The organism is Caballeronia calidae (genome assembly GCF_900044055.2).
GTDB lineage: Bacteria > Pseudomonadota > Gammaproteobacteria > Burkholderiales > Burkholderiaceae > Caballeronia > Caballeronia calidae.
On sequence record NZ_FCOX02000004.1, the window covers coordinates 56,225 to 112,735 of the forward strand.

Sequence of the window (56,511 nt, forward strand, 5' to 3'; positions counted from 1 at the left end):
TTCGTGTTCAGCCCGGTCGCGATGACAGTCGTGCTCGGCGAGCTCGTCGGCTCGCGCGTGAAGCATGCGTATCACCGGCTGACGACGGTGATCTCCGCGCGCAACGGCGTGACCGAAGCGACGTACATCGCCGAGGCGCTGATTCCGCTGATCGCGTTCGGCCTGCCGTTGAGCCCGGTCGCGGCCGGACCCGCCGCGCCGCTCTTCAACGCACCGCCGCGCTTTTTCGTCGATGCGGCCACGGGTCACATCAACAACCTGCACACGATGATGACGACGTGGCAGTTCCTCGGCTTCGGCCTGCTCGCGGTCGTGCTGGCGGCGCTCGTCGCGTATCCGCTGTCGATGAACTACGCGCATCGCGCGGCATCGTTCGTCGCGAGGAAGCTCAGTCACGAGGCGATCATCGCGACGTTCGTCGGCCTGATCGTCGTGATCAGCGTGTGGGAAGGGCAGTTGCTCGGCCTGCTCGTGATTCTGAGCGTCGGCCTGCTCGGCGGCTTGTTGTCGCGCAACTTCGGCTTCAACACCGGCGTGCAGTTCATGGGCTATTACACCGCTGTGTTGAGCGTGCCCGCATTGACGAAGGCGTTTGGCGCGTAACGGCAAAAGCGGCGCGCCTCCTCTTTGAGCGCGTCGCATGCCGCAAGCACTCCGGCGACAATATCGAGGCGGGCCTCAACAGGCGTTCGCTTGAAACCCGGAAAGAAGAGGCGCTCATTGCAAGCGGTGAACTAGTCATCGAAACGAGAGCGCTCATAACACGAGATGCGGCGACTAGCGCACGTTCGCGCGGACTCGCTGGGCGTCGATATTGGCTCTAGGGCGCGCGCGCAGCAGGGCTGCGAGAAGCAGCGCGCCCAGCACGAGCCCGCCTGCCACAACGAACAATGCTGTGTCGGTGCGCCCTGTGAGGTCCTTCAGATAACCGATCATGTAAGGCGAAACGAAGCCCGCAAGATTGCCGATCGAGTTGATCATTGCAATGCCGGCCGCCGCCGTCACGCCGGTGAGGAACGCGGTCGGCAAGCTCCAGAAGAGCGCTGGAATGGACAGCACGCCCATGTTCGCGATGCACAATGCGATCACACCGAGGACCGGCTGATTCTGCCAGAGCACGCAGAGCGAAAAACCGATCGCCGCCATCGAGAACGCCACAATCAGGTGCCATTTGCGTTCATTGTGGCGGTCCGCGCTGAAGCCGAACACGAGCATGCTGATGATCGCGCAGACGCCCGGCACCGCGGTCATCACGCCGATCGTGAACGCATCCGTCACGCCCATCTTCTGGACGAGCGTGGGCATCCAGAAGCTGATCGCGTAGAGCCCCATGTTGTAGACGAAGTAGATCACGACGAGCGCCCAGATTCGCGGGTTCAACAGCAGCCCCGCGAAGCCGTGTGAAAGCTTGTCGCGGTTCTCGGCGGCGAGCACGCTCGTCAGGTGCGCTTTCTCCGGTTCCGACAACCACGACACGCGACGAATATCCTCGCTCATGCGGAAGAAGATGTAGATGCCGAGCAGCACGGTCGGAATCCCTTCGACGAGAATCAGCCATTGCCAGCCGCGCAGGCCGCCCAGGCCCGACATGAAGCGCAGGATCGACCCTGAGACGAGCCCGCCGACCACGCCCGACGACGCCAGTGCGATGTAGAACACGCCCCATGCGCGGCCGCGTCGTGCAGCGGGATACCACTGGCTCATGTAGTAGATCGCGCCCGGAATGAAGCCCGCTTCGGCGAGCCCGAGCAAAAAACGCATGACATAGAACTGCGTGGGCGTGCGGATGAAGATCGTCGCACAGGAGAGCAGGCCCCATGTCACCATGATGCGCGAGATCCAGCGCCGCGCGCCCACTTTATGCAGGATCACGTTGCTCGGCACTTCGAGCAGGAAGTAGCCGAGGAAGAAAATGCCCGCGCCGAACCCGTAGACGGCATCGCTGAATTGCAGGTCGCTGGCCATCTGCAACTTGGCGAAGCCCACGTTCACGCGGTTGAGATAAGAAAAGAAAAAGCCGAGCATCAGGACCGGCAGAATCCGCACGGATACTTTCCTGAAGAGCGAGTTTTCGTCGATGGTCTGCATGCCTGTCTCCTGATAGTTTTGTACGTTCGATGCAGTGTCAATCGATGCGATAGAAGCGTCGCGCCGTGCCGGCAAAGAGCTTGCGCAGATCGGTTTCGCTCGCCTGGGGAAGGGCCGCAAGCACGTCCGCGACGATCTCCGTCAGGCTCGCTGACAGGTTGCCCACTGGCAGATTGCTCGCGAACATCGACCGGTCGTAGCCGAACAGACCTACGGCTTCGCGGATCACGCGGCGATTGCTCGCGCTGTCCCACTTGCCATTCGGCAGGCCGAGTTCCGACACCTTCAGGTACACGTTAGGACAGGCCGCCAGCGCTTCCATTCCGGCGCGCCAGATCGCGATGCCTTCGTTGGAGCGGTCGAGCGGCAAGCCGAGGTGATTCGTGACGATCGGCGTGTCGGGGAACGCCCGGGCGACAGCAGCCGCTTCTTCCAGATGCCAGTAGGGCACACGGAGGTCCCACGAAAAGCCGTATTTGTCGAGGAGAGCCAAGCCGCGCAACCAGGCGTCGTCCTGCATCGTGCCGGGACGGCCCCGCACCGACTCGCCGGGGCCCGTCGAGATTTCCGGCTTCGAGCGCACGCCTCGTGCGAGCGGGCTCTTCGCGTGACCCGCGAGAATGGCTTCGCAATCCGGCTGCACGAAGAATACGTGCCCGACGATCGCGCTCGGCAGTCCGGTTTTCGCGTTCAGTTGTGTGAGCCATTCGGTCTCGCGCACTTGCTCCTTGCGCGAGCGTTCCGCTTCGACGTGAACGGTGCCGATCACATCGAATCCCGCTGTCGCGCGGCGGTATTGCTCCGGCAGGAAGTGACTGCACATGCGGCGATAGTCGCCGAGGAAGAATGTGCTGTCGTATTCGTCGGTGAGCCAGGGGAACGTACCGTCCGACAGGTCCCAGAAGTGATGATGCGCATCGAGGATCGGCAACGTGAACCCGAGGTCATTGTGCGGTCTGGTGGTCATCGGGATGTCCTTCCGTTGGTTGGGAGCCAGCCGTTCCCGGTCGAGCGCTCCCCGAGTCCGAGCGGGCGATACACGCGCTCGGCGGTGTCATGAAAAAACGCCCGCTGCTGCGCATGCGGCCAGGCGTGCACGAGTTGCGCGAAACCGCTCAGCAGGCCGGCGAGCGAGAGGAACATGCCGTCGACGGGGAAGTTGCTGCCGAACATCAGCCGCTGCGCGCCGAACAGCGCATGGAGCGTATCGATGACGGGCTGGTTCGCCTCCACGCTCCACGGCTTGTCCCGCACGCAGAGTCCCGAGACCTTGACGACGACATTCGGCAGCGCCGCGAGCGTGTTCATCGCGTCTCGCCAGCCCCGCAAGGTATTGGGCAAGCGATCGCCCGGCACGCCCGCGTGATTGACGACCAGGAGCGTTTCGGGAAAATCGCGGGCGAGGCGGGCGGCCTCGTGCAACTGGCTCCACGGCGCCTGCAGCTCGAAGTGCAGCCCGTGTCGCGCGAGCTGCGCGTATCCGCGCAGCCAGCGTTCATCGGACATCAGCGTGCGGCCGGCCCGGTCCGGATGGCCCGGTTTGTGGCGCACGCTGCGCACGCGGGCGAATCCGGCTTGCGCGGCGAGCACCTCGTCCACATCGTCGCGATCGAGCCACGCTTGCGCGGCGATCGCATTCGGACGCCCGCACGATTGCGCCAGTTGCGAGACGTAGCGCGTCTCACCGAGCGGGTCGGACGGGTCCCATTCCGCCTCGACATACACGCTGCCGACCACGTTGTGACCCGCAGCATCGCGCAGATAATCCGCTGGCAGATAAGTGCGCTTGATCGCCGAATAGTCGCCGTAGCGGTGCGGGACCAGCGTATCGCCCGCGAGCCACGGATAGTGATTCGTTTCGAGGTCCCAAAAGTGCTGATGGGCGTCGATGACAGGACCGTCGTAGAGCGGCGTCATGCGCGGTCTCCGGCGGGTGCGTTGCTGCCGAAGTCGATCAGGAGCGAGCCGACGAGATACGCAAACGCCGCCGCCGCAAAGAACATGATGACGGCGGTAAAGCCGCCGGTCGCATCGACGAGCACACCGACGACGATCGGCACGACGATGGCGCCGCCCGTGCCCGCGAAGTTCATCACGCCGCCGACGAGGCCGACCTGTTCCCGAGGCGCGAGCATCGCGGGGATCAGCCAATAGAGTCCGCCCCACAGATGGAAGAACACGCCGAGCGACAGCAAGGCGACGGCATAGCGGATGTCCGACACGAAGGGCAGGGCGAGCAGGCAGGCGAGCGACATGCCGCCGGACACGCCGAACAGGATTTTGAAGGCAGCCTTGCGCGAGAAGCGCTTTTGCAGCCAGTCGGCGGTCACGCCCGACAGCACTTCGCCGATTGCTCCTGCGAGGAAAATCAGAAAGGTGGCGAAGCCCATGCTGCGAATGTCGAGACCGCGCCCGACCGACAGGTAGTTCGGCCCCCACGTCACGAGCCCGAAGAACACCATCGCCCAGCCGATCCGGCCGACCACCATGGCCGCGATCGTGGCGCGCGAGAGCGGCGCCTTCTTCGCACGCGGCGCTTCACCGGCGGCGAGCTTCTGCGCGCGGATATAGGCGGTTTCGGCTTCGTCGATGCGGGGATGCTGCTCGGGCGTTTCGCGCAGCAGACGGTAGACGATCAGGCCGAACACGATCGTGACCGCGCCGACAATCAGGAAGGCCGTGCGCCACGAGCCCGAAAGCGCGATCAGCGCGCTGATCGCGAGGCCGCCGAGCGCCGATCCGAGCGGTGCGCCGCTATCGATCAGCGTCACGCCGCGCGCGCGTTCCGCGGGCGGCAGCCACGCCGCAGTGAGCTTGGTCGCGGCCGGCATATACGGCGCTTCGAACACGCCGAGCCCGATGCGGGACAGCAAGAGCGTCACGCCGTTGACCGCGAAGGCCGCGAGACATTGGAAGCCGCCCCACAGCACTGCCGAGATGCCGATCATGCGACGCGCGCCGAAGCGGTCTGCTGCCCAGCCGGCGGGAATCTGGAATGTGCTGTAGGTCCAGAAGAACGCCGACAGGATCAGCCCCTGCATCGTCGCGGCCAGATGGAATTCGTGGACGATCGTCGGCATCGCGATGGACAACGACATCCGGTCGATGCAGTTGATCGTGTAAAGCACGAATAGCAGCAGCACCATGCGCCAGCGCGTGGTGGACACGAGCGAGCGGAACGAACTGCGCGATTCAACTGCGGGAATATCGGTTTGCATGTCTCCTCCTTATCAGACTGCGGCGCTTTCGGCGTCGCTTTCATCGCGGGCGCTCAGAGCGCCGGATTGCGCTGCCATGCCCGGTACAGTGCCGAGCCTTCGAGATCGAGCGCGGCGAGCGGCACCAGTTCGCCTTTCGCCACATCGGCGAGCAGACGCTTGTTCGCAGCCAGATAGAACGGCGCGGCGCGACCGGCCTTCGCGCGATCGACGAGCAGCGGCGTCGCGCCTTCGATCGTATGGTGGTGGCCGCCCATTGCCAGCGTTTCGCCCGCCTTGAAATCACGGTCCGCGAGCGCGACCATCTGCGCGTGTGGCAGTTGCGCGGTGCTTCCCGTCGGTTGGCCGAGCAGCACGGCGGAGAACAGGCTCATCGGGGTTTCGAGGCCCATCAGGTGATAGGGCAGGTAGATGCACGCGTAGCGCCCGTTCTTGCCGACCAGATGGCCCTTGTGCTTGAGCAACTGCCAGGTCTCGTCGTCCTTGCAGCGCACGACGACGAACACGCCGCCACCGAAGCTGACTTCGTCCGGACGGCGCAGGCAGTTGAACACATCGACCACCCCGGTTCGTTCCAGGATGCCGCCGTCTTCCCTGGGCACGAAGATGTCCGCCAGTTCGCTGATGCGCGCGAGCGGGTAGCTGAGCGCGTCGGCCGCCGGCAGGAGGCCAGTGGAATTCGCGACCACGTTCAGCTCGCAATAGTCCGGCGTCGCGCTCTGCGGCAGCATCGAAAGCGCCTGACTGCGCGCGGCGAGCGTCGTGGGGACATCGTCGCCGAGCGTCCAGCACCCATCGAGCGAAACGCCGTGACGCTGTTCCAGATAGTCGACGGTGTGCGCCGTCGGATCGTAGATGAAGTCGTACTCGCTCGACTTGCCCGCGGCCACCACCTCGAAGCCGAGCACGCGCGCCCACGTGACGAGGCCGATCAGGTTGCTCGGCTGGTCGCCGTCGGGCGTCGTATAGACGACCTTGTTCTCGATCGCGAGCCGGTTCAGATAAGGTCCGACGACCGAATCGGTTTCCTTGGTCGCCATGGCGACATGCACGCCGCGCTGCAAGGCGTTCTCCGCGATCCGGACGCTTGTCTCAGGCTGGCCGGTCGCTTCCACGACGATGTCGAGTTCCACTGCGTCGAGCAATCTGTAGTCGCCGACCAGCGCGATGCTGCCCGCCCTGCGGGCCGCTTCGACGTCGTCCGCGTTGTTGCAGACGGTCACGGCGCCAGCGTCGAAACCGAGCGAGGCGAGCGTCGCGAGCGTGCCGTCGACGTCAATGTCGCAGAGCGCGGCAATCTCGATGCTCGGCAGCGCGCGGCACTGCACGAGCAGCGACCGGCCGAAGCCGCCTTTCGGACCGACGAGCGCGATGCGAATCGAGCGGCTGCCGAGCGTTTTGAAGAGATGTTCGTAATTCATGTGTCTGTCCTTGGTGGAGCGAGATTGCGGTTTCAGCCGCTCATTCCGGCGGTTGAACGGCGTTGGGCATCGGGATCACGACTCAGCCCGGCGAGCCGGCCGGAAGGAAACGAACCGGTGCCGAGTCCGATTCGATCCAATCGGATGCGTCATTTGGTATACCGCGCCGGATCGTCTGCAGGCGGGAAAACAGCATGCCCGCGAGAATGGCCCGGAGGCGATCGAAACTCGCGTAGTCGCGCTCGGATGGCGCGAATCCCTTGTGTATAAGCCTTTCCGGGACTTTTTCGGGTGATTTCATTACTGTCTCGATTCAATGCTCTTCTTGCTGGCGGCGGGCATGGCTGATGTCAAAGCGACGCTCGGCAAATTTGGTATACCGGAATTTAGTTGGACACCATCTTCCGGTCAAGTGCGGGATAACACCGTGATCGCAAAAGGGCTGCGTGACTGTCATCGTCGTTTGCGCACTGGTAAACTGGCATACCGGACCTGCGCTAAGCCGCGTTCCGGCATTGGACGGATCGGAAAAATGACGGACTTCGAAGACGAAACTGGCGCATTTGAGAACGGCGAAGCGCCCGACGAACTGTTGTCGATGCAGATCGCCCAGCGCCTGCGCACGCTCATCGCAACGGATGAACTCAAGCCCGGTGAGCGGCTTCGCGAGCGCACGCTCGCCGAGCGGCTCGACGTGTCGCGCACGCCACTACGAGAAGCCCTGAAAGAATTGGCCAGCGATGGTCTGGTCGTCGTGCTGCCCAAACGCGGCGCCGTGGTGGCGGACCTCAGCGCGGCGGAGATCGCGGAGAAACTGGACGTGCTCGGGGTGATCGAGGCGTTCGGCGGCGAAGCGGCGTGCCGGATGGCGACCGACCCGGAGATCGGCGAAATCCGCGCGCTTCATTACGAGATGCACGCGGCGTATGAGCGGCGCGACCGAATGAATTACTTCCGGCTCAATCAGGCGATCCATACGAGCATCATCGCTGCCGCAAAAAACGCGACGCTCAGGGAGGTTCACGAACGCTTGAATCGCCAGCTTTATCGCTACCGGTTTCAGGGGAGCGTGACGTCGGAGACCTGGCATACCGCTATCGACGAGCATGAGGTCATCATCCGGCTGTTGTCGGCCCGTGAAGGCGCGAAGCTCGGCGACTTTCTACGGCGCCACGTGCATAGCACGTGGGAGCAACTGGCGCCTCAAGCGGAATTACTTTCCGAGGCAAAAGACGCGCAGTAATGGCGAGGGCGTTCTCCGTTTCGGGGGCAATACCTGGAGGAGAAGGGCGGGGCGTCGGCCAGCGGGATTGAAACGGCGGCAGGCACCGTTTGCGCGGCGTTGCACATATGGTTTGCGAGCCGGACGACAAATTCCGCGATGAACGGATGTCATCAGGACGACCCGACTTTGGAAACGCAAGAGCACGCGATTACGGCGTCGACATGAAGCGTCGCGCCAATTGATCGTCTCGCTCGCTCACGCCACGCCGCGCGGCAGTCAGGACGTCCCGTCGTGCAGTGCGCAGGCGTGTGTGGCCGATGGCTTCAATCTGGCCCAGCGCACCGACCAGGCCACTCTTCCACGCCCTGGCTAATTCCCGCTTGTGGACTCCAACACTTTCATCACCTCCGCTGCCGTGTGCTCGGAGTGTTCACGCAGTAGCCGGGCGAGGCACGCTCCGTCGCGTCTGGACAGCGCATCCAGAATTTCACCGTGCTCGTCGAGGGATTCGGCCCAGCGCAGCACATCGGCATTGGCCGAACCTCTCGCGCGATGGATCTTGCTCATCAACGACGAGTACAGATCGGAGAGCACGAAATTGCCCGCGACATCGACGATCTGCTGATGCACCTTCTGGTTGGCGCGGTAGTAGGCCGTACGCTTCCCGTCGCGGTGAAAGGTCTCCATGGTGCGATGGCGATCCATCAGCACCTTCATCTGCTTGTCGTCGATACGCTGCGCAGCAAGCCGTCCGGCCGTTTCCTCCAGTCCATGCAGCACTTCGAAGATAGCGGCGATCTCGTCCTTGTTGATCGGTGCGACTTGAAAGCCCATGTGCTGCCGGTGGGTGACATGGCCCTCGGTCACCAGCGTCTTGAGCGCCTCGCGCAGCGGCGTTCTCGAAATATCGAATTGTTCGCACAGCGCTTTCTCGTCGATGCGCTCGCCCGGAGCCAGCTCACCATCGAGAATCATCTCGCGCAATCGCTCCGCGATCGCCGCGTACATGCCCGTGCCGCGCAGGCTGATCCGCTTGCGGGCCTCAGCCGGTAGTGACTTCGTGTCCATCTCGCCCTGTTTTCCTTTGGCAGCTTCCGTCGATGCGTAATTGTCTTACAGGCGCGACGGACTATCTATAGAAATAAAAAAGTACTGACAAACCAACGATATACGACGCTTGTAATTCATAATCAACGATCATATACTGCGTTCACGCATGTGACGTACCGCGCCGGGAGGCGTCCCGGTACAAACCCTAAACCGAAGGCTGAGATCAGGCGAACGGAGGAGACATAGATGCAAACCGCAAAGACGGCCGTGCAGGCCGAGGTCCGGACCGGCGTACGCTGGCGAGTCTTCCTGATCATGTTGATGCTGATTTCGATCAACTATATCGACCGGGCCTCGCTGTCCGTGGCCATGCCGCTGATCGCGAAGGAATTCAATATCGCCCCGGCAGTGCAGGGACTGATTCTCAGCTCGTTCTTCTGGACCTACGCGCTCATGCAGATTCCGGGAGGCATGCTGGCTGACCGGTTCAAGCCGCGCATCGTGATTGCGTGCGCCACGTTGTTCTGGGGCTTCTTTCAGGGCATCGCTGCCGTCTGTTCGACGGCCACCGCGCTGATTCTCACCCGTCTCGGCCTCGGCGCCGCTGAAGCGCCGATCTACCCGGCCGGCGGCAAACTCAACGCCATGTGGATGACGCGACACGAACGCGGCCGTGGCGCGACGCTGCTCGACGGCGGCGCTCCGCTCGGGGCGGCGCTCGGCGCGGTCATCATCTCCGGGCTGATCAGCGAGTTCGGGTCCTGGCGCACGTCCTTCGTGGTGGCGGGTGTCGGCACCATGCTGGCCGGCGTGTTTGCCTGGTACTACATCCGTAACAACCCGAGCGAGCATCCGGCCGTGAATCAGGCCGAAGCGGACTATATCGAAGCGGCCCTGCTGGAAGAGCACCGCAGCGAGCCCGTTCATGCCAGCGGACGCAGCCTGGATTTCTTCCGCTACCGCTCGGTGTGGGGCATGTTCTTCGGCTGGATGTGCTTCAATTCCGTGTTCTACGGCTTGCTCACCTGGATGCCGAACTATCTGAACAAGGTGCATGGCTTCAACATCCAGCAGATGGGCGGAGCCAGTTTCGCGATCTTCTTCAGCGGCTTCGTGGGTGAGTTGGTCGGCGGATGGATCGCCGACAAGTGGAAGGCGGCCGGCGGTTCGCCCAACCGCGTGATGCGCACGCTGTTCGGTATCGCTGCCGTGGCGGCCACGGCGTCGATCTTCTCGGTGGCCTATGTCCGCAACCCGATGACGGTGGTCGTGCTGCTCGCATCGACGTTGTTCTTCCTGCGCTGGTGCGGTCTGTACTGGTGCCTGCCTTCGATCCTCGGCACGCGCAACAAGATCGGCTTTCTCGGCGGCCTGATGAATCTGGGCGGCAACATCGGCGGGGTGCTCGTTCCGATCGTCGTCGGCCTGATCGTGCAGACCACCGGCTCTTATTTTCTGGCGCTGATGTCGTTCGCTGCCGCAGGCGTTGGTCTCTTCATCTGTTCGACGCTCATCGACTACGAACGCAAGCTGCCGGTTTGAGCCCGACCTCCTTCACCTTTTAATATTCATTGTTGACTTCATCATGAGCAAACGCGTCCGGCTCGGCATGCTTACGCCGTCGTCCAATACCGCGCTCGAACCGATCACGAGCGCGATGGTGGCCCAGCTGCCCGGTGTCAGTGCCCATTTTTCGCGCTTCACGGTCACCGAAATCTCGCTGTCCGACAAGGCGCTCGGCCAGTTCGACACAAGCAACATCATTCAGGCCGCCAGGCTGCTTGCCGATGCCAAGGTCGATGTGATCGCATGGAACGGCACCTCATCGGGCTGGCTCGGTTTCGAGACCGACCGCCGTCTGTGCCGCGAAATCGAGGCGGCGACCGACATTCCGGCAACCACGTCGGTGCTGGCGCTGAACGAGATCCTGGACAAGACCGGCGTAAGGAAATTCGGTCTGGTCAGTCCGTACCTCGACGACGTCCAGCAGAAAATCGTCGCCAATTACCGCGAGAGCGGCATCGACTGCACGTCCGAAAGCCATCTCGGCCTGAAGGTGAACTTCCAGTTTTCCGAGGTCAGCGAAGAGACGCTGCGCGCGCAGATTCGCGATGTCGCGATGCAAGGCCCGGAGGCGATCGTGACCTTCTGCACGAACCTGCACGCCGCGCATCTGGCGCCGGAAGTGGAGCAGCGCCACGACGTTCCGCTTTACGACACCATCTCCACCGTCGTGTGGAAGTCGCTGAAGCTCGCCGGCTACGATACGACCCGCCTCACGGGCTGGGGCCGCCTGTTTTCCGAAGTTGCATGAGAGACCTGCGATGACAACCCTCTACGATCTGGTGATCCGCAACGCCGACGTGGTAACCGCGTCCGAGCGCTTCAACTGCGATATTGGCGTGAAGGACGGCATCGTCGTCGCGCTCGGCCGCGATCTCACCGCGGGCGCGCGCGAGATCGACGCCACCGGACTGCTGGCCTTGCCCGGCGGTATCGATGCACATTGCCATCTCGACCAGCCGATGCCCGATGGCCTGAAGATGGCCGATGACTTCCTGAGCGGCACGCGCGCGGCCGTGTGCGGCGGCACGACGACGGTGATCCCGTTCGCGGCGCAGGCCAAGGGTCAATCGCTCAAGGCCGCGGTGGACGATTACCATCGGCGCGCCGACGGCCGCGCAGTCACCGATTACGCGTTCCACCTGATCGTCTCCGATCCGACGCCCGAGGTGCTGGAACGCGAACTGCCCGAACTGATCGCGGCCGGTTACACGTCGTTCAAGATCTATATGACCTACGACGATCTCAAGCTGAGCGACCGTGAGATCCTCGAGGTGATGGATGTGGCGCGCCGCAATCAGGCGCTGGTCATGGTGCATGCCGAGAACTCGGACTGCATCGCATGGCTGACCGACAAGCTCACCGAAGCCGGCAAGCACGCGCCGAAGTATCACGCGCTGTCGCGCCCGGCGGTGGTCGAGCGCGAGGCGACACATCGTGCAATCGCCTTCTCCGAACTCGTCGATGTGCCGATCCTGATCGTGCATGTGTCGGGCCAGGACGCGATCGAGCAGATCGAATGGGCGCAGCAGCGCGGCCTGAACATCTATGCCGAGACCTGCCCGCAGTATCTCTATCTGACCGCCGAAGACCTCGGCCACGAGGACGGCTACCACGGCGCGAAGTGCGTGTGCAGTCCGCCGCCGCGCGATTCGTCGAGCCAGAAGGCCGTATGGAGCGCGCTCAAGCGCGGCGTATTCAGCGTATTTTCGTCGGATCACGCACCGTTCTCCTATGATGATCCGCAGGGCAAAAAGCCTGGCGGCGAAGAGGTGTCGTTCGAGCACATCCCGAACGGCATCCCCGGCATCGAGACGCGGCTGGCGTTGCTGTTCGATGGTGTGGGCCACGGAAAGCTGTCGCTGCACAAGTTTGTCGAACTGACGTCGCTGAACCCGGCGAAGCTGTACGGTCTTTATCCGCGCAAAGGAACGATCGCGATCGGCGCCGATGCGGACATCGTGCTGTGGGACCCGCTCAAGCACGTCAGCATCGCGAACGATGCGCTGCATCACAACGTCGACTACACGCCGTATGAGGGTCGAACGGTGCAGGGCTGGCCGAAGCACTGTCTGTCGCGCGGCGAGCTGCTGGTCGAGAGCGGGCGCTATCTCGAGCCGGAAGCGGGCCGGGGGCGCTTTCTTGCCGCTGGCAAGCCGCAGTACGTCGACCTTTGATATCGGAGAGCAGCATGAAGATTCTGGTCATCAACCCCAACATCTCCGAAAGCGTGTCGGCACTGATTCAGGCAGAGGCGCAGCGCAGCGCTTCGCCCGGCACGGAGATCGAGGTCGCGACGGCGCCATTCGGCGTTGCGTACATCGAGACGCGCGCCGAAGCGCTCATCGGCGCGTATGCGACCGCGTGCGTGGCGGCCGATCGTCATGGCACCTACGACGGCGTCGTGGTTGCGGCGTTCGGCGATCCGGGCCTGCAGGGCATCAAGGAACTGGTCGACGTGCCCGCGGTCGGCCTGACCGAGTCCTCTCTCATGACGGCGGCGACGCTCGGTCAGCGCTTCTCGATTATCGCAATCTCGCCGCGAATCAAGGCGTGGTATCGCGAGACTGTCGAACGCAGTCACCTGGCAAGCCGGCTCGCCAGCATCCGCGCGCTCGAAGAGCCATTGCGCGATATCGGCAGTGTGCAGCAGGACAATGCCCAGAGACTGAAGGCACTGTGTAACGAGGTGGTCGACGAAGACGGCGCCGACGTCATCATCATTGCGGGCGCACCGCTCGCAGGACTGGCACGCGAGATCCGTAACGAGCTGCCGGTGCCGGTGGTCGACGGCGTGTCGAGCGCGATTACCCAGCTTGAAGGGCTCATCCGGCTCGGCCCGAAAAAGGCGACGAAAGGCAGTTTCACCCGACCGCCCGTCAAGCCGAACCGCGGGCTGCCCGAACCGCTTCAACGGCTGCTGGACAGCGGGTCGCCGGGCTGACCCAATCCTCAGTGAGTGCGGGTGGCACATTGACTTACGCGGTGGATGATCCAGACCTGGAACCTTGTCAGCATCGCGACTGCGGACTCGGGTTATTGCCCGCAATGAACACTGCAACGCTTCTTTGGCACGCCCGAGCCTACGGCCTTGAGAACCGAGGCGGTCTCGGCAATGACAGAGCGATTAATCATCATATGGAGACGCCATGAAAAAGATTCTCGTAGACGCCGGACCCTTTCGCTTTGTCGGGCAACTCGAAGAACAGAAAGCACCCCGCACCTGCCAACGCTTCCTTGAACTGCTACCGTTCAGAAACAAGGTCATTCATTCGCGCTGGAGCGGCGAAGCCGTATGGATTCCGCTGGGCGACTTCGACACCGGACTGACTTTTGAAAATCACACCAGCCACGCGTCACGTGGAGATATCCTTCTTTATCCGGGAGGCTTCAGCGAAACGGAATTTCTGTTCGTCTATGGCAGCTCCATCTTTGCGAGCAAAATGGGCCAGCTCGCCGGCAATCATTTCTTCACGCTGACTGAAGGCCACGAGCACCTGGAAGCATTCGGCAAACTCGTTCTCTGGGAGGGTGCGCAAGACATTACCTTTTCATTGCTGAACCCGGGTGCGGCAGACTGACCGCGCTTTTTGCCGGCGCCATTGTGATGCGGATGTCGGGATTCGCGTGAACCGTCCCGATACTCCGCACGCCCGACGACGCATCGACAAGCGGCTCGGCAATGGTACCCGTCACATCCCGTTGGCGCTCGCAGATCAGTTCCTGAAGATCTCTTCGAGATCGTCCTGCTCCTCGGCGGAATCCAGCTTCATGTTCTTTTGAATGTGATCCAGATGCTCGAGCATCAGACGCTCGGCCTGTTGATGATTGCGCTCGGCGATGGCGTCGATGATTCGCGAATGTTCGTCGGTGCGGCAGCAGGTCGCCGTGGGCGCGTCGTAGAGAAAGATCATGAGACAGGTCAGCACCGAGAGTTCCCGCATGCTGCGGGCGAGCGCCGAATTGCCCGCTAGTTCCGCGGCCAGCGAATGAAACTCGCCTGACAGCCTGATCACGGCCCGCTTGTCCTCGCGCCGGCGGGCATCGATTTCGAGCTTCTGATGCTGGCGCAGCCGTGCCAGCTTTTCTTCCGTCAGGGTCTCCACGAGCCGGCGCATGACCGCGGGCTCGATCAGCCTGCGCGCTTCGAAAACATCGAGCGCCTGCTGAATCGACGGCTTCGCGACGTACGCGCCTTTCTGAGGAATCAGTTCAACGATCTGCTCGTGCGCGAGCCGTGCGAGCACTTCGCGGATACGCCCGCGGCTCGCGCCGAAAATCTCGGCGAGCCGCTCTTCCGCGAGTTTCGTGCCGGGGTGGAGGCGGTGTTCGAGGATCGCCGTGTAAATCCGTTCGTAGATCTCTTCCTGGCCGAGTTCGCGCGGCGCGCTGACGGGCGCGACGGCCTTGCGTTTGCGGCCGGTGGTCGTTTTGGGCTGGATCGAAGCGAATTCGTCGATTGCGGGCACTGCGATGGCCTCGTTTTTAAAGTGATATCCGCAGGATAGCGGCGCGCGCCCGGATTGTCGACATCAATGTAAACACCGATTATGTCACCACGTATGTTGACTATGATGTTGACAAGTAAATCGACAGATTGCGCAGTGCTTCCCGATCGGCTCTCTTCAGAGGAAACCTTCAGGTGACAGCTCCGGAACTGGACTTGGTCGTCCGCCGCGCCCGCGTCGCGACGGCAAGCGATACCTTCGACGCCGACATCGGCATTGCGGGTGGACGAATCGTGCAACTGGGCATGAATCTGCCGAAGGGCGCGCGCGAGATCGATGCGGCAGGGCGCGTCGTCACGCCCGGCGGCGTCGATGCGCATTGCCACTTCGATCAGCCGATGGCGCCGCCGCTGCGTATGGCTGACGACTTCGACACGGGCACGCGCGCGGCTGCATGCGGCGGGACGACCACGGTCATTCCTTTCGCGGCGCAGATGAAGGGGCAGTCGCTGAAGGCGGCGGTCGCCGACTACCATCACCGCGCCGAAGGCCGCGCACATGTCGACTACGCGTTCCATCTGATCGTCAGCGATCCGACGCCCGACGTGCTGAAGGAGGAGTTGCCCGCGCTCATCCGCGATGGCTACACGTCCTTCAAGATCTACATGACCTATGACGACCTGAAGCTCGACGATGGCCAGATCCTGGATGTGCTCGCGGTGGCTCGCGAGCACGGCGCGATGGCCATGGTGCATGCCGAGAACGCCGACTGCATCGAGTGGCTGACGAAGCGCCTCGAGGCCGCCGGCCGCACCGCGCCGCGCTTTCATGCGCACTCGCGTCCGATGCTCGTGGAGCGCGAGGCCACGCATCGCGCCATAGCGCTGGCCGAGCTGGTCGATGTGCCCGTGCTGATCGTGCACGTCTCGGGCCGCGAAGCCGTCGAACAGATTCGCTGGGCGCGCGCGCACGGTCTCAAGGTCTATGCGGAGACGTGCCCGCAATACCTCTTTCTGACAGCCGCCGATCTCGGCATCGACGACAACTACCAGGGCGCGAAATGCGTGTGCAGCCCGCCGCCGCGCGACAAGGCGAACCAGGAAATCATCTGGGACGGGCTGAACGACGGGCTCTTCACGCTGTTCAGCTCGGACCACGCGCCGTTTCGCTACGACGCGCCCGAGGGCAAGAAGCCCGATGGAGAGGAAGTGTCATTCCGGCATATCCCGAACGGCATACCCGGCGTGGAGACGCGCATGCCGCTGCTCTATTCCGAAGGCGTGCTGGCAGGCCGGATGACGCTCAACCGCTTCGTCGAACTGACCGCCACGAATCCCGCGAAGGCGTATGGACTGCATCCACGCAAGGGCAGCATCGCGATAGGCAGCGACGCCGATCTGGTCATCTGGAACGAGCGCGAGTTCGTGCTGCGCAATGCCGATCTTCACCATGCCGTCGATTACACGCCGTACGAAGGCCAGACCCTGAAGGCGTGGCCTGCGCTGACGCTCGTGGGAGGCGCGGTCGTATGGGACGGACAGTTCCAGCCGCGCGCGGGCCGCGGCCGGTTTCTCCGCTGCGGCAAGCCCACGCTCGCGCCCGACGGAGGGCGCATCTGATCATCGTTGTGGTGTTCCCATACAAGCAGTGCCGGTCGTTTCGCTGATCGAACAGCGCACGCCGGTTCATGGAGAGGAGGCGTCATCGTGGAAAGACAGCACCAGCATCTTGCCGAACTGGACCCGACGGGGCGGCTGTATAACGAAGACCTGGCACCCGCCATCGAGCGCAAATGGACTTCGTACAGCTTCTTCGCCGTGTGGATGTCGGCCATCCATAACATCGGCACCTACACGTTCGTCGCCGGGCTGTTCGTGCTCGGGCTGACGGGATGGCAAGTGCTCGCGGCCATTCTGATCGGCACCGCGATTCTGTTCTTCGGCATGAACTGGGCCGGACGCATGGGACAGCAGACGGGCATTCCGTTTCCCGTGATGGCCCGCATCAGCTTCGGCATCTGGGGCGCCAATGTGCCGGCGCTGATTCGCGCCGTCATCGCGATCTGCTGGTACGGCATTCAGACCTATCTGGCATCCACGGCGGTGGTCGTGCTACTGCTGCGCATGAATCCGGGATTGCAGCACTGGCAGGATCAGAGCCTGCTCGGGCTGTCCTATCTCGGCTGGGCCTGTTTCGTGTTCCTGTGGGTCATGCAGCTGATCGTCATCACGCGCGGCATGGAGGCGGTGCGCAAGTTCCAGGACTGGGCCGGCCCGATCGTCTGGATCGTGATGCTCGTGATGGCGCTCTGGCTCTTCGCGATGGCTGACTGGCATATCCCGATGAGCCTGTCCGTGCACCCGTTGTCGGGCAGCGACGCGCTTCAGGGCGTGCTGACGGGCGCGTTCCTGCTGGTTTCGACCTACGCGACCATGCTGCTCAACTACTGCGATTTCACGCGCTTCGCCAAGTCGGAGCGCGCGGTGATCGTCGGCAATTTCTGGGGCATTCCGATCAATTTCGCGGCCTTCGCGGCGATCAGCATCACGATGACGATCGGCACCGTGGTCGTGTTCGGCAAGGCGATCACCGATCCGGCGCTGATTCTCGCGAAAGTGCCGAACACGTTCGTGCTGGTGGTCGGCGCGATCATGTTCATCGTCGCGACGATCGGCGTGAACGTGGTGCTGAATTTCGTCTCGCCGGCATATGACCTGGCGAACGTCTGGCCGAAGCGGATCACGTTCCGGCGTGGCGGCATCATCAGCGCGGTGCTCGCGCTCGTGGTCATGCCGTGGAACCTGTATTCGAATCCCGTCGTCGTGAATTACTTCCTTGGCGGACTCGGCGCGTTTCTCGGCCCGCTCTTCGGAATCATGGCCGCCGACTATTTCCTGATCCGGCGCGGCGTGGTCAACATCAACGACCTGTATCGCTCGGACGAACGCGGTGACTACTTCTATCGCAATGGATTCAACACGCGCGCGCTCGCCGTGTTCGTGCCGACGGCGGCCGTAACCGTAGTGATCGCGCTGGTCCCGGCGCTCTCCGCGATCGCGGCGTTCGCGTGGCCGATCGGCTTCGTCGCGGGCGGCCTCGTTTATTTCATGGCGATGAGCGGCGCGGCGAGACGCGGCATTGCCGACCCGGAAAGCGCGGCGAACTAGCAGACGCTGACGAACGCCGGCCGGCACGCCGCCAAACAAGTGGCCGTCGCATGGTCGGCATCCGCCGGTGCATCGGCGCGGCAGGCTCCGTCGATCCACATGGCGGTCGACGGTATATGCCTACGCGCTCCGTCCAGCGAGCCGGAACGCTGGCGCCAGCAGGCGGCGCAAAGCAACACGGGTCCAGTGTTCCTCCCGGAGCGGGACCGTGAAGCGCCCCCGCGTTGCGACTGCTCGCACTGAAACCCGTGCGAGCGGAAGTCCCCCCGTCTTTGCCACGTCGTCCTAGAATTCAAATACGGCGGGGGCAACATGAAACAGGGAATGTTACTCGGCCTGCTGAGCGGCACGCTGCTTGTCGGTTGCATGTCTGCCGGGGTCGAGGTGATGCCTGAACAGATGGCTACGTTCAGGCGCGGAGCGACGACGCTTCAGGAAGTGACGGCCGCGCTCGGCCCTGCATCGGTGCAGACGACGCTGGACGACGGTTCGATGTTGCTTGTCTACACGTATGTGACGTCGAGGCCGCACCCGGAAAGCTATCTTCCGTTTATCGGGTCGCTGATCGGTGGAGCAGACACGCGCTCCTCGGCAACCGTGTTCCTGTTCGACACCCGCGGCGTCCTCAAGAGCGCGAATACCACGACTTCGAATGTCGGAACGGGCCTGAGCGCCGAGCGGCACATGCCACCGCCAGTCGCTCAGTCGCCCGCCATGGTGAGAACCACTCAGCCGCAAGCTGTGCCGGTTGTCGAGCCGCCCGTCGTGATCAAGCGCATCTCGCCAGCCCCTCCGGAGAGCCTCGACGAGCCGCTTCCGGACCAGGAGGGCCAGCCGGAACCGGACGGCGGCGTTGAACGACCGCAAGAATAAAAAAAGAGGCCCTCGCTCGACGATATTGCCAGGGTTGCAACGCGCTGACGACGCCCGCCGCCGCGCCTTCTTCACAGATCGACAGATGAAGCATCGATCCGGCAGACAGTTCGCGTGCATGCTACTCAGCGACGTGCTCCTCGAATGTGCGGAGGCGGCGCATCGGTTGGAGGCCGTGGGCGAAGCTTCGCAAGGCACAACTCATACATTTCGTCATGCAGATTGAATAAAGCCGCTGCGGATGGCTTACTTCGACACATACGGATGTTTACGGTCTGCCGTCGCGACGTTGCATCGACGTTCCGTCCACGACGACTCGCGCCAGCGCTCATGCAGTGTTGCAATATCGGAAGCGCACAGCAGTTTCATCGACTTGCCGATCTCTTCGAGCGGCCAGTCCCACCAGTTCATCTCGAGCAGCATTTCAATGTCCGGGTCCGAAAACCGCTTTCTAATCGGCTTCGCCGGGTTGCCGCCGACGATCGTGTAGGGCTCGACATGCCTCGTCACGAGCGCGCGACTCCCGATCACTGCGCCATGACCAATGCGCACACCTGGCATGATCATCGCCTCGGAACCGATCCAGACGTCGCTTCCGACAATCGTGTCGCCAGCGCGTTCGAACGCATCGAGGGCGTCGGCAAACGCCGGTTCCTCCTGCATGTAGAAGAACGGAAACGTGCTGGCCCAATCGTTCCGGTGCCCTTGATTGCCCGCCATCATGAACGTCGCGCCGCTTCCGATCGAGCAGAAGCTCCCGATGAACAGCCGGTCGGCGCCGGTGTACTCCCACCCGAGGTAACGTGCACAGTCATCGAACGAATGTCCGTGATAGTAACCAGCGTAGTAGCTGTAACGCCCCACGATGATGTTGGGATTGGTCACCTGTTCTGAAAGCGGCTTGCTATTGAAAGGGCTGTCGAAGTAGTTCTTCATGGCGTACCACGCTGGAGTGTGTCTCACGCTTATCTTTCGGGCGCACGGATTGTGCGGAGATCGGGGTTACCCAATCCACTTTATGCGGATTGAATGAGATGAACGTGAGGACTGCTCGCCCAGGAAATAGGTCCAAACCCGGTTTCTTCCTGACCACGCGCGCGACGACTGCAGCGTACGGTTGTCGCCTTGCGTATTAGTGAAAACTTATAGGTCGGTGATAAATACTAAATAGCGTAAATATTCTGCGGACCTTATATTTTTTCTCTCACGACGTCGTCAGGCGAGCCCCCGGCCCGCGGCGACATACACGCATTCAACGAATCTGGGAGACAGGCAATGGCAATCGACGCGATCGTAGCGAACATGGACACGGTCTGGACCCGCGCTGGCGACGACAGGAAACGGGCGGCGATCAATGAACAGAGCGCCGCGCTCAAGCGCTTCCTCGAGAGCGTGCGGGACGACGGCTATCCGCTGCTGCTGATGAGCGAACTCAATGCCGCGACCCTGAACGACGCGATCAGCGAGACCCTCGGCGAAGACGGCATCACGTACTTCTCGTCCATCCTGTCATCGAGCGAATGCGGATCGCGCTACGAGGTGGCCCTTCATACGCTCGCAGCGCCCGCGCATCGCGTCGTCGCGGTGGGCGCGGACGAACGCGGACGAGAAGAGGCGCGCAGCTCGGGCATCACGCACTGCGTGGCCTTGAGCGATGCGTTGCGCCGTGGGTCCGCGCAGTTCGTTTCGTCTGATCGATGAAGCCGTTCCGGAAAGACATGATGTCAAATACTCACGCGCAACATCGCATCGTCATCGTGGGCGGCGGCGCGGCCGGGCTGGAGCTCGCGACGCGTCTCGGCAATGGCGTCGGCAAGAAGCGCCGGGCTGAAGTGATCCTCATCGATCGCTTCCCGACCCACTTCTGGAAACCGCTCCTGCACGAAGTCGCTTCGGGTCAGATCGATGCGTCGAGCCATCAGATCGACTTCGCCTCGCACGCGAAGTGGAACCACTTCCGCTTCGAGCAGGGCGCGCTGTCGAGTATCGATCGCGCTCGCCGTGAGATCGTCATCGACGAGACGATCGATGTGGACGGCCAGGCGCTGCTGCCGCGCAGAACGCTTTCCTTCGATACGCTCGTGCTCGCGCTCGGCAGCGTCACGAACTTTTTTTCGATTCCGGGCGCGGAGCAGCATGCGCTGACGCTGGAGACGGTGGAGCAGGCAGAGACGTTCAGGCGACGTCTGCTGTCGAGCCTGCTGCGCTCGGGCCACGCGCAACAGGCGACACCCGGCGCCGCCAGGACGCCCGTCTCGGTGACGGTGATCGGCGGCGGCGCGACCGGCGTCGAGCTGGCCGCCGCGCTGCGCGTCTCGGCCGAGATGGTGCGCGACTATCATCTCGCCTCGCTCGATCCGGCCAGCGATATCCGCATCCGCTTGCTCGAAGGTGCGCCGCGCGTGCTGCCTGCGCTGCCTGAACGCATCTCGACGCGCGCCCGGGAAATGCTCACCGGCCTTGGCGTCGACGTGCGCCTCGGCTGCCGTGTGGGTTCGGTCGGCGCTGACGCGGTCTCGACCGCGGATGGCGAAACGCTCGCGAGCGACATCACCATCTGGGCCGCTGGCGTGGAAGGGCCGGCCGTGCTGCGCAGGTTCGAAGGGCTGCCGTTGAACCGGCTCGGACAGGTGATCGTCGACGGCACGCTGCAAGTCGAACCCGGCTCGGGCATCTACGCAATGGGCGACTGCGCCGCGTGCGCCGCATCGAAGGAGGGCAACGCGCTGGTGCCGCCGCGCGCGCAGGCGGCTTACCAGCAGGCCGTCTATCTCGCCGATGCGCTTGTGCGGCGGATCGGCGGTCGGGCGGTACCGCTCTTTGCGTACCGCGATCAGGGAACGCTGATCTCCTTCGGCCGTGCGGGTGCGGCGGGCGCCGTGATGAGCGAAGTGCTGCGCCGGCCACTGTTCATCGACGGATGGTTCGCGGTGTCGTGCTACAGGTATCTCTACCGCCGGCACATCATGGGCCTCACCGGTATCAAGCGAGCGGTGATGTATGCCGCGAGCCAGTGGCTGCGTGAACGGGTGCGGCCCACGGTGAAATTGAACTGACAGCGACAGCGTATCCCGGTTCAGTGAACGACCACCAGCTTGCCGTTCGCTTCGTTGGCCTCCATCACGCGATGCGCCTCGCGGATCTCATCGAAGGAAAACACGCGCGATGGCTTCGCATCGAGACGGCCCGCGGCCACGTCCGCCGCGATCGCTTGCAGCGGCACGTCCGACAACGGAAAGCCCGGCGTGCCGAATACGAAGCTGCCGAAGAAGGTCAGATACACGCCGCTCGACATTTGCAGCAGCGGATTGAAGTCCGGAATCGGCGCGAGGCCGCCCAGCCAGCCGGCGAGACATGCGCGGCCGCCACGGCCCAGCATCGCGAGTGAATCGAGGATCGTGCTGTTGCCGACGAGATCGAGCACGGCGTCGATCTGCTTCGCTTCCGCGATGCGTTTGCTCAGGTCCGGGCCCTCGATTTCGACGCGTGATGCGCCCATCGCTTCGAGCTTCGCGAAGCGTGCGGCACTGCGTGTCGTTGCGATCACCGTCGCGCCCGCGTTCACCGCGAGCTTGACGGCCGCCTGCCCGAACGACGACGTCGCACCGCGAATCAACACGGTTTGCCCTTGTTTGATTTCGAGGTTGCGAAACAGGCACGTCCACGCGGTCGCATAGGTTTCGGGAATCGCGGCGAGTTCGGCCCAGGGCAGCTCAGCCTCGATCAGCGCGACATTCGACGCCGGCGCGCGCGTGAACTGCGCATAGCTGCCATTGATGCTGCGCCCGAGCCCGCCCATCAGTGCGGCCACTTTCGCGCCGACGGGAAACTCGCCGCCCGGGCACGACTTCACGATGCCCACGCATTCGATCCCGCTCACCTGCGCCGCTTCGGCCCATTCGCCGCGCCGCATGTGCATCTCGGCGTGATTGATGCCGAACGCCTTGATCTCGATGACGACATGTCCTTCCAGCGGCTCCGGTTCCGGAATCTCGGCATAGACGAGGCTGTCGAGACCGCCGAACTTTTCGAGCACGATTGCACGCATGATGTTTCTCCTTTGGATGGATGAGCGCGGTGACGTTTGCGCGTTTCAATGAGCGAGGAAGTCGCTGATGGCCGCCGCGATCGGCGCCGCGTGCGTTTCGAGCGCGAAGTGGCCCGTATCGAAGAAGCGCACCTTCGCATCGGGAATGTCGCGCTTGAATGCTTCCGCGCCGGGCGGCAGGAAGAACGGATCGTTCCTGCCCCACACGGCGAGGAATTTCGGCTGATGCTCGCGGAAGTAAGCCTGGAACGCCGGATAGAGCGCGAGATTGCTGCGGTAGTCGCCAAAGAGATCGAGTTGCACCTCGTGCGCACCCGGACGGCTCATGTAGTAGTCGTCGAGCGAATAGCCGTCGGGCGAGACCGCGGACACATCAGGCACGCCGTGCGTGTATTGCCACTTCGTCGTTTCTTCCGTGAGCAGCACGCGCAATGCATCGCGATTCGCTTGCGTCGGGCTCTGCCAGTAAGCGCGGATCGGATTCCACCCGTCGCTCAATCCTTCTTCATAGGCATTGCCGTTTTGCGAAACGATCGCCGTGATGCATTCCGGATGCTTCAGCGCGAGCCTGAAACCCGTCGGCGCCCCGTAATCGAAGACATACACGGCGTAGCGATCGAAGCCGATCACTTCCGTAAAGCGATCGATCACGTTCGCGATGTTCTCGAACGTGTACGAGAAAGTCTCGCGGCTCGGCATATCGGAGAGACCGAAGCCAGGCAGGTCCGGCGCGACGAGATGAAAGCGTTCGGCAAGCAGCGGCATCAGATTGCGGAACATGTGACTCGAACTCGGAAAGCCGTGCAGCAGAAGCAGTTTGGGCGCGTCCGACGGACCGGCTTCGCGATAGAACACGTTGAAACCGTCGACGTCGATATGACGATGCGCGATGGTGGACATGGCGTTTCTCCGCAGATGAGAGGTTCAAGTTGTGTAACCATTAAAACCGTGAGTAGCAGGTTACAAATTGAGCTTGTAACTTGTCAAGAGCTTTTTTAGTGGTTACGATGTGTCATCGTAGAATCACACCCGAGTCGAAAAATGGACTACCGCCCCATACCGGCGATCTTCGTGGCCGACGCGCCCGGTCTCGATTTCCTGAACTCGATCGCGACGCCGGTCGACGAACCCGTCGACTGGATCGCAGACGGCGAGGGACTGTTGTCATGGCTCGAACAGGCGGGCCTCGTGCCCATCGACGTGCTTGCGAACATGCGCTCGCACATCCCGTCCGTCGAGCTGGACGAGATCGCAGCGAAGGCGCGCGGCTTGCGCGAATGGTTCAGGACTTTCGTGCAGACGAGAAAGGGACGGCCGCTGACGGCGAAGGATTTGGGCGAGCTCGAACCGCTCAACAGCGTGTTGCAGCGCGACGAGCGATACGGCGCGATCGTCGCCGAAGCGAACGCGCCGAGCGGACTCGCGTTCGAGATGCAGCGTCGCTACGCGGCGCCCGATTCGCTTTTGATGCCGATCGTGGAGGCGCTGTCGAAGCTTGTCTGCGAAGAAGACTTCACATACGTCAAGGCATGCGAAGGCCCGAAGTGCACGCTGCTATTCGCGGACCACACGCGCGGACATGCGCGCCGCTGGTGCAGCATGGCGATCTGCGGCAATCGCGCGAAGGTGGCCGCGCATCGTGCGCGGCTCAAGGAAGGGAAGGGCCGCTAAGGCGCAGCGGCCGGCTTCAAGTGGGTGCGCAGGCGCGCACGAGGGACATCATCCCTTGTCAGCCGAAGCGAGACAGGGTCCTGTCGACCCGCGTACTTTCAGCACCGCAGGCACCGCGTACCCTTGTCGCGCCGCCCGGCCGTCCAGCGCATCCAGCAGATGCCTCGCGGCGACCGTGCCGATCTCGCGCGTATCCACGTGCATCGTCGTCAGGGACGGGCGCGCTTCACATGCGATCGCGAGGTCGTCGAAGCCGGTGACGGAAAGTTGCCCGGGAATCGCGATGCCCAGCTCTTCCGCCTCGCGCAAAACGCCAAGCGCGATATGGTCGTTGCCGCATATGACCGCGGTCGGACGTGGTCCCGGCTGTTGCCAGAGCGAGCGCAACGCGCGCCGGCCAAAATCGAGCGTGGACTCACCTTCGACCAGATGCTCCGGCCGCACCGCGAGACCATGACGCTCGAGCGCCATGCGAATGCCCGCGAGCCGCGCCTGCACGCGGTCGTTGTCGCGCGTGGGCTGGATGCAGACCGCGAACGATCGGTGCCCGAGCGCGACGAGATGCTCGGTGATCTCTTCATATGCGCCGCGGTTGTCGAAGCCGATGCAATCGTGCGGACTTCCTTCGCGCCACGCATACAGCACCACGTACGGCACGCGCCAGACGCGGAGCGCTTCGAAAAGCTCTGGCGGATGCGCCTCGCCCACGACCGCGATGGCCTCCACGCCACGCGCGAGCATCGCGTGGACCTGTGAGAGTGCCTCGTTCGGATCGTAGTTCGAGCACCCGAGAAAAAGCGTGATGCCGCGCGCGGCGAACGCGGCCTGCATGCCGCTTACTTGCGAAGCGAAGACCTGATCGTCGAGCGTCGGAATGACGATGCCCGCGATATGGCTGCGTGTGGACGCCAGCGCGCGCCCGGCTGCATTCGGAAACCAGTTCAGTTCCAAAGCGGCACGCTCGACGCGCTCGCGTACGCTGTCGGACACCTTGCCGGGTTCGTTGTAGACGCGCGATACCGTCGCCGTGGACACGCCCGCGCGTTTCGCGACATCGGACAGGACGGTGCGGCCCGAGCCGCGACGGGTGCGCGCACCCGCCGGCCGCGCGGCTGGCGACGGTTCTTCTTCGAGAGCGGGGGCGGAGTCGGAGGAGCGAGGCATCAGCAGTTGGTTCGGGAAACGGACGCCCGTTATCTTACTCGCGGCGGGGCAGGGCGACGCATGTCTCAGGCCCCGGCGGCAATGCGCGAGCGGAAATGCTCGGTGCCTTCGACGATCTTGTCGAGCACCGCATCGAGGGCCCAGAAGCGCTCGCGCACGTCGTAATCGATCGCGCGGCAGCGAATCGACTGGAACGTGCCGATGCGCTGGTGATACAGCTTCGCAAGCGCCGGATAGCCGAGCGCCTCGGACACCGCCGCGAGCACCAGAAACGTCGAGAGTTCGCGGGCGAGCGCCGGGTTTTCGCCGGAGCGGTTGCGCAGCCAGTTGTACAGGTCCGGATGAAAGTTCGTGAACACGCCGTTGAATCCGGCCGATCCGGCCTTCATCGCATCCCAGGCAATCGCGGCATTCGCGTTCAGGATCTTCATCGGCGATCCTTTCGCCAGGGCGACGCGGCGCTTCACCGTTTCGAGGTCGCAGCTCACGTCCTTCAACATCACGAAGCGGCCGGTGTCGATGCACATCCTGAGCTCGTCGTCGGACAGCAGGCGCCGGTAGGGCGCGGGGCATTCGTACAGCCCGAGCGGAATGTCGGAAGGCAGGCGGCTCAGCAGCCGACGCAGGTTTGCCGCGAACGCTTCCGTGCCTTCGCGGCGCGGATCGAGCCGGTTCGTCACCAGCACGATGCCGTCCGCGCCCGTCGCCGCTGCGGCATTCAGCTCCTCGGCCTGCGCGTTGGGATCGTCGCTGATATGGCCGGAGACCACCACCGGCACGCGGCCGGCCACACGCTCGACCACGAAGCGGCCGAGCGCGGCACGCTCCGCGAGGCTCAGGAACTGCATCTCGCTCGACTGCGCGACGGCGAAGAGCGCGTCCGCGCCATGCGCGAGATACCACTCGATCAGCCGTTCGAGCCCGGCATAGTCGATGGCGCCGGCTTCATCGAAAGGCGTCAGCATGACGGGAACGATGCCTTCGATCGATTGCGACGTGCGCGCCGAAGAAGTGGGGAGAGTCATGTCGATGTTGTCCTTGTCAGGGTTGAACGGGTCGTTCATCAGGCGGGTGCCCGTGCCGTGCTGCCCGGTTCCGCTTCGCCTTCGATCGGCTTGCGCACGAGGAACAGATAGCTCATCGCGCCAACGAAGGCGATCACGGCAGCCGTCAGCAGGGCCGGCACGAAGGACCACGTCTGCGCGATATAGCCCGTGAGAATGGGCGCGAGCGCGCCGCCGAGAAAGCCGCCGAAGTTCTGGATGGCGCCGAGCGATCCGACGCGGTTGGCGGGCGCGGCGGCCGTCGCCAGCGCCCACGAGCAGGCGGACGCCGCGTTCGCGAGAAAGATCACCACGGAGATGCAGACGATCGCGATCGTGTTGCTCTCGACCAGCGCGGCGGGCACGGTGAACGCCACCATGCCGAGCATCGCGACGACGACCGCGTTGCGCCTGCTCGCCACCGGTGAAGTGCTTCGCAGCGTGATGCGGTCGGAGAACCATCCCGCGCACAGCGAGCCGAGAAAGCCGCAGAAAAACGGCACGGAGGCGGCGATGCCCGTATGCATCAGCGTCATGTGGCGCTGCATCGTCAGGTAGCCGGGCAGCCAGGTCAGATAGACCCAGTTCAGATACACCGACCCGAAGAAGCCGATCAGCATGCCCCACGTCGTCACGTTCGAGAAGAGCGCGCGCCAGTCCGCGAAGCTGAGGCGTTCGGCGGGTTTTGTCTCCGCGATGTCTCCCTTCAGGTAGCGCTTCTCTTCCGCGGTCAGCGTGGACGGGTTCGGATCGCGATAAACCGCGAGCCAGATCACCGCGACCACGAGGCCCAGCGCTCCGGTGACGACGAAGGCCCAGCGCCAGTGAAACTCCACGACGAGCACGGACAGACACAGCGGTGCGAGTGCGGTGCCGAGCGGTGACGCGGAATTGAAGATGCCGGTCGGCTTGCCTCGCGCGCGCAGCGGAAACCAGTTGCTCACGACCCGCGCCGCCGACGGAAACTGCGGCGACTCGCCGATGCCGAGCACGATGCGCGCGATGACGAACCAGCCGAATGTCGACACGATGCCGCCCGCCGCCTGCGCGAGCGACCACACGATGAGACCGAGGCCCAGCAGCCTGCGCGGCCCGACGCGATCGACGAGGCCGCCGACCGGCAGTTGAAAGAGCGCATAGCTCCAGGAGAACGCCGACAGCAGCAGCCCCATTTCGCCGAGCGAGAGACCGAGATCCTTGCGGATCAGCGGATTGGCGACCGCGAGCGTGCCCCGGTCGAGATAGTTCACGATGCCGCTCACCATCAGCAGCGTCAGCGCCACGATCTGGGCGCGTCGCACGCGGGGCGGTGCCTGCTCGGGCGCGGGGGTTGGGTTCATGCTGTCGTCTCCGTATCGTCTTGTGGGTGGGCTGCGCAGCCAGCAGCCGGTCTATCGAAGCGCCGCCGCGGACGCGGCTTGCGTCCGCACCTCGGCGTGCGTCGGGATGGATGCCTGCGCGCCTTGACGCGTGACGCTGAGCGCCGCGGCTCGCTGTCCGAAGTCGATCGCGTCGCGGATGCTCGCGCCGCGCACGCGCTCGGCCGCGAAGCCGCCGACGAAGGTGTCGCCGGCGGCCGTGGTGTCGATCGCATCGACGCGCGGGGCGGGCAGATGGCCTTCCTCGTCGTCGGTCGAATACCAGACGCCCTCCGCGCCGAGCGTGACGATCACCGTCTTCGCACCTTTCGCGCGCAGGCGCGCCGCAGCCACGCGCGCGGAAGCAGGGCTATCGACGGGCACGTCCGCCAGCAATGCCGCTTCCGTTTCATTGAGGACGAGAACGCTGATCTGTTCGTAGAGCGCGTCGGGAAGCGGCTGCGCCGGGGCGGGGTTCAGCAGTACCGGCGTGCCGAGCTTCGCCGCGACCGAAATCGCGTGCCGCACGGTATCGAGCGGCACTTCGAGCTGACAGATCAGCATGCCGGCGGCGGCGATGTCGGCCGATGCGGCGTCCACGTGACCGGGCGTGAGCGCGGCGTTGGCGCCGGGCGACACGACGATCGTGTTCGCACCGTCTGCTGCCACCGTGATGACGGCGATGCCGCTCGAGATGTCGTCGGCTGTGTGCAAGTGCGCGGTGTCGATATGTTCGTGCTGAAGACCGCTCCGAAGCTGCGCGCCGAATTCGTCGCGGCCGAGGCAGCCGAGCATTGCCACCGACGCGCCGAGACGTGCCGCCGCGACCGCCTGATTGGCGCCCTTGCCGCCGGCAAACGTGGCGAACACGCCGCCGAGCAAGGTTTCGCCGCGCGCTGGAAGTCGCTCCGCGTGCACGACCAGATCCATGTTCGCGCTGCCGACCACGACGATCCGGGCGGAAGAATGCTGATCCGCCGCTTTCGGCTGTGTGTTAGCGCTTACATTTTTGAATGTTTCGAACGATTTCATTCCGACTCTGCCTCAAACCATATGACGACGGGCTGTGTTAGCGCTTACATTAACGCGAGCAGTGGGTACGAGGCAACGGAAAATTGGCGCGCTCAGGGAAATTCCCTAAACCCGCGAAGCGCCTGTTCGGGGAACACCGGTCTCGGCAATCGAATACGGGCCTGCGTGGATGTTTGCTGCGGCCGGTGTGATTACTCAACTCCGGTCCGGGTAATGTGGTACCAAGGTTGGCACCGGCGCCCGGGACAAAGGTGAGAGATGAAGCTCTCCATGGCGGAGCGGTTCACGGGCTGCGGCTTCCTGAAGCTTTTCCTGCCTTGTGTTGTACGGAAGCCAGTGACGCAGATAGCTAAGTCGGGCAAAAAAGGAATTACAACGGTCCTGGCCCCGCAATACAGTCCGCCCATCCCGGTTCTGTCGGAAGCGCGACATAACAGCGGGTTACTTGCCGATGGCGGTCCCGTTGTTCGGCCATCATGAACCACGAGCCCGCTTTGCTTTGGGTTCGGGACGCATCGCCGAGGCGCGAGCGAGATGCGATTCAAGCCGCTTGGCCTCTTCCACCAGGAGTCTTCCAAGTTCATGTTGTCGATCCACCTGTAGACGCGACTCCACAGCAGCGATAGTAAGTGCCCCCACTACTTCCCCCGATGGCGAATGTACCGCCGCTGCGACACCCCATGAGCCGCTTACGACCAGGCCCTCATTGACGGAGAAGCCTCGCTCGCGCGTGAGAGCGACTTCGCGCCGCAAAAAGCTTGTCGAAAAATTGGGATAGCTTTTTCTGAGCAGGTTCTCGTTTTCCTTCAGACAGCGATCCACCTCCTCATCGTCCAATGCAGCAAGCATGGCGAGGCTTCCAGCACCAACGCCGAGTGGATGTCGAGTGCCCGGTTGCAGCACGTGCGTTTTCAGCGGGTAGTCGCCGTCTTCTCTGAGGACGCAAACCGCGAACACGTCGCTACGGATGGAAAAAAATGCGGAGTCGCCCGATGCGCGGGCAAGTCGCGCGACCACATCTGCAGCTTCCCGCCCTAGGCCGAACCGCTCGCTCGCGATCCCGCCGAGCACATAACACTCACGTCCGATGAAGTAACGCAGCGATTGCGGATCCTGCTCGACCATGCCTTCGGCAATCAACGCGAGCAAGAGACGATGTGCCGTCGGCTTGTTGAGTTCCGTATCGCGCACGAGTTGGGCGAGATTGATACCCGCGCTTCGCGTGCGCGCCACGGCCCGGAGCACGCGAAGCGCACGAGAAACGGCTTGAGCCCCTGGGACGTTCTCCGACATGACATCCTCCTGATGCATGGTCCATATTATGACGCCATAGTTAACCCTAGCTATGAAGAAAAGGTCTTCGCACGGCGGTGATGTAGATACTAAGATCGGTGCCACAGATAAATGGCGCCAACTAAGGTCCATTATACGGACCTACGAAAAAATCGTGCAACGGCGCCGCTGGATGAAACCGAGTAGAAAAAACATCACAGGAGGCGACATGTCGAGCATCAAAGGCGTTGCGAATCCCGGCCTGACCGGGAGCCAAACGGAGGAAGCCCGCGTCTATGCGAAGGTGACGTGGCGATTGATTCCGCTACTTTTCATGTGCTACGTGGTCGCGTATCTGGACCGCGTGAATGTCGGATTCGCCAAGCTCCAGATGCTTCGCGATCTGCAGTTCAGTGAAACGGTGTATGGACTGGGCGCCGGTATCTTTTTCATTGGCTACTTCCTGTTCGAAGTGCCCAGCAACATCATCCTGCATAAGGTCGGCGCCCGCGTCTGGATCGCGCGCGTGATGGTGACGTGGGCCATCATCTCGGCTGCAACGATGTTCGTCACGACGCCGACGATGTTCTACCTCGTCCGCTTCGCGCTCGGGCTTGCGGAGGCGGGGCTCTTCCCTGGCGTCATTTTGTATCTGACGTACTGGTATCCGTCGCAGCGTCGCTCGAAGATGATCGCGCTTTTCATGACGGGCATTCCGGTCGCGGGCGTCATCGGCGGTCCGGTGTCAGGGTGGATCATGCACTCGATGGCGGGCGTCTATGGCTGGGCGGGCTGGCAATGGCTTTTCCTGATCGAAGCATTGCCGTCGATCGTGATGGCGATCGCCGTCCTCGCCTTCCTCGACGATCGGGTGAGCGACGCCAGGTGGCTCAGCGAGGACGAGCGTAAGCTGATTGCGCGTGACATTGCTCAGGATCAGACGCAAACGCAGTCGCACTCGCTTCGCGACGGATTCACCAACCCGCGTGTCTGGCTGATGTGCGGCATCTATTTCTTCTTCGCAGTCGGCCTTTACGGCGTCGGGTTCTTCCTGCCTACGCTCATCAAGAACTCGGGCGCCACCGACCCGCTGACGATCGGCATGCTGAGCATGCTGCCGTATGCCGCCGCAGTTATCGTAATGATCGTCGTCAGCCGCTCGTCGGACGCGCGCCGCGAGCGACGCTGGCATATCACGGCGCCGGCACTGATCGGCGCGATCGCGTGGCTGGTCGCGGTCGTTTTCAAGCATGACGTCCTGATCGCGATGATCGCGCTGACGGTCGTGACGTGCTGCGTCATCGTCACGATCTCGCAGTTCTGGTGTTTGCCGACCGCCATTCTGAGCGGCGCGGCGGCGGCAGCGGGCATCGCGGTGGTCAATTCGGTCGGCAACCTCTCGGGTTTCCTCGGGCCGTTCTTCATCGGGTGGATCTCCGACAAAACGCATTCCACCGACATCGGGCTTATCGTGCTGGCCGCGTCGCTGGCGATCGGCGGGCTGCTCGTACTGCGGGTCAGGAAAGACCTGGTGAATCGTTGAGTCATCTCGTTACAGTCTGAAATGCGATCGCACCGGCTATGGCGCGGTAGGAGAAGGAAGATGGGTAGAAGTGTTGGAGTCATTGGCCTTGGCGCAATGGGTCAGGGTGTGGCCGCGAATCTCATCGAAGCGGGTTTCGATGTCTATGGATGCGATCTTCGCCAGGACGCAGTGGAAACATTCGTCGAGCGGGGCGGAAGAGCATGTGAGACGCCGGCCGCGCTCGGCGCGCAATGCGACGTCGTTATCGTGCTGGTGGTCAACGCGGCGCAGACCGATGCGGTGCTGTTCGGCGAGAACGGAGCGGTGCACGGCTTGCGGCCGGGAAGCGTCGTCGTGTCTTCGGCGACGGTGCAGCCCAGATACGCCGGGCAGCTGGGCAAGCGGCTCGCCGAGAAAGAAGTCATGCTGATCGATTCGCCTGTATCCGGCGGAATTGCCGGCGCCGCGAGCGGCACGCTGAGCTTGCTGAGCTCCGGACCCGATGCCGCCTATGAAGCCTGCGGCGATGTGCTCGATGCGATTTCGTCGAAGGTGTACCGGCTCGGGACGGAGCACGGCGTCGGCTCCAGGGTCAAGGTCATCAATCAACTGCTCGTCGGCGTGCAGATTGCCGCTGCCGCGGAAGCGATGGCGCTCGGTCTGCGAGAAGGCGTCGATCCGGAGCGGCTATACGAAGTCATCACGCATAGCGCTGGCAACTCGTGGGCTTTTGCCGATCGCGTGCCGCACATCCTCAAAGGCGACTACTCGCCGCCGCATACGGCGCTCGACATCTTCGTCAAGGATCTCGGCATGGTTCTCGAAGCCGCACGCGCGACCACGTTCCCGCTCCCGCTGGCGTCGACCGCGTATCAGATGTTCGCGGCGGCGTCCGCTGCCGGTTTCGGCCAGGAGGACGATACGGCCGTCATCAAAACCTTCCCTGGCATCGAATTGCCGGGCATCTGAACACCAAGCTCACAATCGAGGTCACTGTCATGCAACCTTCAATCATCGGCTGGAGTCATCTTCCGTTCGGCAAGCTCGATGCGCTCGAGCCCGAGGAAATGATCGCAACATCGGCGAAGGCCGCGCTGGAACACGCGGGCGTCGCGCCCGAGGCGATCGACTCGATCCACGTCGGAACCTTCAACGCAGGCTTCGTGTATCAGGACTTTCCGTCGACGCTCGTCTTCAACTCGATTCCCGAGCTCCGTTACGCGGCCACCGTGCGATGCGAGAACGCCTGCGCGACCGGCTCCGCGGCCATCTACTCGGCGCTCGATGCCGTGCGCTCGGGGCGGTCGAAGTACGCGCTCGTAATCGGCTTTGAAAAGATGACCAGTCTGCCGACCAAGGAAGTCGGTGATGTGCTGCAGAAATGCTCGTATGCCAAAGAGGAAGCGGGCGTGCCGGGCGGGTTCGCAGGCATTTTCGGCACCATCGCGCAGGCGTACTTCGATCGCTATGGCGACCAGTCCGACGCGCTCGCTGCCATCGCGGCAAAGAACCATCACAACGGCGTCGCCAATCCGTACGCGCACATGCGGCGGGATTTCGGCTTCGACTTCTGCCGCACGCCGTCCGACAAGAATCCGTTCGTTGCCGGACCGCTCAAGCGCACCGACTGCTCCCTGATCTCCGACGGCGCAGCCGCGATGGTCATTGCCGCACCGGACGTCGCTGGCGCGGCGCCGCGAGCGATCGCGTTTCGCTCGGCGATCCAGGTCAGTGACTTCCTGCCATTGTCGCGTCGCGATCGCACCGAATTCGGCGGTGCGCGCGAAGCCTGGAGGAGAGGACTGGACGACGCGCGCATCACGCTGAACGACCTTGCGCTCGTGGAGACGCACGACTGCTTCACAATCGCCGAGTTGCTCGAATACGAAGCAATGGGACTCGCCGAAAAGGGGCAAGGCGCACGCGTCATTCTCGATGGCGTGACGGCGAAGGGCGGACGCTTGCCCGTCAATCCGTCGGGCGGGCTGAAGTCCAAGGGCCATCCGATCGGCGCTACGGGCGTGTCGATGCACGTCATGGCCGCGATGCAGCTCGCGGGCGAAGCCGGCGACATGCAGATTCCGAACGCGACGCTCGCCGGTGTGTTCAATATGGGCGGCGCCGCCGTGACCAACTATCTGAGCATTCTCGAGCGTCGCTCGTAGAGGCTTTCCGCTCCTGAACAAAGAGAACTGATATGTTGACCACCGTCATGAACCTCGGCAACCTGCTCACGCAAGTTGCCCGGCGTCACCCGACCGAGCCTGGCTTCATCACGCCTGCGCAGACCTGGACATGGTCCGAGATCAATCGCCGTGTCGACGCCGTGTGCGCTGCGTTGCGCGAACGCGGCGTGGGCAAGGGCGACAAAATCCTCGTGCATTCCCGCAACAACCTGCCGCTTTTCGAAAGCGCGTATGTCGCGTTCAAGCTTGGCGCGGTATGGGTGCCGACCAACTACCGCATCGCGCCGCCCGAGGCGGCTTACCTTGCGAAATCGAGCGGCGCGCGAGTCATGATTTACGACGCGGGCTTTGAAGAATACGTCGATGTCGTGCGAGCGGCTTCGCCGGCACTGGAGATCGTCGTTGCGCTGGAACGAGCGCGAGCAGGCGAACTCGCGTACGAATCGCTCGCCAGTGCCGCACAAGAGCCATTCGACGCCGAGGAAGTCGGCCGCGACGATCCGCTCTGGTTCTTCTACACCTCCGGCACAACGGGGCACCCGAAAGCCGGAACGCTGACGCACGGACAGATGGCCTTCGTCGTCACGAACCATCTCGCCGACCTGATGCCGGGTATCGACTACCGGTCGCGCTCGCTCGTGGTGGCGCCGCTGTCGCACGGTGCGGGCATTCATGCGATCGTCAACACGGCGCGTGGCGCCGCGAGTATCGTGCCTGCCTCCGAGCGCCTCGATCCGGAGGAAGTGTGGTCGCTGGTGCAGCAACACCGGGTCGACAACATGTTCACGGTGCCGACCATCGTCAAAATGCTGACCGAGCATGAAGCGGTGGACCGCTATGACCACAGCTCCCTGCGTTTCGTGATCTATGCCGGTGCGCCGATGTATCGCGCGGACCAGAAGCACGCGCTGAAAAAGCTGGGCCGTGTTCTGGTTCAGTATTACGGCCTCGGCGAGGTGACCGGCAATATCACCGTGCTGCCGCCGTGGATGCACGAGGAAGACGACGATGCGCCGAACTGCCGCGCAGGAACCTGCGGCTTCCCGCGCACGGGCATCGAAGTAGCGATTTGCGACGAGGACGGCAAGCGCCTTCAGCCCTTCGAGACGGGCGAGATCTGCGTTCGCGGTCCGGCTGTCATGATCGGCTACGACAATAATCCCGAAGCCAACGCAAAGGCGTTCAGGCATGGCTGGTTCCATACCGGCGACCTTGGTCATGTCGACCGGGAAGGCTTTCTGTTCATCACGGGTCGATCGTCCGATATGTACATCTCGGGTGGTTCGAATGTCTATCCCCGAGAAGTCGAAGAGGCGCTGCTGACGCACGACAGCGTGCATGAGGTCGCCGTGCTCGGCATGCCGGATCCGAAATGGGGCGAGCTTGGCGTGGCTGTCGTCGTGTGCAAGCCCGGCAATCGACCTTTGGCCGAGGATCTGATCAGACATCTCGAAGGCAGGCTTGCACGGTATAAGTGGCCGCGCCACGTGGTGTTCTGGGACGCACTGCCAAAGTCGGCATATGGAAAGATCACCAAGAAGGATGTCCGGTCACTGCTCTCGAAGGAATGGGAGAAGTATTGCGATGACCACCGAGCGAGTGTCTGACATGGCGCTTTACGCGATCGGGCCCAGAAGGCCTTGCGTGCATCCTCGCGCGTACGTGTCGGAACATGCGGTGGTCATCGGCGACGTCGACATTGCCGAGGGCGCATCCGTGTGGCCGGGCGCCGTCCTGCGGGGCGACAACGAGAAGATCAGCATCGGCCGCGACGTGAATGTGCAGGACGGGGCGATCATTCATGCCGACCCGGGCTTCCCGGTTACCATCGAAGCGGGGGTGTCCATTGGCCATCAGGCGATGCTGCATGGCTGCTTCGTCGGCGAGCACAGCCTGATCGGGTTGCAGGCCGTCGTGCTGAACGGCGCGACGGTCGGGGCCAGGAGTCTGGTCGGAGCCGCCGCCTTGCTCGGCGAAAGAAAATCGTATCCCGAGCGCAGTCTGATCGTCGGTGCGCCGGCGAAGGTCGTCCGAGAACTTTCCGACGACGTGATCGCTCAGTTGCGCGCGAACGCGGACGACTATCGAGCGCGAGCCCAGATGTACTCGACGGAGTTGAAGCGAATCGGCTAATCGGATGCCAGTCGATTAACGTCAAAACGCAATGAAGGTAGCGATAGCTGCGCTCTTTGATGGTCCCATGATCCGCAGGCGCGCTCGCGGCGCCGTGCGCGTCTACGTTCGCGGCGAATGCTGCGAATGCGCCATACCGCCTCGGCGTGACCGTGGACATGAGCGGCTTGTACCAGGCATCGGCGGCAAGGGCAACAGCAGTAAAGAAAGCGAATGCCGCTCCGCATAGGGGCCATGCAAATAGACCGACACGAAAACGGGATTTCACGCACCGCGAAAACAAACCAGGCGATGCGCTAATATCACACCCCGGGACCCAACCAACCCAACCATAGCTCAAAAAAGAACGCCCATTCACAATCCCGAGGATAAATCCCCCGATGCGCCGTGTGGTCTTCAATCAAAAGGGTGGCGTAGGCAAGTCCACCATCGTCTGCAATCTCGCCGCGATCAGCGCCTCGCGCGGTTTGCGCACACTGGTCATCGACCTCGATCCGCAAGGCAATGCGAGTCAATACCTGCTCGGCGCCGAAGCCCGCGACGCTCAGCCGAATCTCGCGAGTTTCTTCGAATCGGCACTGAGCTACAGCTTCCGCGAACCGGCGTTCGAATCCTTCATCCATTCGACGCCATTCGAGAATCTCGACATCGTCCCGTCGAACCCGAACCTGGAAGCGCTGCAAAGCAAGCTCGAATCGCGCTACAAGATCTACAAGCTGCGCGATGCGCTAAAAAACCTCGGCCATTACGATGCCGTCTACATCGACACGCCGCCCGCGCTCAACTTCTTCACGCGCTCCGCGCTGATCGCCGTCGAGCGCTGCCTGATCCCGTTCGATTGCGATGACTTCTCGCGCCGCGCACTCTATTCCGTGCTCGATAACGTGCAGGAAATCCGCCACGATCACAATCCGGATCTGAGCGTCGAAGGCATCGTCATCAATCAGTTTCAGCCGCGCGCGAGCCTGCCGCAGCAACTCGTCGACGAATTGCGCAGCGAGGATCTGCCCGTGCTCAACTCGCATCTGTCGCTCTCCGTGAAAATCCGCGAGAGTCATCAGCACGCGCGCCCGATGATCTACCTCGAACCGCGTCACAAGCTCGCGCAGGAATATCTCGCGCTGCACGAGGAACTGAACGGCTGACGCGCCGCGTCCTGCCATGACGGTCACGTCGAAAGTTGCGATCGCAAGCATCGTCGAAGCCGTCGTGTTCGTCGTGCTGCTGTTCGGCGCGGCGGGCACGCTCGAATGGGGCGCGGGCTGGGCCTGGATGGTCCTGATGTTCGGCGGCGGCGGCGCCATTACCGTGCTGCTCGCACGGCGCGATCCGGCCTTGCTCGCCGAACGCATGCGCGCGCCGATGCAGCCGGATCAGCCGCTCTGGGACAAGGTCTTTCTCGTCGTGATGGGCGTGCTGTGGTGCGCATGGCTCGCATTGATGGGGCTCGATGCCGTGCGCTTTCGCTGGTCCGTCATGCCGCTGTGGCTCGCATCGGTCGGCGCGGCGCTCGTCGCGGTGTCGTTCTGGCTCGTCGCGCGCGTGTTTCTCGAGAACACGTTTCTCGCGCCCGTCGTGAAGATTCAGAAGGCGCGCGGGCATCGGGTCATATCGAGCGGGCCGTATGCCATCGTGCGTCATCCGCTTTATGCGGCAGCCGGCATCATGATTCCCGCGAGCGCGCTCGTGCTCGGCTCGTGGTGGGGCCTCGCGTTTTCCGTGCTGCTGCTCGCGGGCCTCTTCTGGCGCACGGTGATGGAGGAGCGCGAGCTCATCGCGCATCTCGAAGGCTATGCGGCGTACACGCGACGCGTTCGCTATCGGCTCGTGCCGTTCATCTGGTAAGCGCTCGCCGCGCGATATTCGGGAATAAATCGGCTTCACGGACGTTCATGCTGGAGACAGGCGCATTTCGTCGCGCCTCGCTTCCCGTCCGATCATGCATATGCCGACCATTTCCTCGCAAGCTTCGAATGGACCCAACGGGCCGAATGGGCCGAGTGGGCCGCCCACCACGGAAAGCCTCTCGGGCATGGTCGCGTTCGTGCGCGCGGCGGAGTCGGGCAGTTTCGTGGCGGCGGGGCGCGCGCTCGGGCTGTCGGCGTCGGCGGTGGGCAAGAGCGTGATGCGGCTCGAAGCGAAGCTCGGCGTGCAACTGCTCAACCGCACGACGCGCAGGATCGGCCTCACGCACGAAGGCGCGCGCTTCTTCGCGCGCTGCAAGCGCATGCTCGCCGACCTCGAAGAAGCGGAGAACGAGCTGTTCCATTCGACATCGTCGCCGCGCGGGCGTCTGCGCATCAGCGCGCCGTCGCTCGGCACCCGTCTGTTGCTGCCGCTCGTGCCGGAATTCAGGCGGCGCTATCCGGATATCGAACTCGATATCGATTTCAGCGATCGCGTGGTCGATGTCACACAGGAAGGCTATGACGCCGTGATCCGCACCGGACGTCTCGCCGATTCGCAACTGCTCGCGCGGCCGCTGGCGCAATACGGGCCGGTCATCGTCGGCTCGCCCGCGTATTTCGCGGGACACGGCGAGCCCGCCACGCCCGGCGATCTCGAAGGCCATGCGTGCATCCGCTTCCGCTCGCCGACGAGCGGCCGCCCTGAGCCATGGCGCTTCGCGCGCGAAGATCACACCTTCGCCATCGATCCGCACGCGACGCTCACGTTCAACGACATGGAAGCGGTGCTCGCCGCCTGCATCTCGGGGCTCGGCCTCGCGTGCGTGCCGGATTTCGTCGCGAAGAGCGCAATCGAAGGCGGCATGCTGCGCGCGGTGCTCGGCGCGCATATGCGCACGGAAGGCGTGTTCCAGATCTTATGGCCGCCGAGCCGCCACGAAGCGCCGCGCCTGCGCGCATTCATCGATCACGTTGCGTCGCGCCTCGGCGGCTTGCCGTCGCACGAAGTCCGCTTCCGCGCGGCGTGAAGATCAGCTCTTCTTGGTGGTCTTCGCGACGAACGGTGCGGGCGCATGCGCGACCTTCTCGCTGCCGCACTTGGGGCATTTGAGCTGCACCGTCGCATGCTCGGCGATATGCTCCGCGTGCTCGAACGTCTCGCCGCAATCCTGGCAACGGTATTGATAAGTCGGCATGTCATCCTCCGCGCGCGACCGGTGATCCGGCGCGATGAGCGCCGGTTCCACCCATTCTAGTTCAGCATTGGCGCGTGAAAATCAGTTCACGACACGGCGCGCGAGCGGCGTCTCCGGCGTCGGATAGCCGGCCTGCCTGAATGTTTCGATGATCGCGCGGTTCGTGTCGAAATAGACTTGCCAGTAGTCGCTCGTATTGGTGTAAGGCCGCACGCACAGCAGCGGCCCTTCCGGCGTGAAGGACAGCACTTCGATATCGGGCGGCGGTGTCGTCGCGACGTTCGGGATTTTCGCGACCGCTTCCTTCAAACGCGCGATGGCGTCGAGCGGATCGACGCCGTTCGCGATCTTAGCCGTCAGTTCCACGCGCCGATGCGGCAGCAGGCTGAAATTCCAGATCGTGTCGGAAAAGATCTTGTTGTTGCCGATGATCGCCGCGACGTTGTCCGGGGTCGTGATCGTCGTGCCGAAGAGGCCGAGCTCGGTGACGGTGCCGGTCACGCCGCCCGCCGTCACGAAGTCGCCCACCTTGAACGGACGGAGCACCTGCATGAACACGCCCGCCGCGAAGTGCGCGAGCAGCCCGCCCCACGCGGTGCCGATGGCAAGACCGAGACCCGCGAGCAACGCGGCGAAGGATGTGGTCTGAACTCCGAAGATCTGCAGTATCGCGAGAACGAGCAGCAGATTGAGAATGACGCCGATGATCGAGCCGAGATAATGCGCAAGCGTGGGATCGACGCGGCCGTTGCGCGAAAGGAGCTTGCGCATCGTGCTCGTGACGAGATTGATGAGCCAGCGGCCGATGATCCACAGCGCAATGGCGCCGATGACCATGATCCCGAGGTCGACGCCGCGCGTCATGATGAATACACGTACGGTGTCGATGTTCATGTCTTTCTCGCGTGCGTGGCACTTCGTCAGAGGAACACGTCGATCGGGGAAAGCATGCCGCGTGGATCAAAAGATTTATAGCCGACGCACCGCGTCATCGCAAGAATTACAGGAATGTTTAACTTTGATCGGAAGGTTCGACCGCATCCGCGAAACAATCACGTCCATTCGGCTTCGTCTGCGTTCTGATCGGGCAGGGTTAGTCCGGATGCGGGCAAGGGCAGCGCGGTCTTGTAGCGCACCTGCTTGAGCGCGAAGCTCGAACGGATGTTCGAGACGCCGGGCATCTTCGTGAGCCGCTCCAGGATGAAGCGTTCGAGCGCGGCGACATCGGGCAGCACGACGCGCAATAAGTAATCGGCATCGCCCGTCATCAGATAACACTCCATCACTTCCGGGCGCTCGCTGATCGCCTGCTCGAAACGCGCGAGCGCATCCTTGATCTGCTTTTCCAGACTGACTTGAATGAAGACATTGATGCTCAAGCCGAGCGCTTCGGGATTGAGCAAGGTGACGTGCTGCTTGAAGAGTCCCGCCTTTTCCAGCGCGCGCACGCGATTGAAGCAGGGCGTCGGCGACAGATTCACGGCGCGCGCGAGTTCCGAATTGGTGATGCGCGCGTTTTGCTGAAGCTGATTCAATATGCCGATGTCGATGCGGTCGAGGCGCTGCCTGGCTTTGGCCGTCATAGTCGAAAGATTCCGGTTTTACATGTTTTCGAAGAATAAACACACTACCGCAAAGCGCGGCGGCAGCCAAATGAGATGCACATTCTGCGCATCGATGGATATGCTTGAACGAATCTTCTAGCCCATGCGGAGTCGCCCCATGACCGACTTGTCGAGCGGAACCAACCAGCTTCTTTCCATTGCCAAGGGACGCGAGGATATCGATCCCGGCGAAACCGCCGAATGGCTGGAGGCGCTCGATGCGGTCGTCGCGCACGTGGGCCGCGAGCGCGCGCAATATCTTTTCGACCGGCTCGCGGAGCATGCGCTGTCCGTGGGCGTCGAATCGGCGCGGGCGCGCGCGACGCCTTATGCGAACACGATTCCCGTATCGCAGCAGACGCCTTATCCCGGCAATCTCGACATCGAGGAAAAGCTCGCCGCCGTGCTGCGCTGGAATGCGCTCGCGATGGTCGTGCGCGCCAATCGCGCCTATGGCGAACTCGGCGGGCATATCGCGAGTTATGCATCGGCGGCTGATCTGTTCGAAGTCGGCTTCAATCATTTCTTCAAAGCGGCGGACGCGAACAACGGCGGCGATATCGTCTACTTTCAGCCGCATTCGTCGCCGGGCGTGTATGCGCGTGCGTTTCTCGAAGGCTTCCTCGACGAAGAGCATCTGAAGCACTATCGGCGCGAGATCGCGGGGCCGGGTTTGTGCTCGTATCCGCATCCGTGGCTGATGCCCGATTTCTGGCAGTTCCCGACCGGTTCGATGGGCATCGGTCCCATCAACTCGATTTATCAGGCGCGCTTCATGCGCTATGTGCAGAACCGCAATCTGCTTCAGACCGAAGGCCGCAAGGTATGGGGCTTCTTCGGCGACGGCGAGATGGACGAGCCCGAATCGATCGGCGCGCTGTCGCTCGCGGCGCGCGAGAAGCTCGATAACCTCGTGTTCGTCATCAACTGCAATCTGCAGCGGCTCGATGGTCCCGTGCGCAGCAACGGCCGCATCGTCGATGAGCTCGAAGCGCAGTTCACCGGCGCGGGCTGGAACGTGATCAAGGTGCTGTGGGGCTCGGACTGGGACGGGCTCTTCGCGCGCGATCGCACGAATGCCTTGCTGCGCGCGTTCGCGCATACGGTGGACGGTCAGTTCCAGACGTTCTCGGCCAACGACGGCCGCTATAACCGCGAGCGCTTTTTCGGCCAGAATCCGGAACTGGCCGCGCTCGTCGCGCATATGTCGGATGAAGATATCGACCGCCTGCGCCGTGGCGGCCACGATGTGCGCAAGCTGCACGCGGCCTACGCGAAAGCGCTTTCGCACAAGGGCCAGCCGACCGTGATCCTCGCGAAGACGATGAAAGGCTTCGGCATGGGCACGGTGGGGCAGGGCCGCATGACGACGCATCAGCAGAAGAAGCTCGATCTCGACGATCTCAAGGCGTTCCGCGACCGCTTCCGCCTGCCGCTGTCGGACGAAGATGTCGAGCAGCTCAAGTTCTACAAGCCCGCCGACACTGCGCCCGAAATGCGCTATCTGCACGAAAGGCGCGCGGCATTGGGCGGTTATCTGCCGCGCCGCCGCGCAAAGGCCTCGCAAGGCATCGCGCCGCCCGCGCTGAATACGTGGGGCCAGTTCGCGCTCGATGCATCGGGCAAGGAGATGTCCACGACGATGGCCTTCGTGCGCATGCTCGGCAGCCTGCTGAAGGACAAGACGCTCGGGCCGCGCGTCGTGCCGGTGGTCGCGGACGAAGCGCGCACCTTCGGCATGGCGAATCTCTTCCGGCAAGTGGGCATCTATTCGCCGCTCGGCCAGTTGTACGAGCCGGAGGACATGGGCTCGATGCTCTATTACCGCGAGGACACGCGCGGGCAGATTCTCGAAGAAGGCATTTCCGAGGCGGGCGCGGTGTCGTCGTGGATCGCGGCGGCGACGTCCTACAGCGTGCACGATCTGCCGATGCTGCCGTTCTACATCTACTACTCGATGTTCGGCTTCCAGCGCATCGGGGATCTGATCTTCGCGGCGGCGGACCAGCGTTCGCGCGGCTTTCTGATCGGCGCGACGGCGGGGCGCACGACGCTCGGCGGTGAGGGTTTGCAGCATCAGGACGGCACGAGCCATCTCGCCGCATCGACGATACCGAACTGCCGCGCCTACGATCCCGCGTTCGCCTACGAAGTCGCGGCGATCGTCGATGAAGGCATGCAGGAGATGATGGAGCGCCAGAACGACGTGTTCTATTACGTCACCGTGACCAACGAGAACTACGCGCAGCCGTCCGCGCCTAGCGGCTCACTGGATGCGGCCACGCGCGAAGGCATTCTGCGCGGCATCTATCGCATCGGCGACGGCACCGCCGACGCGCAAGTGCAACTGCTCGGCTCCGGCGCGATCCTCAACGAATCGATCGCCGCGCGCGACATGCTGAAGCGCGACTGGAACGTCGAGGCGGCGGTGTGGAGCGTGACGAGCTTCACGGAATTGCATCGCGATGGCGCGTCGAGCGAGCGTCTCGCGCGTCTGAACGACGACGACGCGCCCACGCCCTTCGTCACGCGCGCGCTCGAAGCATCGCGCGGTCCCGTGATCGCGGCGACGGATTACGTGCGCGCCGTGCCGGAGCTGATCCGCGCGTACGTGCCGCGCCGTTACGTGACGCTCGGCACCGATGGCTTCGGCCGCAGCGACACGCGTCAGGCGCTGCGCGCGTTCTTCGAAGTGGACCGCGTGTCGATCGTCATTGCCGCGCTGAAATCGCTCGTGGATGAAGGCGTCGTCGACAAGTCGGTGCTGAAGGCCGCGCGCGAGAAATACGGCAAAACCCAGGAAGCGCACGACGCGCCCTGGTTGCGCTAGGCGTCCTTGCGCGCCGCATCGAGCAACTCGCGCACTTCCTCGTCGCTGGTCTGATCGAAGTCGATATAGAACTGCCCGACGCCGAAGTACCGATGCGGCCGCATCACGCAGACGAATTCGTCGACGACTTCCTCCACGCGCGCTTCCGAATCGAGCGGCGCGACCGGCAACGCCGCGACGATCTTCGCCGGATGCGCATGACGCAGCGAGATCGCCGCGGCTTTCATCGTCGCGCCGGTGGCCATGCCGTCATCGACGACGATCGCGACGCGCCCGTTTACATCGAGCGGCGGCAAGTCGCCGCGATACAGCTTCTCGCGCCGCGCGAGCTCGGCACGTTCGCGCGCGATCACGCGGTCGAGCTCGTCTTTCCCGACGCCCGCGTATTCCACGATGCGCTCGTCGAGAAAGAACGCATCGCCCGAGGCGATCGCGCCCATCGCGAGTTCGGGCTGAACCGGCACGCCGAGCTTGCGCACGACGAGCACGTCGAGCGGCGCACGAAGCGCGCGCGCCACTTCATAAGCGACCGGCACGCCGCCGCGCGGCAAGGCGAGCACGCTGACGTTGTCGCGGCCGGCGTAATGCGTGAGATGCGCGGCGAGCTCGCGGCCCGCTTCACGACGGTTCTCGAACACTGAGTTCATGTCGCTTGTCCTTTCAGCCCCGGTCGCGCGAAACGAAACGCGCCGCGCCGCCGAGGCCTTCATCGAATACCGCGCGATAACCGTTCGCGCCTTCGCGCTGCAATGCCCGGGCGATATCGGCATCGAACGCGTTTTCGTGAGCCGAACGCAGGTCCGTGCGCAAGGCGGCCTGCGGCAAGCCGGCCAGTTCGCACGCGAGCGCCTCCGCCGCCATGCGCGCTTCGCCGTGCGGCGCGAGGCGATTCGCGAGGCCGATGGCGAGCGCCTCGCGCGCATCGACGGCGCGCCCGGTGAGGATCAGATCCAGCGCACGCGACAGGCCGATGAGACGCGGCAGCCGTATCGTGCCGCCGTCGATGAGCGGCACGCCGACGCGCCTGCAGAACACGCCGAGCACTGCGTCTTCCTCGACGACGCGCAGATCGCACATTGCCGCCAGTTCGAGACCGCCCGCGACCGCATGGCCCGCGATCGCGGCGATCACGGGCTTCGTCAGCGCGAGGCGCGTCGGGCCCATCGGGCCGGGGCCGCTGCCGTCGGGATGAATCTCGTTGCGGCGCGCGTCGTCGTTGAGCGCGGTGAGATCCGCGCCCGCGCAGAACGTGCCGCCCGCGCCCCACAGCACGGCGACCGACCGCGCATCGTCCGCTTCGAAGCGCTCGAAGGCTTCGCGCAGCGCATCGGCGACGCCGCGATCGACGGCATTGCGCCGCGCGGGCCGGTCGAGCACGACGGTCACGACACGCGCATCGCCTGCATGCGGCTCCATGCGCACGTGCTCGCCGAGGCGTTCGATGCGAGACGACATCGGCCACTCCGTTTCGCGGGGATCAGTCTTCAGCATACTCGCCGCATCATGCGATGCGTGCATTGCGTCGAATGCTTGCGATCGCCATACACTTGCCCTGCGTGCTGAAATTTTTGGCTCGCGGCCGGTGCATGCGATGCCGCGCGACGGGGCATTGCACCAACATCGGGCGAGGCGCGATGAGCGCTCGCAGCGCACGTTGCACCATGCTCAACCGCGCGCTGCAAGGCTCGCGCACCGTTTCGATGCTCCTTGCGCCAACTTGGCCCGGAACTTGCGAAAAGAGCCCCTTTTCCGAACTCCACGGCGCGAAACATGCAGGCACTCCAATCCGGCACCGACACTCTCTTTCTGCTGCTTGGCGCCGCGATGGTGCTTGCGATGCACGCGGGTTTCGCGTTCCTCGAACTCGGCACCGTACGGCGCGAGAATCAGGTGAACGCGCTCGTGAAGATCCTCGTGGATTTCGCGGTGTCGACGCTCGCGTACTTCTTCATCGGCTACAACATCGCGTACGGCGTGCAGTTCATGCACAGCGCCGATATCCTCGCCGAGCACAACGGCTATGCGCTCGTGCGCTTCTTCTTCCTGCTGACCTTCGCCGCCGCGATTCCGGCGATCGTGTCGGGCGGCATCGCCGAGCGCTCGAAGTTCAATCCGCAACTCTTCGCGACCTGCGTGATCGTCGGCTTCATCTATCCGTTGCTGGAAGGCGTCGCGTGGAACGAGCGCTTCGGCATTCAGGCGTGGCTCGCGCACGTCTTCGGCGCGCCGTTTCATGATTTCGCCGGTTCGGTCGTGGTGCACGCGTTCGGCGGATGGGTCGCGCTGCCGGCCGTGCTGCTGCTCGGGCCGCGTCACGGGCGCTATCACAAGGACGGGCGCATCGCCGCGCATCCGCCTTCGAGCATTCCGTTTCTCGCGCTCGGCGCGTGGGTGCTCGCGGTCGGCTGGTTCGGCTTCAATGTGATGAGCGCGCAGACCGTCGACAAGATCAGCGGCCTCGTCGCGGTGAACTCGCTGATGGCGATGGTCGGCGGCACGCTCGCCGCGTGGTTCGCGGGCCGCAACGATCCGGGCTTCACCTATAACGGGCCGCTCGCGGGTCTGGTCGCGGTGTGCGCGGGCTCGGACCTGATGCATCCGCTCGGCGCGCTGATCGTCGGCGCGGTCGCCGGCGTGCTTTTCGTACAGATGTTCACGTGCGTGCAGAACCGCTGGCGCATCGACGACGTGCTCGGCGTGTGGCCGCTGCACGGCATGTGCGGCGCGTGGGGCGGCATCTCGGCGGGCATCTTCGGGCAGAAGGCGTTCGGCGGCATCGGCGGCGTGTCGATCTGGTCGCAGCTCATCGGCACGGCGGGCGCGGTGGCGCTTGCGCTCGCGGGCGGCGCGGCCGTGTATGGCGCGATCAAGGCGACCGTCGGCTTGCGGCTCGATCGCGAAGAGGAATTCAACGGCGCCGATCTCGCGATCCATCGCATCTCGGCGACGCCCGATCGGGAAATGGCGGGTTGATGCCGCGTCGATAGCGGTGCCGCGCGTGAGGAGGCGGCTCGGTCTTTGCTGTACCGTAGCCAAGCCCTCAAGCCCAGCGAGCCCGCGCAATGTCGAACAATCACGCCTCCCGCCAGCCCGGCATCATCGAAGAACTCAAGATTCCCGCCATCTTCGATCTCGAAGCGGAACGCGAGCGGCGCATCGCGTTTCTCGCGGACTATCTCGAAGCGCAGAACCTCAGAACCTACGTGCTCGGCATCAGCGGCGGCGTCGATTCGTCGACGGCGGGCCGTCTCGCGCAGCTCGCGGTCGAACGCCTGCGGGCGCGTAACGGGGATGCGCGCTTCATCGCGATGCGTCTGCCCTACGGCGAGCAGCGCGACGAAGCCGATGCGCAGCGCGCGCTCGCATTCATCCGGCCCGACGAGACGCTCACCGTCAACGTGAAGCCCGCCGCCGACGCGATGCGCGAATCGCTCGCGGCTGCCGGACTGTCGTATCGCGATGCGAGTCACGAAGATTTCGTGCTCGGCAATATCAAGGCACGTCAGCGGATGATCGCGCAATACGCGGTGGCCGCCGCGCATGCGGGCGTCGTGATCGGCACGGACCACGCGGCCGAATCGCTGATGGGCTTCTTCACCAAGTTCGGCGACGGCGGCGCGGACGTGCTGCCGCTCTACGGCCTGAACAAGCGCCGCGTGCGCGCGCTGGCTGAAGCGCTGGGCGCGAGCACCGAGGTCGCGAGAAAGGTGCCGACCGCCGACCTCGAAACGCTCACGCCGATGAAACCCGACGAAGACAGCTACGGCATCAGCTACGAGGACATCGACGATTTCCTCGAAGGCAAGCGCGTTTCCGACGAGGTCTACACGACCGTCTACCGCTTCTACGATGCGACGCATCATAAGCGCGCGTTGCCGGTCACGCCCTACGACGACTGGCGCAGCCACGCACTTCGCTGAAACGCCGTGAGCGCCGGGCCCGATTGACGCGCGCGCCGCGTCCCGTGAAAATGCCCGGCCCGGCGTAATCCTCGATCGTCCTGCCGCTTTCGGGCGCGCCGGTTACGATATACCGGTCGATTCCCTCGGAGGCGCTACGCTTGGACTCCACTGAGACCGCGACACTCGATCTGCCGCTGCCCGCGCGCAATTTCGCCTGGACGCGAAAGATGCTCCTGCTCGTGCTGGCCGCGTCGATCGTGATTCCGCTCGCGTGCCTGTGCATCTATGGCTATTACGATCATCAGCGCCGCTTCGCGGATGCGCAGGAACTCACCGAGCGTCTGACGCGCGTGGCGAACGAGCACGCGCTCAAGGTGATCGACCTGAATCAGCAGCTCGAGACACGCATCGTCGATCTGCTCGGCGACAGCGACGACGCGAGCATCAGGAGCCGCGAAGAAGGGCTGCATCGCACGCTCGACGACATGAGCGGCACGCTCGCGCAGATCGCCGCCATCTCCGTGTTCGGCGAAAAGGGCGCGCTGCTCGCCAACAGCCGCTGGTATCCGGCGCCCGCCGTGACCATCTCCGAGCGCGACGATTTCGAAGCGGCGCGCGCGATCGCGCCGGTCACCTACTTCTCGCTGCCGTTGCGCGGAAAAGTGGCGCGCTCGGACGTCTTCACGACGACGATGGGCCGCATCGGCCGCAACGGGCAGTTTCTCGGCGTCGTGTCGATCGCGGTCAAGCGCGGCTATTTCACCGACTTCTATCGCGAACTCGCGGCGGGGGATCGCGCGGTGGTCATCGGGCTGTACCGGCGCGACGGCAACATCCTCGCGCGCTTTCCGGCGAGCGAGGACGGCACCCAGCCTGCGACGAACACGCCGTTCACCAACGCATTTCGCAACAACGAGCTGTACGGCACCATCCGCATGCGCTCGAGCGTCGATCACGTCGAACGGCTGCTCGCGTTCCGGCGCGTGGGCGACTATCCGCTCTATGTCGCGACCGGCTACGCGACGTCGGCGGTGGAAGTGCGCTGGCGCGACAATCTCGTGCTCGTCGCGTCGATCGCGCTATTGCCGTGCATCGGCGTATGGCTGCTGATCGCGTTCTCGATCCGCCGCCTCGACGCCGAGCAGGCCGCATGGGAGCGCTGGCAGGCCGAAGTCGCGACGCGCCTTTCCATCGAGGCATCGAGCCGGCAATTGCGGCGCATGGGCGCGCTCGGCAATCTCGTCGCGAACGTCGCGCACGACTTCAACAATCTGCTGATGGTGGTCGGCTCGAACATGGAACTCGCGCGGCGCAAGCACTTCAACGGCGTCGAGAGCGAAGTGCTCGCGGTGGAGCGCGCGACGGCCGGCGCCGAATCGCTCGCGCGGCGGCTGATGAGCGTCGCGCGCAAGCAGCCGCTCAGGCAGGAGATGATCGATCCCGCCGACTGGCTGCGAAGCGTGCTCGGTCTCGTGAAGAAGTCGGTGCATCCGTCCGTCACGGTGACGCTGGAGCTGTCGCCCGATCTGTGGAAGGTGATGGCCGATCCGGTCGAGCTGGAGCTCGCGCTCGTGAATATCGCGGTGAATGCGAGCGATGCGATGCCGCGCGGCGGACGCGTCGTGATCCGCTGTCAGAACGCGCGCGTGCGCAGCGCGGAAATCGATATCCCCGATGGCGAATACGTGCTGATCTCGATCACCGACAACGGCGAGGGCATGGCCGAGCAGGTGCGGCGGCGCGCCTTCGAGCCGCTCTTCACGACCAAGCAGCGCGGCGCGGGCACGGGTCTCGGTCTCGCTCAGGTGCTCGCCGCGTGCGAGCAGGCGGGCGGCACCGCGCGCATCACGAGCGTGCCGGACGCGGGCACGACCGTGCGGCTTTATCTGGCGCGGCATCATGGTCCCGTGCCGGCGACGCCGGATGTTCACATGCCCTCGGAGATCGCGCCGCCGCCGCTCGTGCCCGCGCGCGGCGATCCCGAAGCGCCGCTGCGCGGCACGTCGGTGCTGCTCGTCGAAGACAACGCGGATGTCGCGGCGGGCGTGACGGCGGTGCGCGAAGTGTTCGGCTGCGCGGTGCATCACGAAGTGAGCGCCGATGCCGCGTTCGCGCTATTGGGCGAGGGCTACGCCTTCGATCTCGTGCTCTCCGACGTGCAGATGCCGGGCAGCATGAACGGCATCGATCTGGCCGAGCAGATCACGAAGCGCCTGCCATCGCAGAAGCTCGTGCTGATGACGGGTTATGCGGACGAGCTGGAACGCGCGAAGCATCTCGGCGTGCCGATTCTCGCGAAGCCCTTCGACATGGACGATCTGCTCGATCTGATCGCGCCGGGCGTGCCGCATTGATCGCGCTCAGCGCTTGTTGCCTTGCACCGACCGCGCGCCGACGAGCGGATTGAAGGCCGCGCGCTTCGGTTGCGCCGCGGCTTGCGCGTTCTCCTTCGCCGCCGGGCGCTTCGAACGCGATGATGCGTTGCCGCCCAGTTGAGTCAGCAGGTCTTCGTCGTCTTCGGGCGGTTCTTCGTCGGTCTGCGGCGCGCTGCCCGCGAGATGCTCGACGACCGACATGAAATCTTTCTGCGCGCTCTTCAACGCGCGCCCCGGCATCATGACGAGCACGACCGCTTCCCGCACCGTATGGCCGTCGACGGTTTGCAGCGTGCCTGCCTCGTTCCAGTCGATGCCGCTGTCCGCATACGCCGCGACGACGTGATGCAGCACCGCGGGCGACATCACGCCCGCATCGTAGAGCCCGACGATCTGCCGCTCGGCGAGCGCGAACAGAGTCGGGGCGCTTTGCGCGCCGCGCTTCGGCTTCCTCGCGGCCATTCACTTCGCGACGGGCGCGACCCGCCACACCGTATTGCCGACGTCATCGGCGACGAGCAGCGCGCCTTTGCCATCGACCGCGACGCCCACGGGCCGACCGAGCGCATGGCCATCCGATGACAGGAAGCCCGTCAGGATATCCTCGGGCGGACCCGAGGGCTTGCCGTTCTCGAAGGGCACGAAGATGACCTTGTAGCCGCTCCTCGGCTTGCGATTCCACGAGCCATGCTGACCGATGAACGCGCCATTGCGATAGCGCTCCGGGAACGCCTTGCCGTCATAGAACGTGAGACCGAGCGATGCGGTGTGCGCGCCGATCGCATAGTCCGGCACGATGGCCGATTGCACGAGATCCGCGCGTTGCGGCTTCACGCGGTCATCGACATGCTGTCCGTAATAGCTATACGGCCAGCCATAGAACGCGCCGTCTTTAACGGACGTCAGATAGTCGGGCACGAGCTCGTTGCCGAGCTCGTCGCGTTCGTTCACGACGGTCCACAGCGCGCCGCTCTGCGGCTGCCACGACATGCCGTTCGGGTTGCGCAGGCCCGTTGCGAAGAGGCGCGTCTGCTTCGATTCGATATCCACTTCCATGATCGCCGCGCGCCCGTTCTCCGCGTCGATGCCGTTCTCCGCCGCGTTGCTGTTCGAACCGACCGTCACATAAAGCTTCTTGCCGTCGCGGCTCGCGATGATGTTCTTCGTCCAGTGATGATTGATGTCGCCTGCGGGCAAGTCCATGAACTTCTCGCCGGGCGTGGAAAGTTGCGTCGCGCCGCTCTCGTACTTGAAGCGCAGGATCGCGTCGGTATCGGCGACATAGAGATCATCGCCGATGAGCGCCATGCCGAACGGCGAATGCAGCTTGTCGATGAACACGGTGCGCGTTTCCGCGACCCCGTCGCCATCGGCATCGCGCAGCAGCATGATGCGATCCGGGCTCGGCACGCCGGCGCCCGCGCGCTTCTGCACCTTCTTCATCACGAAGCCCTTGAGGCCGGCGCTTTCGTCGTGCTGCGCGGGCGCGTTGCTTTCGGCGACGAGCACATCGCCATTGGGCAGCGTCGCGAGCCAGCGCGGATGATTCAGTTGCGCGCCGAACGCGGTCACGTCGAAGCCCTCGGGCGCCGTGGGCTTTTGTCCCTGCGGCCAGGGTTTCGCCGGCGCGATATTGACCGTCGGCATCAGCGATTTATGCGGCGCGGGCAGCGTCGGATTCGGGCCGAAGCCCGGCGCGTAGTCCTCGCCGATCGCGACGCCGCTCGCGAGTGTCAGCGCGAGTGCGGTCGCAAGTTGCGTCGTTCGTATTTTCAAGCGTTGGCTCCTGTGACGAGTCGGACGTCGACGAATCGGCTCAGCCGCCGCCGATGCCTTGCGTCACCTTGCCGGTGCCGCCGCAGGTCTCGCAGTCGGCGCCGTCGCGCTTGCCGGTGCCGTTGCAGTCCGGACAGAGATCTTCGCCGGTGCCGGGTACGCCGGGCTCGGCTTCATCGCCGGGATTGAGGGGGGGTTGTTGCGCCATCGCTGTCTCCGGAATTCGGGCGGGTCTGCGTCGAATGCGGAGCAAGCGGCGTTCCTCCGCTGCATTGCAAGGCTTGCCGTCGTCTGGCAGTTTTTGCACGCGCGCGCGTCTGGCGGAGACGCAATGAGCGGCGCGCCGCGCTGGTACGCGTGATGCTTGATGGGTCATGCGGCGAGAGCCGCGGCTTTTACCACTGCAACGTCGTCACGCGATGTTTGAAGCGCGACGACATAGCCAGGAGGGATTGTATGAGCGGAAACCAAAAGCAAACGGGCAGCCAGCCGTCCATGCCGAATGAATCGAACCAGCCTCAACGGCAGCACGGCCATCAAGAAAGGTCACCGGGGCAACCGCAACAAGGTCAGACGGGCCAGCGGCAGCAGAACCAGCCGCAACCTCAGCATAAGGGCGGCCAGCGTCAACCTTGATCGTCTTGGAGAAGTGGCATGAAGCACGCGCGCGGTTCCGTTCAATCGGGGCCGCGCGCGATCGTTTTCAGGGCTTGCGTCCGAAGGCCTCGCGCAGGCGCTTCTTCGCGCGTTCCAGCGTGCTCTTGCGCGACTTCGGCAGATTGCGTCCCGCGCGATTGATATAGAAGTTCAACATCGACATCGCCGATTGAAACGGCGAGCCCTTGCGGCGCTTGCTGCGCGTCGACGAACGCTTGAGCGAATCGGCGATTTCCTGCGCATTGCCGGTCTTGAAGATATCGCGCTGGATGTCCATTGCGTCGCTCGTTTCCATCACGTGATGCGACCAGCGGTGCGCGGATCGCGTCGGCTTCTTGCGCGTGCTCGCGAGCGAATGTCTCTGCCGCGTGCTGGGACGCTTGCCGCTGCCCGTTTTCTTCGACGCTGTTCTCGTGCTCGTTGCCATGGCTTTTCCTCAACGCTCTTTCCGATGATGCCCGACGAGCCGATGCGCTTCCCGCAACGCATCGACGATCGCCTTGTAGGCACGCTCGCGTGTCTCGGGATCGGGCGCGCGCAACGCGAACGACGGGTGATAGGTCGCGACGATCGCATGGCCTTCCTGCTCGATCGCGTGTCCCATCGACGCCTGCAACGTGGCCTTCGAATCGCGCAGCACGGACTTGAGCGCGGTCGAACCCAGCGCGACGATCACCTTCGGCGCGACATCGCCCGTCTCGCGGTCGAGCCAGTAGTGGCATGCATCGATCTCGCGCTGCGCGGGCGTCTTGTGCAGGCGCCGCTTGCCGCGCGGCTCCCACTTGAAGTGCTTCACGGCATTGGTGACATACACCTCCTTGCGCGCGACGCCGGCCTCCGCGAGCGCGCGATCGAGCATCGCGCCGGCGGGCCCGACGAAGGGCTTGCCCTGCAAGTCTTCCTGGTCGCCAGGCTGCTCGCCGACGATCATCATCGGCGCGTGACGCGGACCTTTGCCGGGTACGGCTTGCGTCGCGTGTTCCCAGAGCGCGCAGCGGCGGCATTCGTCCAGCGATTCGGGTGTCTGCTGCGGCTCGACGCCGGGTTGCTTCGTCGTCATCGTGCTTCGCTCATGCATTCGCGATGCGGCGTGCGTCGTCGAGCGTGAGCGGCTCGCGCATCGCTTCGGCGAGACGGCACACGGCCGCGTCGTATTCACAGGCGACGACCGCGCCCACACGCCCATCCTTCAGCAGATAGGCGATGAAATGCTGCGCATCGAGATCGCCATCTATTTCGATGCTGTCCGGCTCGCTCACATGCCCGAGATAGTCGAAGGTCTTTTCGTAGTGATAGGTCCAGAAGTAGGGCACGCCGACATACTCGCGCGCCTGACCCGCCATGTTGTAAGCGGCGACGCGCGCATGCTGCTGCGCGACGCGCCAGTGCTCGATGCGCACGCTCTGATCCGAGCGCGGCAGAGGAAAGCGTGCGATATCGCCGGCTGCATGGAGCGCGGGCGCGGCGAGCATGGCAGCGTCGACATTGACGCCGCCGTCATCCGCGAGCGCGACGCCCGACAGAAACGATGTCGCGGGCTCGACGCCCGTGCCGGCGATCACGACATCCGCCGCGAGCTTTTCGCCTGAATCGAGGATCACTTCGCTCACTGCATCGTTGCCCGTGAACGCGCTGACACGCGCATTCATATGAAACGTGACACCGTTCTTTTCGTGGAGCTTCCTGAACATCTCGCCGATGCGCTCGCCGAACTGCTTCGCGAACGGCACCTTGCCCGGCGCGACGACGGCCACCTCCATCTCGCGTTTCCTCAGACACGAAGCCACTTCGAGCCCGATGAAACTCGCCCCGACGATCACCGCGCGTTTGCGTCCTTCGAGCGATTGCAGAATCGCGCGCGCATCATCGCGTGTGCGCAGCAAATGGACGCGTTTCAGATTCGCGCCGGGAATGTCGAGCGGCTTCGGCACGCCGCCGGTGCAGACGAGTGCAGCGTCGTAATCGATCTTCTGGCCGTTCGCCAGCTCGGCGCGCTTCGCTTTCGCGTCGAGCTTCACGGCCTGCGATTCGATGCGCTCAATGCCGTGTTTCTCGAAGAATTCGCTGTCGAGCAGAGGCGGGACGTCGTCGGGCGGCATGTCGCCGGCGAGCGTGAACTTGCTGAGCGAGGTGCGATCGTAGGGCACGCGCGCATCGTCGCCGGCGAGCACGATGCGGCCATCGAAGCCCGCTTCGCGCAAAGCCGAGCACGCGGCCGCGCCCGCCGCGCCCGCACCGACGATCAGCATGGTGCGGCTCGTATTGGCTTGCGTCGTCGGCACATCGCCGCTTTCGACAGGCTCCGGCGATACATACACGTCGCCGTCTCTGATCGTCGCTTCGTAACGCGTCAGCGACTTGAGCGGCGGCGGCTCGACGAGACTGCCGTCGCGCACGTCGAACGTGCCCTTGTGCCACGGACACACGATGCGTCCGTTGCAGATCGCGCCTTCATCGAGCGGGCCGCCTGCATGCGGACATTCGGCGGTGTAGGCGCGCACGGCATCGCCGTCGCGCACGAGCAGGATGGGCGTTTCCTTCGCGTCCTTGTCGTCGCTCTTGACGCACACGCGTATGCCGCGCCCGGCGGGCAGATCCGCGAAGCGCGCGACTTTATGCAGGGTCGGGGACATCGCACTCTCCGTTGGCTGAAGCACTGAGCCATACGGAGAGCGCGAAGCAATTATCGGACCGCGAACATGCGCTTTGATTAAAGCGCTTCGGTCACGGCGCGCAGGAACTGCCGCGTGCGCTCATGCTGCGGCGCGGTGAAAAACTGCTGCGGCGGCGCCTGCTCGATGATCTTGCCTTGCGAGAAGAAGCACACGCGATCGGCGAATTCCTTCGCGAAGCCCATCTGGTGCGTGACCATCAGCATCGTGAGGTTGTGCTCCGTGCCGAGACGGCGAATCACGTTGAGCACTTCGCCACAGAGTTCAGGATCGAGCGCGGACGTCACTTCGTCGAAGAGCATGATCTTCGGACGCATTGCGAGCGCGCGCGCAATCGCGACGCGCTGCTGCTGTCCGCCCGACAACTGCGACGGATAGTGATTGCACTTCTCGGAGAGGCCGACCATCGAGAGCAGTTCGCGCGCGCGCTCGGTCGCTTCCTTCTTCGAGAGCCCGAGCACGCTCATCGGCGCTTCGATGGTATTCGCGAGCGCGGTCATGTGCGGAAACAGATTGAAGCTCTGAAACACCATGCCGATCTTGCTGCGCACCTGCCGCACATGCCGCGGCGACGCGGGCACGAGCTTGCCGCCGCGCATCTCGTGCGTGAGCGGCTCGCCATCCACTTCGATGACGCCGTCGGTGAGGGGATCGAGCGTCATCAGCACGCGCAGAAGCGTGGACTTGCCCGAGCCGCTCGGCCCGATGATCGCCACCTTCTCGTTCGGCGCGACTTCCAGATCGAGGCCGTCGAGCACGGTGAGCGCGCCGTAGCGCTTGGTGACGTTGCTAAAGCGCACGATCGGCGCGTTCGCGTTCTTCTCTGCCGCCGCGCCGAGCGCCGGATCGAGGTCTCGTTTCATCTGCTGCTCCTGAAATTGAGTCGCGGTCATGGCAGCCTCACGCGCCGTTCGAGATGACGCACGCCCGAGGCGAACGTCACGCTGATGATGAGAAAGAAGATGCCGGTCATCGTGATCGGCTCGAGATAGCGGAAGGTCTCGGAGCCGATGTTCTTCGCCTGCTGCATCAGTTCGACGACGGTGATCGCGGAGAGCACCGGCGTGTCCTTGAACATCGCGACGAGATAGTTGCCGAGCGCGGGAA

At 63.8% G+C, this 56,511-nt stretch carries 54 protein-coding genes (2 of these 54 only partly in view); 25 read left to right on the forward strand and 29 right to left on the reverse strand.

Annotated elements, in window-relative coordinates:
* A protein-coding gene (locus AWB78_RS05600) for a tripartite tricarboxylate transporter permease (protein ID WP_062603070.1) crosses the window boundary here: on the forward strand, window positions 1-603 show its 3' end. It extends 783 nt beyond the left edge of the window; 603 of the gene's 1,386 nt are visible here — the last part of the coding sequence; its start codon lies beyond the left edge, outside the window; the stop codon is at window positions 601-603.
* A gap of 174 nt (window positions 604-777) precedes the next feature.
* Here the strand turns inward: AWB78_RS05600 and AWB78_RS05605 are convergent, their stop codons facing one another.
* From AWB78_RS05605 to AWB78_RS05630, 6 genes are all read right to left on the reverse strand, one after another.
* Window positions 778-2,088 (reverse strand): MFS transporter, encoded by a 1,311-nt coding sequence (locus AWB78_RS05605; RefSeq protein WP_062603072.1) that lies wholly within the window; start codon window positions 2,086-2,088, stop codon window positions 778-780.
* A gap of 37 nt (window positions 2,089-2,125) precedes the next feature.
* Window positions 2,126-3,055: an amidohydrolase family protein gene (locus AWB78_RS05610; protein ID WP_062603074.1), complete on the reverse strand. Its 930-nt coding sequence runs from the start codon at window positions 3,053-3,055 to the stop codon at window positions 2,126-2,128.
* The gene (locus tag AWB78_RS05615) at window positions 3,052-4,005 is read right to left on the reverse strand and encodes an amidohydrolase family protein (protein ID WP_062603076.1); all 954 of its coding nucleotides are present in this window, start codon (window positions 4,003-4,005) and stop codon (window positions 3,052-3,054) included. Before AWB78_RS05615 ends, AWB78_RS05610 begins: the two co-directional genes overlap by 4 nt.
* Window positions 4,002-5,306, reverse strand: coding sequence for an MFS transporter (locus tag AWB78_RS05620; protein WP_062603077.1), 1,305 nt, complete (start codon window positions 5,304-5,306; stop codon window positions 4,002-4,004). The genes AWB78_RS05615 and AWB78_RS05620 overlap by 4 nt, the downstream gene beginning before the upstream one ends.
* A gap of 53 nt (window positions 5,307-5,359) precedes the next feature.
* A complete protein-coding gene (locus AWB78_RS05625; protein WP_062603079.1) occupies window positions 5,360-6,727 on the reverse strand; it encodes an NAD(P)H-dependent oxidoreductase in 1,368 nt (455 codons plus the stop codon).
* 82 nt (window positions 6,728-6,809) lie between these two features.
* Window positions 6,810-7,028, reverse strand: a complete 219-nt coding sequence (locus tag AWB78_RS05630) for a hypothetical protein (protein WP_062603081.1) — start codon at window positions 7,026-7,028, stop codon at window positions 6,810-6,812.
* Window positions 7,029-7,067: 39 nt separating this feature from the next.
* Here AWB78_RS05630 and AWB78_RS05635 point away from each other — a divergent pair, with 39 nt between their 5' ends.
* Window positions 7,068-7,970, forward strand: a complete 903-nt coding sequence (locus AWB78_RS05635; protein WP_198399218.1) for a GntR family transcriptional regulator — start codon at window positions 7,068-7,070, stop codon at window positions 7,968-7,970.
* Between the two features lie 351 nt (window positions 7,971-8,321).
* Here AWB78_RS05635 and AWB78_RS05640 read toward each other — a convergent pair whose 3' ends face one another.
* Entirely contained in the window at window positions 8,322-9,020 is a 699-nt protein-coding gene (locus AWB78_RS05640) for a GntR family transcriptional regulator (RefSeq protein WP_062603082.1), read from the reverse strand.
* Window positions 9,021-9,248: 228 nt separating this feature from the next.
* On the opposite strand from AWB78_RS05640, the gene AWB78_RS05645 reads away from it, so the two are divergent.
* From AWB78_RS05645 to AWB78_RS05665, 5 genes are all read left to right on the forward strand, one after another.
* The gene (locus tag AWB78_RS05645; protein WP_062603084.1) at window positions 9,249-10,544 is read left to right on the forward strand and encodes an MFS transporter; all 1,296 of its coding nucleotides are present in this window, start codon (window positions 9,249-9,251) and stop codon (window positions 10,542-10,544) included.
* Window positions 10,545-10,587: 43 nt separating this feature from the next.
* A complete protein-coding gene (locus AWB78_RS05650) occupies window positions 10,588-11,316 on the forward strand; it encodes a maleate cis-trans isomerase family protein (protein WP_062603086.1) in 729 nt (242 codons plus the stop codon).
* A gap of 10 nt (window positions 11,317-11,326) precedes the next feature.
* Window positions 11,327-12,742 carry a dihydropyrimidinase gene (gene hydA / locus AWB78_RS05655; RefSeq protein ID WP_062603087.1) on the forward strand — a complete coding sequence of 472 codons (1,416 nt, stop codon included), beginning with the start codon at window positions 11,327-11,329 and terminating at the stop codon, window positions 12,740-12,742.
* 14 nt (window positions 12,743-12,756) lie between these two features.
* Complete coding sequence (locus AWB78_RS05660; RefSeq protein ID WP_062603089.1) at window positions 12,757-13,509, forward strand: aspartate/glutamate racemase family protein; 753 nt, start codon at window positions 12,757-12,759, stop codon at window positions 13,507-13,509.
* Window positions 13,510-13,714: 205 nt separating this feature from the next.
* Window positions 13,715-14,146 carry a DUF3830 family protein gene (locus AWB78_RS05665; RefSeq protein ID WP_062603091.1) on the forward strand — a complete coding sequence of 144 codons (432 nt, stop codon included), beginning with the start codon at window positions 13,715-13,717 and terminating at the stop codon, window positions 14,144-14,146.
* Between the two features lie 135 nt (window positions 14,147-14,281).
* On the opposite strand, the gene AWB78_RS05670 is transcribed toward AWB78_RS05665, so the two are convergent.
* Entirely contained in the window at window positions 14,282-14,926 is a 645-nt protein-coding gene (locus tag AWB78_RS05670) for a GntR family transcriptional regulator (RefSeq protein WP_062603480.1), read from the reverse strand.
* Between the two features lie 281 nt (window positions 14,927-15,207).
* Here AWB78_RS05670 and hydA (AWB78_RS05675) point away from each other — a divergent pair, with 281 nt between their 5' ends.
* From hydA (AWB78_RS05675) to AWB78_RS05685, 3 genes are all read left to right on the forward strand, one after another.
* A complete protein-coding gene (gene hydA / locus AWB78_RS05675) occupies window positions 15,208-16,632 on the forward strand; it encodes a dihydropyrimidinase (RefSeq protein ID WP_062603092.1) in 1,425 nt (474 codons plus the stop codon).
* Between the two features lie 87 nt (window positions 16,633-16,719).
* Window positions 16,720-18,180, forward strand: coding sequence for an NCS1 family nucleobase:cation symporter-1 (locus tag AWB78_RS05680; protein ID WP_198399219.1), 1,461 nt, complete (start codon window positions 16,720-16,722; stop codon window positions 18,178-18,180).
* 312 nt (window positions 18,181-18,492) lie between these two features.
* Entirely contained in the window at window positions 18,493-19,053 is a 561-nt protein-coding gene (locus tag AWB78_RS05685) for a hypothetical protein (RefSeq protein WP_062603095.1), read from the forward strand.
* 246 nt (window positions 19,054-19,299) lie between these two features.
* Here the strand turns inward: AWB78_RS05685 and catB are convergent, their stop codons facing one another.
* Complete coding sequence (gene catB / locus AWB78_RS05690; RefSeq protein WP_063958937.1) at window positions 19,300-19,989, reverse strand: type B chloramphenicol O-acetyltransferase; 690 nt, start codon at window positions 19,987-19,989, stop codon at window positions 19,300-19,302.
* Window positions 19,990-20,328: 339 nt separating this feature from the next.
* Here catB and AWB78_RS05695 point away from each other — a divergent pair, with 339 nt between their 5' ends.
* Entirely contained in the window at window positions 20,329-20,754 is a 426-nt protein-coding gene (locus tag AWB78_RS05695; protein ID WP_062603097.1) for an HAD family hydrolase, read from the forward strand.
* A 17-nt stretch (window positions 20,755-20,771) separates the two neighbouring features.
* Complete coding sequence (locus AWB78_RS05700; RefSeq protein ID WP_082883240.1) at window positions 20,772-22,109, forward strand: NAD(P)/FAD-dependent oxidoreductase; 1,338 nt, start codon at window positions 20,772-20,774, stop codon at window positions 22,107-22,109.
* 20 nt (window positions 22,110-22,129) lie between these two features.
* Here the strand turns inward: AWB78_RS05700 and AWB78_RS05705 are convergent, their stop codons facing one another.
* Together AWB78_RS05705 and AWB78_RS05710 are read right to left on the reverse strand one after the other, a co-directional pair.
* Window positions 22,130-23,101 (reverse strand): zinc-binding alcohol dehydrogenase family protein, encoded by a 972-nt coding sequence (locus AWB78_RS05705; RefSeq protein ID WP_062603100.1) that lies wholly within the window; start codon window positions 23,099-23,101, stop codon window positions 22,130-22,132.
* Window positions 23,102-23,146: 45 nt separating this feature from the next.
* Window positions 23,147-24,001, reverse strand: a complete 855-nt coding sequence (locus AWB78_RS05710) for an alpha/beta fold hydrolase (protein WP_062603102.1) — start codon at window positions 23,999-24,001, stop codon at window positions 23,147-23,149.
* A gap of 141 nt (window positions 24,002-24,142) precedes the next feature.
* On the opposite strand from AWB78_RS05710, the gene AWB78_RS05715 reads away from it, so the two are divergent.
* Complete coding sequence (locus AWB78_RS05715) at window positions 24,143-24,772, forward strand: CGNR zinc finger domain-containing protein (RefSeq protein WP_062603104.1); 630 nt, start codon at window positions 24,143-24,145, stop codon at window positions 24,770-24,772.
* 48 nt (window positions 24,773-24,820) lie between these two features.
* Here AWB78_RS05715 and AWB78_RS05720 read toward each other — a convergent pair whose 3' ends face one another.
* The 5 genes from AWB78_RS05720 to AWB78_RS05740 form a co-directional block, all read right to left on the reverse strand.
* Window positions 24,821-25,936, reverse strand: coding sequence for a LacI family DNA-binding transcriptional regulator (locus AWB78_RS05720; RefSeq protein WP_232477614.1), 1,116 nt, complete (start codon window positions 25,934-25,936; stop codon window positions 24,821-24,823).
* 65 nt (window positions 25,937-26,001) lie between these two features.
* A complete protein-coding gene (locus tag AWB78_RS05725; RefSeq protein ID WP_062603485.1) occupies window positions 26,002-26,961 on the reverse strand; it encodes a Dap2 family DHDPS-related protein in 960 nt (319 codons plus the stop codon).
* Window positions 26,962-26,999: 38 nt separating this feature from the next.
* The gene (locus AWB78_RS05730; protein WP_062603106.1) at window positions 27,000-28,319 is read right to left on the reverse strand and encodes an MFS transporter; all 1,320 of its coding nucleotides are present in this window, start codon (window positions 28,317-28,319) and stop codon (window positions 27,000-27,002) included.
* Between the two features lie 51 nt (window positions 28,320-28,370).
* Window positions 28,371-29,291: a ribokinase gene (rbsK, locus tag AWB78_RS05735; RefSeq protein WP_074173403.1), complete on the reverse strand. Its 921-nt coding sequence runs from the start codon at window positions 29,289-29,291 to the stop codon at window positions 28,371-28,373.
* 552 nt (window positions 29,292-29,843) lie between these two features.
* Complete coding sequence (locus AWB78_RS05740; protein ID WP_062603489.1) at window positions 29,844-30,662, reverse strand: IclR family transcriptional regulator; 819 nt, start codon at window positions 30,660-30,662, stop codon at window positions 29,844-29,846.
* 208 nt (window positions 30,663-30,870) lie between these two features.
* Here AWB78_RS05740 and AWB78_RS05745 point away from each other — a divergent pair, with 208 nt between their 5' ends.
* The 8 genes from AWB78_RS05745 (at window position 30,871) to AWB78_RS05780 (ending at window position 39,420) form a co-directional block, all read left to right on the forward strand.
* Window positions 30,871-32,184 carry an MFS transporter gene (locus AWB78_RS05745; RefSeq protein ID WP_062603108.1) on the forward strand — a complete coding sequence of 438 codons (1,314 nt, stop codon included), beginning with the start codon at window positions 30,871-30,873 and terminating at the stop codon, window positions 32,182-32,184.
* Between the two features lie 60 nt (window positions 32,185-32,244).
* Window positions 32,245-33,135 carry an L-threonate dehydrogenase gene (gene ltnD, locus AWB78_RS05750; protein ID WP_062603109.1) on the forward strand — a complete coding sequence of 297 codons (891 nt, stop codon included), beginning with the start codon at window positions 32,245-32,247 and terminating at the stop codon, window positions 33,133-33,135.
* 29 nt (window positions 33,136-33,164) lie between these two features.
* Complete coding sequence (locus AWB78_RS05755) at window positions 33,165-34,331, forward strand: acetyl-CoA acetyltransferase (RefSeq protein WP_062603111.1); 1,167 nt, start codon at window positions 33,165-33,167, stop codon at window positions 34,329-34,331.
* A gap of 32 nt (window positions 34,332-34,363) precedes the next feature.
* The gene (locus tag AWB78_RS05760; protein ID WP_062603113.1) at window positions 34,364-35,959 is read left to right on the forward strand and encodes an acyl-CoA synthetase; all 1,596 of its coding nucleotides are present in this window, start codon (window positions 34,364-34,366) and stop codon (window positions 35,957-35,959) included.
* 1 nt (window position 35,960) lies between these two features.
* The gene (locus AWB78_RS05765) at window positions 35,961-36,485 is read left to right on the forward strand and encodes a gamma carbonic anhydrase family protein (RefSeq protein ID WP_062603115.1); all 525 of its coding nucleotides are present in this window, start codon (window positions 35,961-35,963) and stop codon (window positions 36,483-36,485) included.
* 380 nt (window positions 36,486-36,865) lie between these two features.
* Window positions 36,866-37,630, forward strand: a complete 765-nt coding sequence (locus AWB78_RS05770; protein ID WP_062603116.1) for a ParA family protein — start codon at window positions 36,866-36,868, stop codon at window positions 37,628-37,630.
* 16 nt (window positions 37,631-37,646) lie between these two features.
* Window positions 37,647-38,330: a methyltransferase family protein gene (locus AWB78_RS05775; protein WP_062603119.1), complete on the forward strand. Its 684-nt coding sequence runs from the start codon at window positions 37,647-37,649 to the stop codon at window positions 38,328-38,330.
* Between the two features lie 187 nt (window positions 38,331-38,517).
* Complete coding sequence (locus AWB78_RS05780) at window positions 38,518-39,420, forward strand: LysR family transcriptional regulator (protein WP_062603120.1); 903 nt, start codon at window positions 38,518-38,520, stop codon at window positions 39,418-39,420.
* A 3-nt stretch (window positions 39,421-39,423) separates the two neighbouring features.
* Here AWB78_RS05780 and AWB78_RS05785 read toward each other — a convergent pair whose 3' ends face one another.
* From AWB78_RS05785 to AWB78_RS05795, 3 genes are all read right to left on the reverse strand, one after another.
* Window positions 39,424-39,588, reverse strand: coding sequence for an FmdB family zinc ribbon protein (locus AWB78_RS05785; protein WP_062603491.1), 165 nt, complete (start codon window positions 39,586-39,588; stop codon window positions 39,424-39,426).
* A gap of 81 nt (window positions 39,589-39,669) precedes the next feature.
* Window positions 39,670-40,482 (reverse strand): mechanosensitive ion channel family protein, encoded by an 813-nt coding sequence (locus AWB78_RS05790; protein ID WP_062603123.1) that lies wholly within the window; start codon window positions 40,480-40,482, stop codon window positions 39,670-39,672.
* Window positions 40,483-40,640: 158 nt separating this feature from the next.
* Window positions 40,641-41,171 (reverse strand): Lrp/AsnC family transcriptional regulator, encoded by a 531-nt coding sequence (locus AWB78_RS05795; RefSeq protein WP_062603125.1) that lies wholly within the window; start codon window positions 41,169-41,171, stop codon window positions 40,641-40,643.
* A gap of 139 nt (window positions 41,172-41,310) precedes the next feature.
* Here AWB78_RS05795 and mdeB point away from each other — a divergent pair, with 139 nt between their 5' ends.
* The gene (mdeB, locus tag AWB78_RS05800; protein WP_062603127.1) at window positions 41,311-44,022 is read left to right on the forward strand and encodes an alpha-ketoglutarate dehydrogenase; all 2,712 of its coding nucleotides are present in this window, start codon (window positions 41,311-41,313) and stop codon (window positions 44,020-44,022) included.
* Here the strand turns inward: mdeB and AWB78_RS05805 are convergent.
* Together AWB78_RS05805 and AWB78_RS05810 are read right to left on the reverse strand one after the other, a co-directional pair.
* Window positions 44,019-44,669: a phosphoribosyltransferase gene (locus AWB78_RS05805; RefSeq protein ID WP_062603493.1), complete on the reverse strand. Its 651-nt coding sequence runs from the start codon at window positions 44,667-44,669 to the stop codon at window positions 44,019-44,021. The genes mdeB and AWB78_RS05805 overlap by 4 nt on opposite strands.
* Window positions 44,670-44,682: 13 nt before the next feature.
* A complete protein-coding gene (locus AWB78_RS05810; protein ID WP_062603495.1) occupies window positions 44,683-45,477 on the reverse strand; it encodes a crotonase/enoyl-CoA hydratase family protein in 795 nt (264 codons plus the stop codon).
* Between the two features lie 315 nt (window positions 45,478-45,792).
* On the opposite strand from AWB78_RS05810, the gene AWB78_RS05815 reads away from it, so the two are divergent.
* The 3 genes from AWB78_RS05815 (at window position 45,793) to AWB78_RS05825 (ending at window position 50,278) form a co-directional block, all read left to right on the forward strand.
* Window positions 45,793-46,995: an ammonium transporter gene (locus tag AWB78_RS05815; protein WP_062603128.1), complete on the forward strand. Its 1,203-nt coding sequence runs from the start codon at window positions 45,793-45,795 to the stop codon at window positions 46,993-46,995.
* Window positions 46,996-47,084: 89 nt separating this feature from the next.
* Complete coding sequence (gene nadE, locus AWB78_RS05820; RefSeq protein WP_062603130.1) at window positions 47,085-47,942, forward strand: NAD(+) synthase; 858 nt, start codon at window positions 47,085-47,087, stop codon at window positions 47,940-47,942.
* Window positions 47,943-48,082: 140 nt separating this feature from the next.
* Complete coding sequence (locus AWB78_RS05825) at window positions 48,083-50,278, forward strand: hybrid sensor histidine kinase/response regulator family protein (RefSeq protein ID WP_062603132.1); 2,196 nt, start codon at window positions 48,083-48,085, stop codon at window positions 50,276-50,278.
* A 6-nt stretch (window positions 50,279-50,284) separates the two neighbouring features.
* Here AWB78_RS05825 and AWB78_RS05830 read toward each other — a convergent pair whose 3' ends face one another.
* From AWB78_RS05830 to ehuD, 8 genes are all read right to left on the reverse strand, one after another.
* Window positions 50,285-50,761: a hypothetical protein gene (locus AWB78_RS05830; protein ID WP_062603134.1), complete on the reverse strand. Its 477-nt coding sequence runs from the start codon at window positions 50,759-50,761 to the stop codon at window positions 50,285-50,287.
* Window positions 50,762-52,036, reverse strand: coding sequence for a PQQ-dependent sugar dehydrogenase (locus tag AWB78_RS05835; protein ID WP_062603499.1), 1,275 nt, complete (start codon window positions 52,034-52,036; stop codon window positions 50,762-50,764).
* A gap of 79 nt (window positions 52,037-52,115) precedes the next feature.
* Window positions 52,116-52,283, reverse strand: coding sequence for a hypothetical protein (locus AWB78_RS47560; protein ID WP_198399221.1), 168 nt, complete (start codon window positions 52,281-52,283; stop codon window positions 52,116-52,118).
* A gap of 495 nt (window positions 52,284-52,778) precedes the next feature.
* On the reverse strand, window positions 52,779-53,159 hold the full coding sequence (locus AWB78_RS45725) for a DUF3175 domain-containing protein (RefSeq protein ID WP_062603136.1): 381 nt from the start codon (window positions 53,157-53,159) through the stop codon (window positions 52,779-52,781).
* 9 nt (window positions 53,160-53,168) lie between these two features.
* Complete coding sequence (locus AWB78_RS45730; RefSeq protein WP_232477615.1) at window positions 53,169-53,792, reverse strand: UdgX family uracil-DNA binding protein; 624 nt, start codon at window positions 53,790-53,792, stop codon at window positions 53,169-53,171.
* Window positions 53,793-53,802: 10 nt separating this feature from the next.
* The gene (locus AWB78_RS05850) at window positions 53,803-55,365 is read right to left on the reverse strand and encodes an FAD-dependent oxidoreductase (protein WP_062603140.1); all 1,563 of its coding nucleotides are present in this window, start codon (window positions 55,363-55,365) and stop codon (window positions 53,803-53,805) included.
* 77 nt (window positions 55,366-55,442) lie between these two features.
* Complete coding sequence (ehuA, locus tag AWB78_RS05855) at window positions 55,443-56,267, reverse strand: ectoine/hydroxyectoine ABC transporter ATP-binding protein EhuA (protein ID WP_096031752.1); 825 nt, start codon at window positions 56,265-56,267, stop codon at window positions 55,443-55,445.
* Between the two features lie 26 nt (window positions 56,268-56,293).
* Window positions 56,294-56,511, reverse strand: partial view of an ectoine/hydroxyectoine ABC transporter permease subunit EhuD gene (gene ehuD, locus AWB78_RS05860; protein WP_062603144.1) — the 3' end only. It continues 451 nt past the right edge of the window; 218 of the gene's 669 nt are visible here — the last part of the coding sequence; the start codon falls outside the window, past its right edge; it ends in the stop codon at window positions 56,294-56,296.

Excerpts from the sequence above, each read along its gene's own strand:
- ltnD (WP_062603109.1), top strand. The coding sequence starts at position 32,245 with ATGGGTAGAAGTGTTGGAGTCATTGGCCTTGGCGCAATGGGTCAGGGT.
- AWB78_RS05645 (WP_062603084.1), top strand. The coding sequence starts at position 9,249 with ATGCAAACCGCAAAGACGGCCGTGCAGGCCGAGGTCCGGACCGGCGTA.
- AWB78_RS05780 (WP_062603120.1), top strand. The coding sequence starts at position 38,518 with ATGGTCGCGTTCGTGCGCGCGGCGGAGTCGGGCAGTTTCGTGGCGGCG.
- AWB78_RS05625 (WP_062603079.1), bottom strand. The coding sequence starts at position 6,727 with ATGAATTACGAACATCTCTTCAAAACGCTCGGCAGCCGCTCGATTCGC.
- hydA (WP_062603087.1), top strand. The coding sequence starts at position 11,327 with ATGACAACCCTCTACGATCTGGTGATCCGCAACGCCGACGTGGTAACC.
- AWB78_RS05605 (WP_062603072.1), bottom strand. The coding sequence starts at position 2,088 with ATGCAGACCATCGACGAAAACTCGCTCTTCAGGAAAGTATCCGTGCGG.
- AWB78_RS05740 (WP_062603489.1), bottom strand. The coding sequence starts at position 30,662 with ATGTCGGAGAACGTCCCAGGGGCTCAAGCCGTTTCTCGTGCGCTTCGC.
- AWB78_RS05660 (WP_062603089.1), top strand. The coding sequence starts at position 12,757 with ATGAAGATTCTGGTCATCAACCCCAACATCTCCGAAAGCGTGTCGGCA.
- AWB78_RS05770 (WP_062603116.1), top strand. The coding sequence starts at position 36,866 with ATGCGCCGTGTGGTCTTCAATCAAAAGGGTGGCGTAGGCAAGTCCACC.
- AWB78_RS05715 (WP_062603104.1), top strand. The coding sequence starts at position 24,143 with ATGGACTACCGCCCCATACCGGCGATCTTCGTGGCCGACGCGCCCGGT.
- AWB78_RS05725 (WP_062603485.1), bottom strand. The coding sequence starts at position 26,961 with ATGACTCTCCCCACTTCTTCGGCGCGCACGTCGCAATCGATCGAAGGC.
- AWB78_RS05765 (WP_062603115.1), top strand. The coding sequence starts at position 35,961 with ATGGCGCTTTACGCGATCGGGCCCAGAAGGCCTTGCGTGCATCCTCGC.
- AWB78_RS05830 (WP_062603134.1), bottom strand. The coding sequence starts at position 50,761 with ATGGCCGCGAGGAAGCCGAAGCGCGGCGCGCAAAGCGCCCCGACTCTG.
- AWB78_RS05755 (WP_062603111.1), top strand. The coding sequence starts at position 33,165 with ATGCAACCTTCAATCATCGGCTGGAGTCATCTTCCGTTCGGCAAGCTC.
- AWB78_RS05665 (WP_062603091.1), top strand. The coding sequence starts at position 13,715 with ATGAAAAAGATTCTCGTAGACGCCGGACCCTTTCGCTTTGTCGGGCAA.
- AWB78_RS05795 (WP_062603125.1), bottom strand. The coding sequence starts at position 41,171 with ATGACGGCCAAAGCCAGGCAGCGCCTCGACCGCATCGACATCGGCATA.
- AWB78_RS05760 (WP_062603113.1), top strand. The coding sequence starts at position 34,364 with ATGTTGACCACCGTCATGAACCTCGGCAACCTGCTCACGCAAGTTGCC.
- AWB78_RS05695 (WP_062603097.1), top strand. The coding sequence starts at position 20,329 with ATGGCAATCGACGCGATCGTAGCGAACATGGACACGGTCTGGACCCGC.
- AWB78_RS05610 (WP_062603074.1), bottom strand. The coding sequence starts at position 3,055 with ATGACCACCAGACCGCACAATGACCTCGGGTTCACGTTGCCGATCCTC.
- AWB78_RS05685 (WP_062603095.1), top strand. The coding sequence starts at position 18,493 with ATGAAACAGGGAATGTTACTCGGCCTGCTGAGCGGCACGCTGCTTGTC.
- AWB78_RS45730 (WP_232477615.1), bottom strand. The coding sequence starts at position 53,792 with ATGACGACGAAGCAACCCGGCGTCGAGCCGCAGCAGACACCCGAATCG.
- ehuA (WP_096031752.1), bottom strand. The coding sequence starts at position 56,267 with ATGAAACGAGACCTCGATCCGGCGCTCGGCGCGGCGGCAGAGAAGAAC.
- AWB78_RS05620 (WP_062603077.1), bottom strand. The coding sequence starts at position 5,306 with ATGCAAACCGATATTCCCGCAGTTGAATCGCGCAGTTCGTTCCGCTCG.
- AWB78_RS05630 (WP_062603081.1), bottom strand. The coding sequence starts at position 7,028 with ATGAAATCACCCGAAAAAGTCCCGGAAAGGCTTATACACAAGGGATTC.
- AWB78_RS05745 (WP_062603108.1), top strand. The coding sequence starts at position 30,871 with ATGTCGAGCATCAAAGGCGTTGCGAATCCCGGCCTGACCGGGAGCCAA.
- AWB78_RS05730 (WP_062603106.1), bottom strand. The coding sequence starts at position 28,319 with ATGAACCCAACCCCCGCGCCCGAGCAGGCACCGCCCCGCGTGCGACGC.
- AWB78_RS05615 (WP_062603076.1), bottom strand. The coding sequence starts at position 4,005 with ATGACGCCGCTCTACGACGGTCCTGTCATCGACGCCCATCAGCACTTT.
- AWB78_RS05775 (WP_062603119.1), top strand. The coding sequence starts at position 37,647 with ATGACGGTCACGTCGAAAGTTGCGATCGCAAGCATCGTCGAAGCCGTC.
- AWB78_RS05640 (WP_062603082.1), bottom strand. The coding sequence starts at position 9,020 with ATGGACACGAAGTCACTACCGGCTGAGGCCCGCAAGCGGATCAGCCTG.
- AWB78_RS05705 (WP_062603100.1), bottom strand. The coding sequence starts at position 23,101 with ATGCGTGCAATCGTGCTCGAAAAGTTCGGCGGTCTCGACAGCCTCGTC.
- AWB78_RS05815 (WP_062603128.1), top strand. The coding sequence starts at position 45,793 with ATGCAGGCACTCCAATCCGGCACCGACACTCTCTTTCTGCTGCTTGGC.
- AWB78_RS05650 (WP_062603086.1), top strand. The coding sequence starts at position 10,588 with ATGAGCAAACGCGTCCGGCTCGGCATGCTTACGCCGTCGTCCAATACC.
- AWB78_RS05785 (WP_062603491.1), bottom strand. The coding sequence starts at position 39,588 with ATGCCGACTTATCAATACCGTTGCCAGGATTGCGGCGAGACGTTCGAG.
- AWB78_RS47560 (WP_198399221.1), bottom strand. The coding sequence starts at position 52,283 with ATGGCGCAACAACCCCCCCTCAATCCCGGCGATGAAGCCGAGCCCGGC.
- nadE (WP_062603130.1), top strand. The coding sequence starts at position 47,085 with ATGTCGAACAATCACGCCTCCCGCCAGCCCGGCATCATCGAAGAACTC.
- catB (WP_063958937.1), bottom strand. The coding sequence starts at position 19,989 with ATGAAGAACTACTTCGACAGCCCTTTCAATAGCAAGCCGCTTTCAGAA.
- AWB78_RS05720 (WP_232477614.1), bottom strand. The coding sequence starts at position 25,936 with ATGCCTCGCTCCTCCGACTCCGCCCCCGCTCTCGAAGAAGAACCGTCG.
- AWB78_RS05805 (WP_062603493.1), bottom strand. The coding sequence starts at position 44,669 with ATGAACTCAGTGTTCGAGAACCGTCGTGAAGCGGGCCGCGAGCTCGCC.
- AWB78_RS05810 (WP_062603495.1), bottom strand. The coding sequence starts at position 45,477 with ATGTCGTCTCGCATCGAACGCCTCGGCGAGCACGTGCGCATGGAGCCG.
- AWB78_RS05700 (WP_082883240.1), top strand. The coding sequence starts at position 20,772 with ATGATGTCAAATACTCACGCGCAACATCGCATCGTCATCGTGGGCGGC.
- AWB78_RS05850 (WP_062603140.1), bottom strand. The coding sequence starts at position 55,365 with ATGTCCCCGACCCTGCATAAAGTCGCGCGCTTCGCGGATCTGCCCGCC.
- AWB78_RS45725 (WP_062603136.1), bottom strand. The coding sequence starts at position 53,159 with ATGGCAACGAGCACGAGAACAGCGTCGAAGAAAACGGGCAGCGGCAAG.
- AWB78_RS05635 (WP_198399218.1), top strand. The coding sequence starts at position 7,068 with ATGGCTGATGTCAAAGCGACGCTCGGCAAATTTGGTATACCGGAATTT.
- AWB78_RS05790 (WP_062603123.1), bottom strand. The coding sequence starts at position 40,482 with ATGAACATCGACACCGTACGTGTATTCATCATGACGCGCGGCGTCGAC.
- mdeB (WP_062603127.1), top strand. The coding sequence starts at position 41,311 with ATGACCGACTTGTCGAGCGGAACCAACCAGCTTCTTTCCATTGCCAAG.
- AWB78_RS05710 (WP_062603102.1), bottom strand. The coding sequence starts at position 24,001 with ATGTCCACCATCGCGCATCGTCATATCGACGTCGACGGTTTCAACGTG.